Here is a 50,534-nt window from a genome sequence, read left to right on the forward strand (position 1 = left end):
CTGCATGCTTTTGAAACAAATGGTAAGACCGTCACCGCATACGCCAGAATCTTCAAGGATGGTGACCACGTTACATTCGGGCGTGTCTTAACTACCCAACAAGTCCGCGGCACGGTAAGGGTAAGGAACTCTTGGAATACATTCTAAAAGTTATCAAAGAAAACTTCCCTAACACCAAGGTCGAAATCGACGCCCAAGCACATGCAGTTGGTTACTACGAAAAAGGCGGTTTCAAAATTACCAGTGAACCATTTATCGAAGCAGGCATCGATCACATCAAGATGGAATATTAAGCAAAATAAAAAAGCCTACCGAAATCGGTAGGCTTTTTTTAAGGTTAGAAGTTAAGGTTTTCAGCAATAGTGCTGGTGCTTGGAGTATAGTTGAATGTAAATGAGCTAAAGTCAGAAGCAGAAGAAGCATCTGAGCCAACAAAGGTTAAGTTTACAACTTGTTGGCTATTTGCCGGAATATCAATAGCACTACCTGACCAAGCTGGGTCAAGTCTCAAAGCTGCACTATTAGATGCAATGTATGTGTCTGATCCTGAAGCAAATATATCACTAGTTCCATCTCCAAAAAATGCGTGATCACTGTCTGTATCATAGTTATATACCTTTAAAGTCAATGTCATAGCAGTCTTATATTGGGAATTATTAGTCAAATTATAGTAAGTAATTCCCTTTAAATAAATAGCATGCTTAAACGCAGCATCAGCGTTATTTTGATCACTAACAAGTTGGTCGTTATATGACTTATATTGTTTGTTATTGTATTCAACTACAACATTGCCATTTCCACCAGGATTAATAGTTAAAGTTGGGTTCTTGTAAGTAATTGGAGTAGGTCCAGCAGGATTCTTTACAACATGCTTCTTAACAGCCTTCTTAGCTGGCTTCTTCTTAGTTACTTTCTTCTTTTTCTTAGCTACCTTTTTCTTTGAATGCTTTTTAGTAGCCTTCTTCTTACTCTTCTTTGTTGCCTTCTTGTGTTTCTTTGAAGACTTCTTTGCTTTCTTGTGCTTCTTAGTGTCTTTATGATGAGTAGCAGCGTTTGCTTCTACTGATGTAAAGGCGCTGACAGAAGTTGATGCACTAGCAGCAAAAAGTGTTAAAACTGCCAAAATGGCAAGAAATGACTTTTTGATTTTCATATCAAAATCCCCCTAATGTATGTAACAAAATTAAAATATAATTGCAATAAATTAATAATATTATAACCTTCGTTTAAAGTCTATCAATAATTACATACATGCAAATAAGTTTATGTTAATAAAAAACTTAAGAAGACCAATATTTATATGATTTTCTAGGAGCTTTTCAGATCCAAGATTTTGAACAAATTGCATCTATGTCATTTTTTATATACAAATGTTCATGTTTATAAGAAACAAAAGAATTTAACACATTTTGACACATACAATCCAAAATCATTTGTGATTTTACTAACTTATCATTCATCTATAATTTTTTTATTTTTACTTCGTGTCCAATAATTCATCATTATCGACTCTTAAATGAATATTTATGAACTCGGTGTTTATTTTTAACTTTTTCACTAAATTTATTTCCGTTAGAACCCTTGATACAATAGTTAAAAATCAATAAGGAGGAGTTAATCATCATTCATTTAAAGTGTCCGATTTGCGGTAATTTATTCTTCAATCAAATTAAATGCAAGTACTGTCGTCTTATCACTGCTCAATTAAAAAGAGATCTGAAAAAATCATATAAACGATTTACAAATTCTTTTGATAAAAACGTCCGCCACATGAGTCGATTTGGTGATGAAAGACTCCTACCACTACTAGCATTTATTTGTGCAATTGTGACCGTCGTTGTTATCGATTTAATCCTGGTATTAATATCTTACATTCCATAAAAAAAGAGGGCCAGCTTATACTGACTCTCTTTTACGTTTCCATAATACGACTGGTTTTAAAATTAGTGGTGCTAAAATAGTTGTAACAATAATTACAGCAATCAATGTTGAATAATAACTTATTGAAATAAAGTGACTGTCTAATCCAGCTTGGGCGATAACAATACCGACTTCACCACGGCTTATCATCCCTGCCCCTATTTCAACTGAATTCGCGAAATCAATTCGACTAAGTTTCGCACCGATAAAGGCACCCAAGAATTTTGTTATTACAGCTAAAACCGTAAGGATGGAAAACATTAAGAAGTGATCGTAGACACCATTGACTTGCATATCAACCCCAATGCTTACAAAGAAAATTGGAATAGGCAGCAACGTACTTAGTCCCTTTAGTCTAGCTAATAAAACCCTTTTAAACTTTGTCTGACTAGCAATTAGTCCAGCAAAGAACGCTCCTGTAACAGCACTTAATCTAACCATTTCAGCAGTTCCGGCCAATAATAAACATAATAGAAATGAATATAGACCAGCGCTTGCAGGACTAACTTCAAAAATTTTGAATAATAGCGTTACAATCTTATAGCAAAGCCATAAGAATAAGAAAAATACAATTTGCAAAATAATTAGAAACAACGCATCTGAATTTCCATGTCCTCTTCCCACTCCCAAAACAGGAATAGAAACACTTAATAGAACAATTGAAATAATATCATCGGCTACCGCAGCAGCTAAAATAGTAATTCCAGCTGATGATGTTAGCTCCTGCATTTCTTCTAATACAGCAACTGAAATCGAAACAGAGGTTGCTGCAAAAACAATTCCGATAAATGCACTTTCAATAATAGAAAGTTGAAAATATCTACACATTAGATAAATGGATCCGACTGGAAATACTACTCCAAAAAGAGCAACAATGACTCCCCGACCAAAATACTTCTTCAATCTATCAATGTCGCAAGTTAAACCGGCACCAAACATCAATAATGCAGCCCCCAATGATGCTAATGCAATTACAATATCTTGACGGTGAATCACTCCTAAGACAGATGGTCCTAGGACTACTCCTCCCATGATTTGTCCGACAACATCCGGAATATGTATCTTAGAAGCCAGCATTCCAAAAAATTTCGCAAAAACAATCATTAAAAACAATGCGATTAAATAATTCAAATAAATCATTCTCCCCGAATAAAAACAATTCTATTTATTTTGAAACAATATGGTTGTACTATTTATAAATAACTTAGTTATAACTTATTACTTTAGAGAAAGGGAGTCAATGTTATCGACGCACCTCACCCCGCCCGCTTCGGTGAAAAAATATCAACGGCATTCTTCTTAACCTCAATCGGTGGTTGTCTTGATGCCTACACTTACATCGAACATGGTGGAATATTTGCAAGTACCCAAACAGGGAATTTAATTTTGTCCGCATTAGCGTTGACACAATTCAATTATGGTCACTTCTTAGAAAGAATTTTACCGGTGATTGCATTTTCAATCGGAATTCTATTAGCTAATTGGATTCACCATAATCTAGATAAAAATAAACTAAACTACTGGAAGGTCTATATTTTAGCCATTGAAATTGCAGTCTGTACAATCGTGGGATTTTTGAAATACAATGTTCCACAATTAATGATCACGACTTTAATGTCTTTGACAACGGCCCTTCAACTTTCAACATTTAATACAATGTCTGGATTGGGATACTCCAACATGTTTAGTACTGGAAACCTTCAAAAAACAATGAATAATCTATTCTTGTATTTGGAGACTAAAAAACACGAATTCAAGACCAAGTTACTTTACTACGGTGGTCTGGTTTTAAGTTTTCTATGCGGAGCTTTTGAGGCCAGCATCTTATCACTTTTCTTCCATACTAAGACCATCTGGGTTGTCGGATTGGAATTAATCGTCATTCTTGTATTCCAAATTCGATGCATCCTAATCTATCGACATGAAAACCAACTATAAAAAAGACCCTATGGGGTCTTTTTTTGTGTTTTTCATTCGGATTTCACTTATTAAACGTTAGTATATCAATACTTTGGGCACGATATGTAAGTATTCAATTTGAACATTTTTAGACAAAATTCCAAAAATGTTCGACGAAAAAAGGCGAAATCACTCATCACTACGTATTATGAGAAAATTAAATTATTATAATCATTCAGTACGCACTATTCAAATTGACATTCAAGAATGTTTTTATACTATATATGCGTGTTAACATTATTTCAGACACAAGTTATAGTGTATATTTTAAGGATAGGACTGATATAATGTTTGATAAAACTTTTGCCCATTTAAACGTTATAAAGAATTCTGGTGACAAGACCAAATTCTATAAATACAAGATTGATTTTGTGCTAAATCAACTGGGTATTAGTAAGGAAGATAACAAGCGTTTCTTTGAACGTTTGAACCTATTTACTAAGGATCAAGAAGAAATTACCTCAAGTCATATTCATGACTTCATCATTCAATTTCTAGAAGAAAATGATTTCTTAGATGCTAAAGAGCAATACTTAAAATATGAACAAAAAGACATTGAAAAATTCAAGAAAGCAACCGATGTAAAGGCTCGAATCGACCAACTATTCAACCGTTACGATCGTGTTGTTCACGAAAATGCCAACAAAGATAGTAACGTCTTTAACACCCAAAGAGACCTAGAAGCAGGGGCTGCCAGCAAGGCCATTGGTCTTCAAATGCTACCTCCACTAGTTGCCAAAGCGCACCTTAGAGGTGACATTCACTGGCACGATTTAGACTACTCACCAGCAACTCCTGAAACCAACTGTTGCTTAGTTGATTTTGCAGAAATGTTGAATAACGGTTTTAAGATTGGTAACGCCGAAGTTAAATCACCTCGCTCAATCCAAACTGCGACCGCTCAAGTTTCTCAAATCATCGCCAACGTAGCATCCCTACAATACGGTGGTCTGTCATTCGATCGTGCTGATGAAGTACTAGCTCCATTTGCCGAGATCAACTACGAAAAGCACTTAAAGACTGCTTCAGAATGGGTCGAAGAAGACAAGCGCGAAGAATACGCTAAGGACCGTACTAAGAAGGACATCTTCGACGCTATGCAATCACTAGAATACGAAATTAACACTCTATACTCATCACAAGGTCAAACACCTTTCACTACTGTTAGTTTCGGTCTAGGTACCAGCTGGATTGAAAAGGAAATTCAAAAAGATATCCTAAGAATTCGTATTAAAGGACTTGGTAAGGAACGTCGTACTGCCATCTTCCCTAAGCTAATCTATGTATTGAAGAAAGGCTTAAATTTAAATCCTAACGATGAAAATTACGACGTGAAAGAACTAGCCATCGAATGTGCTACAAAGCGTATGTATCCTGATATTTTGATGTACGACAAACTTTGTGAAATCACTGGTGACTTCAAGGCACCTATGGGTTGTCGATCATTTCTACCTAAGTGGACTGACGAAAATGGTAAAGCCGTAAACGCTGGTCGTATGAACTTAGGTGTTGTTACCGTTAACCTTCCTCGTATTGCATTATTGGCCAAGGGTGACATGGACTTATTCTGGCACATCTTTGAAGAAAAGCTAGGTATCGTTCACCAAGCCATGGCATACCGTATCGAAAGAACTAAGGAAGCCAAACCAGATAACGCCCCACTACTATACAAGTACGGTGCATTTGGCAAACGTCTAAAATCAACTGATAGTGTTGATGAACTATTCAGAAACGAACGTGCCACAGTATCACTTGGTTACATCGGACTATACGAAGTCGGTACTGCCTTCTTCGGTCCTGATTGGGAATCAAACCAAGAAGCCCACGACTTTACTGTCAGCATCGTCGCTGAACTAAACCGTCTATGCCGTGTATGGAGTAAGGAAAGTGGATATCACTACAGTCTATACTCCACTCCAGCCGAATCATTAACCGATACATTCGCTCAAGACGATATCGAAAAATTCGGTAAGGTTAAAGACATCACAGATAAGGAATACTACACTAACAGTTTCCACTACGATGTTAGAAAACGTCCTAACCCATTTGAAAAACTAACATTTGAAGAAGCTTATCCTCACTATGCCTCAGCAGGATTCATTCACTACTGTGAATACCCTAACTTAAAGCAAAACCCTAAGGCACTAGAAGCCGTTTGGGACTGGGCATACGATCACGTTGGATACCTAGGTACCAACACTTCAATCGATAAGTGCTTCAAGTGTGGTTTCAAGGGTGAATTTGAAGCTACCGCCCGTGGTTTCAAGTGTCCTCAATGTGGTAACCATGATCCTAAGTACTGTGACGTTGTTAAGAGAACTTGTGGTTACTTAGGTAACCCTCAAGCACGTCCAATGGTTCACGGTCGTCACGTTGAAATTTCATCACGTCAAAAGAATATGTCGAAAGGAATGGTAGAAAGTGTCGCACATGAAGAGACAGCCAAACAATCCAAAGCCTAAGGAATGGCTTGCAAAAGACTTAAGCCAACAATATATTGCTGACTATAAGCCATTTAACTTCGTTGATGGTGAGGGAATCCGTTGCAGTATCTATGTTTCTGGTTGCAAGTTCTTATGCCCCGGCTGTTACAATGTCGCCTCACAAAACTTCCATTACGGACAACCTTACTCACAAGATTTAGAAGACCAAATCATCGAAGATATGAAAAAAGATTACGTTCAAGGTCTTACCCTCTTGGGTGGAGAACCATTCTTGAATACTCAAGTTTGTCTTCGTTTATGCAAACGAGTTAGAGAAGAATTCGGCCACACCAAGGACATCTGGTCATGGTCAGGTTACACATTCGATGAATTGCTAAAAGATTCATATGACAAATTAAAACTACTTTCAATGATCGACATCCTAGTTGATGGTCGTTTCATGGAAGACCAAAAAGATTTAACTCTTCAATTCCGCGGTAGTGCTAACCAAAGAATTATCAATGTGCCAAAGTCACTTGAAGAAAACAAGGTCGTACTTTGGGACAAGTTAGTTCACTAGGAGGATTATTGTGTTAAAAATTGAAAACCTACACGTTAAAATCAATGAAACCGATGAAGAAGTCATCAAGGGTCTAAACTTAACCATCCCCGACGGCGAAGTCCATGTCATCATGGGCCCCAACGGAACCGGTAAGTCCACCCTTTCTCAAACCATCATGGGTTCTCCCAAGTATTCAATTACTGAAGGAACCATCTCATTTGATGGCAAGGAATTGAACGACATGGCAACTGATGAACGTGCCCGTTTGGGTCTCTTTATTGGTATGCAATACCCTACTGAAATCAGCGGGATTAAAAATGTCGACTTCATTCATGCCGCAATGAATGCGGTGGCTGATAAACCAGTATCAGTTTTAGACTTCATGAAGCGTCTAGACTTCGTCATGGACTTCTTGGATATCGACGAATCATACACTGATAGATACCTTAACGAAGGTTTCTCCGGTGGTGAAAAGAAGCGTAACGAAATTCTTCAAATGATGATGATTCAGCCCAATCTAGCCATCTTAGATGAAATCGATTCTGGACTAGATATCGACGCCTTAAAAGTCGTTTCAAAGGGAATCAATCACATGCGAGACAATCACTTCTCTTCACTTATCATCACCCACTACAACCGTATCTTACGTTACGTTAAACCAGACGTCGTTCACGTTATGATGGGTGGTCGTGTCGTTACCAGCGGTGACTACCACCTAGCCGAACAACTAGAACAAAACGGTTATGCCCAATTGCGTGATCAATTAGGCATCGACGTAAAGCTGGTGGATGAATAATGAGTATGTCAGTTCAAGAATTTGCCCAATCACATAACGAACCACAATGGTTAACCGTTAAACGCATTGTCGCAAACGACATGAGAAATACCATGAAGGTCCCCGCATCGCTTCGCAAGTTTCACTTTGAATCACCAGAACTTAGTTCTCGTTCAATAAATACGCAAAACTTGGCACCGAAAAATTTACAGGATTTAGGCATTATCATGATGGACTTGTTCGCCGCTGCAAACGAGTTTCCAGAACTAATCCAAGAAAACTTGATGGAAAAAGCAATTTATTGGCGCGATAACGCATTAAATGCGAACCATCTTGCGTATCTACAAAGTGGTGGGTTTGTTTTCATCCCAAAGGATGTCTGCGTTGATGAATCAATCGATATCTCCGACTTAGTCGATCACAACATGCAGGAAAAACACCTCCTAATTATCTCTGCTTCAGGAAGTGAAGTTTCATTTACCTACAAGGATTCAAAACAACACCCTAAAAAAGACCGCCTAATGATTGAAGTATTACTGGGTGATCACGCCAACGTCTCCTTCTATGACGCTGCGATGACTAATAGCGAAAAATCTCACCGCGTTTTAAATGCTTACTTAGCACAAAACGCCAACTTAAAGACTTACGTCGGTCTATTTAATCATGGTGATAGTCGCTACTACAGCAACATTGACCTCGATGGTATGGGCAGTTCCGCTAGGATTAACCTAGTGAGTCTATCCGATCAAAACCAAAACCAAGTAGTTCAAACCAAAATTATCAATAAAAGTCCCAATACGAGTGGCTTGATATCACAACGTGGTATCGTCGCCGATAAGTCCAAGACTGTCTACGATACTACTGGTCAAATCAAGCTGGAAGCTAGCGATTCTGATTCAGATCAAATCAGTCGACTATTAACTTTAAGTCCCGAAAGCAAGGGAAAAATTGATCCAATTCTTTTAATCGACAATCACGATGTGGTGGCCGGTCACGCTGCGAGTGTTGGTAAAGTTAACCCCGAACAGCTATACTATTTAAAAACAAGAGGAATTGACGCCAAGACCGCCCGTTTCCTATTAACCCGCGGATTCTTGACACCACTAATCGAAAAATTCCCAGATAAATCAGTACAAGAACACTTATTAAATAACCTAGAGGAGCGTATTCATGGATAGTCTAAACATTCGTCATCACTTTCCCATCTTCAAAGAGCACTCAGATATGATTTACTTTGACAACGCTGCAACAACTCAAAAGCCAAAGTATGTCATTGACGCAATCAGTAACTTTTACACTCATCACAATTTCAACGTGCACCGAAGCGTCTACACTGATGCTGGGGAAACTACAAAAATGTTTGAACAATCCAGACAAAACATTGCCTCATTCATCAATGCCAGCAGCGCAAAAGAAATCGTCTTTTCTGCTGGTACCACCGATAGCATCAACTTAATCGCTAACGGATATTATGCAAAGCACATACAAGCTGGTGACGAGATTGTAGTTTCAATCGCAGAACACCACAGTAATCTCCTTCCCTGGCAAAAGATTGCGAAAAATAACGGCGCAACTTTAAAATTCATTCCGCTAAATGAAGATGCCAACCTCGACTTAAATGCCGCTGAACAAATCATTTCCGACAAAACCAAACTAGTGGCCGTCACCGCCGTTTCCAATGTCTTAGGAAATATCAATCCGATTGATCAACTAACCACATTGGCTCATGAACACGGCGCTGACATCCTAGTCGATGGTGCGCAAGCTGCTCCCGAAATACCAATCGATGTGCAAGAAACACCAATTGACTGGTTAGCCTTTTCCGGACACAAGATGATGGCACCAACCGGCATCGGTGTTTTATACGGTAAACAAGATTTACTAGAAAACATGGATAGTCCCCGTGTCGGCGGTGAGATGATTGAATCAGTCTCCACTACCGACTACAAGGTCAAAGAAATTCCATACCGTCTAGAAGCCGGCACTCCTAACATTGAGGGTGTCATCGGCCTAGACGCCGCAATTTCTTATCTAAAAGAACTTAAGACGACTAACGTGCAGGCACAATGTGAAAAACTAGGCCAATACCTATACGACCAACTTAACGCACTAGACGGCGTTTCAGTATACGGACCAAGTAATCGCCAAACTGGAATCGTCTCTTTTAACGTCGACAATATTCACCCGCACGACGCTGCAACCTTCCTTGACTCTAAGAATATCGACGTTAGAGCTGGTCAACACTGTGCCGAACCACTAACCCACAAACTGGGGGTCAACGCGACTTTACGTGCTAGTCTCTACATCTACAACACGATTGAAGAATGCAACAGACTAGTCGACTGTATTAACGAAATGAAGGAATTTTTCAATGGATCTAAGTAACATTTATCAACGCATCATCATGCAAAAAGCCGGTGAGTGCCCAAACAATAATCAGTTTGATTCAGACGTCCATCTAACTAATCCCACTTGTGGTGATGACATTTCGATGACCGCTGATACAAAGCAACCCAACGTAGAAAACCTACAAGTAGCATGCGATGGCTGCATTATTTGTAAAGGTGCTACCATGATGATGCTAGAAGCAATTCAAGATAAATCCGCTGATCAAATCAATGAACTCGTTTTAAACATGTCCAAAATGATGACACACGAAGATTTCGACGAAGAATTGTTGGGTGATTTAGTCGCCTTTCAATCTGTCGTGCACCTACCAATCCGCATTAAATGTGCCATGCTTCCCTTCAAAGCAATTTATCAATTAATTAACGGAGATGATATCAATCGATAAATCAATCCAACACTTAAATGATGATTATCAATACGGTTTTAAAGACGACGTCAAACCAGTCTTTTCAACCGGCGATGGCCTAACTGAAGATATCGTCCGCGAAATCTCAGCACAAAAACATGAACCCAAATGGATGTTAGATATTCGTTTGAATGCTTTTAAAATCTTTCAAAAACTACCCATGCCTGATTTTGGCCCCGACCTATCTGATCTCGACTTAAGCAAAATCAGATACTTCCAAAGAGCGACCGATTCAGTCTCCCGTAGTTGGGACGATGTTCCAGAAGATATCAAGAATACCTTTGAAAAGATTGGGGTTCCAGAAGCAGAACGTAAATACCTAGCAGGTGCCGAAGCTCAATACGAATCAGAAGCTGTCTACGCCAACATCAAAAAAGAATTCGCCGACATGGGAATCATCTTTTCTGATACCGATACTGCATTAAAAGAACACCCTGACTTAGTTAAGGAATACTTCGGTAAACTAGTAACGCCTCAAATGAACAAATTCGCTGCGCTAAACACAGCGGTTTGGTCCGGTGGTGTCTTCTTGTACGTTCCAAAAGGAATTCATGCCAAAATTCCAATTCAGGCATTCTTTAGAATCAACGCCGGTCGAACCGGTCAATTCGAAAGAAGCCTCATCATCGTTGATGAAGATGCCAGTGTGAACTACGTCGAAGGTTGTACCGCACCTAACTATTCAGAAGATAGTTTGCATGCAGCCGACGTCGAAGTCTTCGTGAAGAAGAATGCCTTTTGTCGTTACACCACCATTCAAAACTGGTCCGACAATGTTTACAGTCTGGAAACCAAGCGTGCTTCCGCCGATGAAAATGCCACAATGGAATGGGTCGACGGAAACCTAGGATCGAAGGTCACCATGAAGTATCCAAGTATCGATCTGAATGGTCCATACGCCAATGGAACAATGCTATCAATCGCATTTGCCAGCGGTGATATTTACCAAGATACCGGATGCATCATGCGACACCATGCCCCTCACACCTCATCCAACGTGGTATCAAAATCAATCTGTAAAAACGGTGGAACTTGTAACTACCGTGGAACAATTCGTATGATTGATAAAGCTCACTATTCTAAATCACATATCGAATGTGACACGATCATCATGGATGATGACTCGATGAGTGATACAATCCCACACAACGATATTTACAATGGTGATTCTGAAATCGAACACGAAGCTAAGGTTTCAAAGATTTCAGAAACAGATTTATACTACCTAATGAGTCGTGGATTATCAGAAGCTCAAGCTACTAAGATGATTATTATGGGATTCATTGAACCCTTCTCAAACCAACTTCCAATGGAATACGCGATGGAATTAAATAAATTAATTGACTACCAAATGGAAGATTCCGTTGGTTAAAACTAACGCCCCTAGATAGATTTCTAGGGGTGTTTTGTTTCATGTGAAACAAATTTAAATATTTCATTTGACTAATTAAAGATTTAGTTTATACTTAATGTAACATTTTATAACATATAACTATTTAGGAGATGTTTTTATGCGTATCGAAAAAGATTGTGTTGGTAAACTAGAAGTTCCTGATGATGCTTTGTATGGCATCCACTCCCTTAGAGCCGCAGGGAATTTTCCGATTACAGAAGAGAAAGTTGACCCACTTTTGATTGAAAGCTACATTCAGATTAAAAAAGCCTCAATCACCGCAAATTACGGTGCGAAAGCGACTGATGTTATAAAATATAACACAATCGTAGATGCTTGCGACTACTTGCTTGAGCACCCCTCACCAGAGAGTTTTATCACTCCAGCCATTCAAGGTGGTGCCGGAACTTCCACAAATATGAACGTAAACGAAGTAATTGCCAATGTCGCAATGAAATTACACCCTGATGTCTTCATTCATCCAAACGATGATGTTAACCAAGCACAATCTACTAACGATACCTACCCAACCGCCGGTAAACTAGCAATGATTAAACGTTTACCAAAATTAACCGGCGAAATTAATCGATTAATCGAGATCCTAGATGAACTATCCAAGAAATTCCAGTTCACCATTAAACTAGGTCGAACCCAACTTCAAGATGCCGTTCCTACTACCTATGGAAAGACATTCCATGCTTACGCATCATTATTCCGTCGTGATTTGAAACGAATCAACAGCGCTGAAAATGAACTAAAGACTGTCAGCATGGGCGGAACTGCCATTGGTACTGGAACCAACACCACTAAGTACTACCGTGATCACATCGTTGACGAAATCAACAAGATTACCGGTTTCGACCTAAAACAGGATGAAGATTTAATTGACGCTGTTCAAAACACAGATCACTTCGTCGCATTCTCCTCTAGTTTAAAAACATTGGCCGTTGACTTATCCAAGTTCAGTAACGACTTACGTCTACTTGGTAGCGGTCCACAATCTGGTTTGAATGAATTAATCCTACCAAAACGCCAAGCAGGTTCATCAATCATGCCTAACAAGGTTAACCCTGTTATCCCAGAAGTTGTGAACCAGGTTGCCTTTGAAGTTATCGGTTTTGACGCCACCGTCACAGCCGCTTCAGAAGCCGGTCAATTGGAACTAAACGCCTTTGAACCAATCATGTTCAAGAGCATCCTAACCGCCGAAGTTCACTTGGCACGCGCAATCGAAACATTGGTTGATCACTGCCTAGACGGTATCGACGTCAATGTAAAACAATGTCTAGATGACGTTCGTAAATCAGCTGTAACCGCCACAGTCCTATCTCCTATCTTGGGTTACAACAAGACCACCGAACTAATCAAGACAGCCACCAAGGAACACGAAACCGTGCCAAACCTATTAATCCAAAACCATATTCTATCTCCTGAAAAAGTTAAACAACTATTCTCACCAGAATATCTAGTTAACGGTGAAAGCTAATAAAAAAGAGCTCGCATAGAGCTCTTTTTTATTTTAGTTTTACAAGCATCCCTGAGACATTTAAAATAAGGTCAGGAGTTGAATACAAATGCAAAAAACTACAAAAGGTGTGCTAGCTGCCATCAGTCTTTTGATGACCGTCTACATGCTAATTATCACCATCAAAGATATTTCAGACTTATACGTGACTGATTTTTCACTAACATTATTATGGTTAATCACCATTTTGACATTTGTTGAAATCATTTTATTTTTCTGGAAAAACAATTGGATGATCACCGCAGTAATCGGCATCATCGTATTTATCTTAGGAATCATTCTAGTCGCAAATGGGACACTTGGTTTTACCATCATTTTGATTAATTTAATCATTTCAGTCCTATTAAGCGTATATAGTTTATATAACTAAAAAAGAGCTCATAATGAGCTCTTTTTATATTGCTTTTTTCATCAAAATATCTCTTTGTTTATCGGAACCCACAACAAAGATGTGTTCAGAGAAAGGCATAAATCCTTTTACTTGATAGAAACCAATCGCGTTTGTATTGTTTTCCCAAACTCCAAGCCAAATATAGCTCTTATTTGCTTCTTTAGCAGCATTAATCGCGTAGCTCATAAATTGAGAGCCTAAGCCACGACGTTTAAAATTCTTTCTGATGTAAATTCTTTCAACTTCTAAATAGTCACTACCCATATCTTCAGATTGAGATTCATCGATATTAATCTTTAGGTAACCAGCCAATTCATTGTCAACATAGATAAATTCGAAATCAGTTTTATCATCGCTAATTTCTTTCTTTAGCTGATCAATTCCATAATTATTCTTGAACATTTCTTCTAAATCTTGCTGACTGTTATCATCACCAAATGTATCTTTAAAAGTCTCAATACTAATTTGACGAAGTTCATAAACGTCAGATAATTTTACTTCCTTCATTTCTGTCATAACAAGTCCTCCTAGTAATCTCTTTTCTCACCACGTTTAACTTTTTGCCAGTCTTTATAAACATTGGCTTTCGCCCTATCCAATAGTTGGTTGAATACTTTCCTTTCGGATGCACTAAAACCACTAAGTGCAACTTCGTTAGAATACTTATTCTCCCTGTCCACAATGTCATACATTTCTTTTCCTTTTTCAGTCAGGTATAAGAGCTGATTTTTTCTATTCTTCTCACTAATTTCTTTTCTTATTAAATCCGCTTTTACTAAATTGTTAACGGCCCTGCTACCAGTTGTCTTATCAACACAAATCATTTCACATAGTTGTTGTAAAATAATCCCGGGGTTTTCGCCTATACGGACTAAATATAGATATTGCCCCTTTGATAATTCATATTCCTTAAACTCTATATTACTAATCGAATCCAAAGACCTTGCTATCACACCTATTTGTCTTAATGAATCCATATAAGCACCTCCGATTTTGTTGCAAATGCAACTATATCATAATTACATATTATTTTCCAACAAAAAAGAGCTCATAATGAGCTCTTTTTTGTTTCTTTAATTAACGGGGTATATAGCCTCTTCTCCGTTAACAATCTTGATAGCATCTCTCGTTGAGAATAGCGCCATATTGTAGACTGCAATGTCGGTAAAGAAAGCAATATGTGGGGTAACAATTACGTTATCCATCGCAATTAAAGCTTTTAAGTTGTCATTATCGTATCCTTTATCACCAAGATCGACACTGGTGATTCCAGCTTCGCCGTCAAAAACATCAATTCCTGCCGCACCGATTTCACCAGCCTCTAGAGCAGCAACTAACGCGTCAGTATCAACGACTCCTCCACGGGAGGCGTTGATAAAAATGGCATCGTTTTTCATCTTCTTGAATTGATCAAAGTTCATAAAACGGTCCATTTCAGGAGTTAAAGGCGTGTGTATGGTTACGACATCAGACTCTGATAATAAGCGGTTTACATCAACGTATTCGACCGTATCAGCCAAATCAGTTCGTTGGACTGGATCGTATGCTAAAACGCGAGCACCTAAAGCTCTAAAAATACGTGCGGATGCACTTCCGATGGTACCGGCTCCGATTACTCCAACGGTTAAGTTATGAATTTCACGGGCTTGCCCACCGGTCCAACTAAAGTCGTTTCGTTCCTCACGCTTGCTGTAATCCTTTAAGCGTCGTAATAACGCCATGGTATCAGCTAGCACTAATTCACTAACCGAGCGAGGCGAGTAACCTGAAACGTTGGTAACTTTTAGGTTGTATTTGTTGGCTAGATCTAAATCAATGATTTCGTATCCGGTACTACGTAACGAAATTTGTTTGATACCATTTTCAGCCAAACGTTTGTATAAATCTTCACCCTCAAGGTTACCGTGTTGTTGGATGGTAATTGCGTCATAATCCTTGGTCTTGTCAACGTTATCAAGGGATAATCCCTCTTCTGTCCAGTCAATTTCGACCTTCAAATCATTAGCAATCTTTGCAAAAGTTTCTACTTCATATGGTTGGGTGTTAAACATTAGTAATTTCATCTAGTTATCCTCCACAAACTTAGCGATACGTTTAATCGCTTCATTCAAATTGTCTTCACTGGTTGCATAACTTAGACGGAAATACCCCTTTCCAGATTTACCAAACGCACTACCAGGCATTGTACCAACTTTAGCTTCTTTAGCTAAACGGGTACAGAATGCAAAGTCATCATCCCCAAACTTATCTGGGATTTTAGCAAAAATGTAGAATGCCCCACTTGGGTTAGCACTTTCAATTCCAGACTCAGCAAGGCCTTGTCGTAATAAAGCACGACGTTTTTCATATACTTTTTTCATCTCAGGGCCATCATTTTGACCATTTTTTAAGGCTTCAGCGGCAGCAAATTGAGCGTTATCTGTCAATGAACTAACATTGTATTCATGAATTGATTTAATGACATTAATAATATCAGCAGGACCATATACTAAACCAATTCTCCATCCTGTCATTGCATGCGACTTAGATAGTCCATTATATACAATTGTTTGGTCTCGAATAAATTTAGCAATTGATTCATGTTCATGTTCGTAATTTAATTCACTATAAATTTCATCACTAATACAGAAAATATCATACTTTTCTATAACTTCAGCTAGTTTCTTTAATTGTTCACTAGTATAAGAAACTCCCGTCGGGTTATTAGGAGTATTAATAATAACCGCCTTAGTTTCTGGATGTTGCTTAATCGCTTCTTCTAATCTATAAGGAGTTAGGATAAAACCATCTTTTGAAGTATCTACTTCAATTGGATTAGCTCCAAAAAATGCAGCACTATTAAAGTATGGTGAAAAAGCAGGTGAAGGAATAATTATTCCATCTCCTGGATCTAAAATAGCAGCAAAAGTTAAGAATACGGCCTCAGTTACACCAACTGTGGCTAGGAATTCTTCATCAGCATCATAATGCAAATCATACTTATCTGCTAAAAATTTAACGGCAGCTTCACGCAATTCGACAACCCCACGAGAATCAGTGTAATGACTTTGGTTGTCATTAATTGCTTGAATAGCTGCCTCCTTAATGTGATCAGGTGTGTTAAAATCAGGCTCTCCTATTGTTAACGGAATCAACCCATCAACATCTGCAATGGAAGCTCCAAACGATAAAATAGCATCTGGTTTGACGTTTTCCATTCTTTTACTAATTTTGTTAATTAATTTTGACATATTAATCAACCTCCTTATTTTAGATTAGAAAATGATTAGAACGATTGAAAATATGATATGCTATCATTACAATATATGTCAACTTAATTATTAATTTTATATTAGAAAGATGAAATAATTTCACTTACTATTTGAATGTATATTGAATCTAATTAGATAAAGGGGCTCTTAACATGAAAATATTAGTTACTGGTTTTGAACCATTTAACGGGTCAGAAAAAAATTCATCGATGAGTGTGCTAGATGCTCTTCCTAATAAATTAAATGACAACATAATTATAAAAAAATTATTGCCAACTGAATTTAAAAAAAGCGCGGTTGTTTTAAACAAGACTATTGAGCAATTCAATCCAGATGTGGTTATCTGTCTCGGCGAGGCAGCTGGTAGAAAAGAAATTACTCCAGAAACAATTGCATTCAATGAGGATCACACAACCGTACCTGATAATTCAGGTTATAAACCGGAACATGAATTTATTCATCAACAGGGAGAAAAATATTATTACGTAAATTTACAAGTTACAGAACTTGTAAATGCATTAAAAGAAGCAGGTATTCCCAGCCATTTATCTGATAACGCAGGACGTTACGTATGTAATCATATTATGTATGAATGCCAATATCTTATTCGAGATAAGTATCCAAATATGAAAGCATGTTTTATTCATTTACCAAGCAACTACGCTTATAAAAAAGAAATGCCCACTTTAGATTTGGACACCGAAATTAGTGGTATTAACATCGTAATATCTACAATTAATAAACTTTATAATTAAAGTTTTTTTAGACATAAAGCATGTAAAAAACCATCATTTATAAACAATGATGGTTTTTTAATTATTATATATTTTTAAAATAACTATTTTTCAACGTATGCTTTACTAAAGTTCCATTCCAAACCGGTAGCTGAGTGGGTAACATTTTTGATGTTAGTCTTAACAACTTGTGGTTCTGAGCTTTGGTAGAATGGTACGGCACCTTGATCGTTCATAAGAATCTTTTCGGCCTTAACCATGTCATCCCAACGCTTTTCTGAGTTGTTTGCATCGGTGGTTGATGCAGCATTTACATACTTGTCATATTCAGCATTCTTCCATCTTGCAAAGTTGTATGGGTAGGTACTTGTTAGCAATTGTAGGAATGAAATTGGGTCTGGGTAAGTGGTGCTCCATCCAGTAACTGTGGCGTCGTAATCGTAGGCAATTTGTCTGCTCAAACGAGCCTTAGTTGGAATGTTAGTAGCGGTTACCTTCAAACCAGGTAGTTGACTAAATGCTGAACTTTGTAGGAATTCAGTGATTGATTTACCTTCAGAAGTATCATCGAACAAGATGTTGAATGTAAGTGACTTCTTACCAATTTCTTTCATTCCCTTATTCCAGTAGTATAGAGCCTTCTTCTTGTTGTAGGTTGCTGCGTCCTTAACGTAAGCAGCATCTGCAAAATCAACACCATTTCTGCTCATCATTCCAGTTGAAACTAATCCCTTAGCTGGGAATGAGCCATCACCCATTACGTCGTTAACAAATTGATCTCTGTTAACTACCATTGATAGAGCTTTTCTAATGTTGACATTCTTAAATGCAGGAATCCTGTCTTCATTAAATTCTAGATAGTTGTTACGTGCACTGGCTAATTGATGGAATTCCGGAGTGCCCTTGTAATGTTTAACTTGTTCCTTATCAGCTAACATCATTTCATCCAGTTGACCTGATTGGTATTCATTGTAGGCAGTGTTAGCGTCCTTTTCAACGTTAATCTTAATCTTTTCTAACTTAGTACTCTTGGCATCCCAGTAGTTATCATTCTTTTCTAGCATCCAAGTATCATTGGTTCCGGTCCATCCGGTAACCTTAAATGGTCCATCGTAAATTTGATTTTCTGAGTTAGTTCCATACTTGCTACCTTTTGATTCAACAAATGATTGTTTTTGAGGTAGGAAATCAGTCCCAGCTACTAGGTACTTAAAATATGGTTGTGGGTTAGATAGTTTAAATACTACCGTCTTATCGTTTGGTGCTGAAACACCTAACTTCTTGTATGACATTTGACCCTTACTTACAGCTTCATAATTTACGATATGATCGAAATCATATGTATTTTGTGCGGCAGTTTTAGGGTTAACTGTGCGTTGAATTCCGTAAACGAAATCATTGGCAGTGACCTTGCTACCATCACTCCATTTAGCATTATCTCTTAAATGGAATGTGTATGTCTTACCATCTTTTGAAACATCGTAACTTTTAGCTATTCCGTTCTCTAATTTACCTTTGTCCCCGTAGGTTAATAAACCTTGTTCAGCATTTAAAGCAGTATTACCTGTCTCTGCATCAACAATCTTTGAAGGGTCTAAAGTGGTAATTTCTGATGATGCCATCCAATTAATTGGCTTGGTAGTTCCGTTATTGGATGTTTGACTTGCTGAGTTGGACTTACCACAGGCGGCTAAACCAATGGCCATCATAATCATGGTTGATCCGATAATCATTTTGTTTTTCTTCATAAAATTCATCCCCTATTCTAAAATTCTTTTCTTCCGCTTATATACACTTCTTTATCTGTTTGTTGGACTGCTTTGATATCTTCCATTGGATTGTCATCAATGATTATGAAATCCGCGTATTTATCTTTCTCGATTGAGCCGTATTCATCATCAATTTTCATTAACTCTGCGGCCTTGTAAGAAGTTCTGTACGCTTCAAATTCACTCATTCCGATACGATCAACCATCATCTCTAATTCCTTAGGAGTGGTCATATCAAAGTAGTTATAAGGTGTTCCTGCATCAGTACCTAATGCGATGTTGACGCCATTTTCGTACGCCTTTTTGACATTGGTATATGCATCGTCCATTGCGTTAGCCATCTTTTGGTGTTCCCACTTAGGTAATGTTTCCTTACCCTTCTCGGTTACAGATGCAGCGGCGATAATGGTTGGAACAATATATGTGCCACGTTCTTTCATCATTGCGATTTCTTCATCGTCAACGTAAAAACCGTGTTCGATAGAATCTACGCCAGCTTCAATGGCGTTTCTGATTCCTGGATTACCTTCAGCGTGAGCTGCGACAATCTTATGTTTGTTATGTGCTTCATAAACGGCGACCTTCATTTCATCAATTGTTAATTGAGCTTCGTCCATGAAGTCACCAGGTGACATTACTCCTCCAGATGCCATAATCTTGATGCAATCAGCACCAGCTTTTAAGCCTTCACGAATTTTCTTTCTCATTTCATCTGGAGAATCAACAACGTTTCCGCCGTTGGCATAATCACCATGTCCACCGGTCATAGTAAAGGCCTTCCCTGAAGCCATCACATGTGGAACATTATCAATTTTGCCTTCGGTAATTAAACGCTTGATTGGAATATCGATTCCGTATCTAGCACCGCATTGTCTCACGTATGTACAGCCAGATTTTAAGAATGCTCGTAATGCCTTAATGGCATCGACTGTGGTTTCTACAACGTCCTTATCACCTCCAGTGCTAATGTTAGGATCACTGGTGATGTGAGTGTGGGCATTGATTAAACCCGGAGCGACAAACTTATGATTTACATCAATTACTTCATCGTCTGCTGCTGGCGAAATTTTTTGAGCAATTTCAGTAATCTTCCCTGTTTCTACATCGACTGCAAAACTAAAATCTTTAAAGACATCTTCGTGGACTCCATCAAAGATGTTGGCGTTCTTAAAAATTTTTCTATGCATATAAATCTCTCCCAACTTTTTAACAAATAACTAAAAAACGCCCCTCAGCCAATCGGCTAAGGGACGTCTGTAACGTGGTACCACCCAGATTCAAAATATTTTCACAAATATTTTCTCGCTCGTACTACACAATTAGTGCTTCATACGCGGTACGATAATGGGTACAACCATTTCACCTGGAAAAGTGAACTTATACAATCAAGTCTTTCAATCAATAGTCGCAATGCCCTTTCAGCAACGACACTCGCTTAGTACGGCTAAAGATCTAATTACCTTCATCAAAATGTTTTATTAGTTATTTGTTTTTTATTTATTGAACATTTCAAATACTAGACTTTGAGTTCAAAAAGGTCAATGGTTTTCTAACCATTTTGTCATTTGTGTTTTCGATACTAGCATTAGATAAAATAATAATAGCTACATATCGGCTTTTACTATTCTAATTTATTTTTAATAAAAAAGTTCGCTATAAAAATAGCGAACCAATTATTCTGAATATTTAGTTACTTTTTTACGTGAATATCTGGCGATTAATTCTGATCCTAGAATAATTACCACACACGTGATTGTACATACGATGAACAATAATCCATACGAAGTGGCATCAATGATGATTCCACCGACTAACGGTCCAATTGCCTTACCAATTGCGGCCCAGGCATTAGTTAATCCTTGATACTTACCCTTTACTTCAACCGGCGTTAACTCGTTGACCAACGCTGGAATTGAAGGTATGACGGATGCTTCTCCCAATGTTAGAACAATCATTGAGATGACGAATCCGGTGTAGGTATGGGTAAAGATTAGTGTGAAGAATGACAAACCGATAAATAGAATTCCAAAGTAAATTTGGAAGTAAAGGCTGTCGTGTTTTTGCGCAATCCAGTTAATCAATAGTTGGAATACTACCAACAAGAATGCGTTTAACGTCCACAATAGACTGTACATTGATAGTGGAATGCCTGATCCGGTAATGTATACCGACATGTTGGATACCCATTGTTCATAGACAATCCAAATGATGGCTAGTGTTACGAAGAATGTGGTGACGATAATCCAGTTTGGACGCGGTAACTTTACCTTTGTCTTCTTCATCGCATCACGTTTGATAGGATAAATCGAACCCTCTTTGTGATAGGTCAGAATGGCGCTAATGCCGTAAATAATCAATATGGCAGTGGTCAACATGAAGACGTAGCCAATTCCGATTGGATAGATAAAACCAACCGCAATCGTGCCAAATACCACCCCGACGTTTTGCGCTAAATACAGCATATTGAAAATAAAACGCCCTGATTTCATTTTAACGGTAGTCCCTAAGGAATTAATCATCGTTAGGTTCCAACCGGTCGTAAAGCCAAATAATACCAATCCAATTGGATAGTATGGCCAGCCATTGAAGAAAATTAATCCAAACGATATCAACACGGAAGTAATAATCCCCATTATCGTCAAAATATAGCGATTATGGCGGTCAAATAGTTTCCCCGATATATAATTACCCAAAACGTTAGAACTTGAGTATAGGAACAAAATTATGCCGACTTCAGTCAATGACTTGCCCAATGCATCATGCATGTAGACGGTCGTAAGCGGCCAGACCGTACTTACCGCAATGTTATTGATTAAAGATCCTAAGAATAACCAGTGCAGTTTAATTTCATTCATTCTCTCACCCCCGAATTTTGACAAAAAAATCCTTAGCAAACGCTAAGGATTTAGTTTTAATTAACCCTCATCATCTGGATTGTATGCGATAGATGAGAATTTATTATGTGATTTGATAAATAGTAACTTAACAGTTCCACGAGGACCTGAACGGTTCTTTTCGATAATTACTTCAACTTCACCTACGTCGTTGTTTTCTTCTACTTCTGATTCTTCTTCATCATCGTCGCCATCTTCTCTTTCGTAATAATCATCACGGTATAGGAAGGCAACGATATCGGCATCTTGTTCGATTGATCCAGATTCACGAATATCAGATAGAACCGGACGCTTGTCTTGTCGTTGTTCAACTCCACGAGACAATTGGGATAGCGCAATAACTGGAACACCTAGTTCCTTGGCAATCTTCTTCAATTGACGTGAAATGTATGAAACTTCTTGTTGACGGTTTTCTTGGCTACCACCATCAACTAGTTGCAAGTAATCGACCACGATTAGACCAAGGTTGTTAGTATCCTTGGCCAAACGTCTTGATTTGGCACGAATTTCGGAAATCTTAGTTCCGGCAGTGTCATCGATGTAGATGCTGGCATTGGATAGACTACCCATTGCCATATAGACACTTTGCCATTCTTCACCAGTCAATTGACCAGTTCTCAAGTGGTTAGCATCAATACTACCTTCGGCACAAATCATACGACTAACTAGTGATTCAGCACTCATTTCCAAACTGAAAATAGCAACAGCTTTTCCAGACTTGGTACCCACATTTTGCGCTAAGTTTAGGGCAAACGCAGTCTTACCAACGGCTGGACGAGCGGCTAGAATTACTAATTCATCATCATGCAGACCGGTTGTCATTTTATCTAAGGCTGGAAAACCAGTCGACAAACCGGTAACAGTTGATTTTTGTTGAGCTAATTCTTGAATACTGTCTAGGGATTGTCCTAAAACATCCCCAATGAACTTGAAACCATTGCTGTTTCTATCTTCTGAAACGTTTAAGATTGAACGTTCAGCGTTATCCAATAATTCATCAATGTTTCCGTTGTTGTTGTAACTTTCGGTCACGATGTCAGTTGCGGTCTTGATCAGACGTCTAGCAACTGCCTTTTGGTGAACGTTTTTGGCATAGTAAACGGCATTGGCAGCGGTTGGTGTTGTGGTTGCTAATTCAGCTAAATAAGCCACACCACCGGCATCTTCTAGATTATGGCCACCTTCAAGTTCAGTTCTTAAAGTCGACGCATCAATTGGTTCATCCTTGTCACCCAAGGTCTCCATAGCGGCGAAAATCAACTGATGAGCATGTCGATAAAAATCATCAGAGGTAATAAATTCTTGGGTTTCTGCTAATTTTTCATTGTCTAATAGAACAGCACCCAAGACGGCTTTTTCACCATCTAAATCTTGTGGTGGTGTTTGACCATTCATATACTCGTTACTCATACTCCCCCTCGATTTCCTTTAAGATTTATTTTTCACTTACATGAACTCTGATTGTAGCAGTAACTTGTTTGTGTAGTTTAACTGGAACGTTAGTGTAACCTAAAGTTCTAATTGGTTCACCCAATTCAATCTTACGCTTATCAATCTTTAAGCCATGTTGTTTTTGCATTTCTGCAACGATTTGTTTTGAGGATACTGATCCGAATAAACGGCCGTCAGCACCAACTTTAGCAGATAATTCAACGACTGTCTTATCATCTTCTAGTTTTGCCTTTAAGTCTTTGGCTTCTTGTAATTCAGCTGCAGCTTCTTTTGCTTCGGCGTGTTTTTCACCTTGAAGTTGGCTTAATGCTGAGTTGGTTGCTTCTTTAGCTTTACCTTGTTTAATTAAGAAGTTTTGTGCATATCCGTCGGAAACGTTCTTGATTTCTCCACGTTTACCTTTACCGCGAACATCTTCTAAAAATATAACTTTCATTCAAATCACTCCTCTTAATGTCTTTATATTATTATAAACTCTCTAGGTGTTTTTTTAAATGAATGAATTAATTGTCTTCTGATTCTTCAGGAGCTTCTTCGCTCTTGACTTCATTGATGGAATCCAAAAGCATTTGTTCCACTTCTTCAATTGTCTTGTCGGCAATTTGGGTAGCACCACTTGATAAGTGACCACCACCACCTAGTTCTTCCATTACTCTTTGCACGTTGACTTCACCGTTACTTCTTGCAGAAATACCGATTAAATCATCTGGACGATGAGAGATAACATAAGATGCTTCTACACCTGACATGTTTAGCATTGAATCAGCAGCTTGAGCGGCAGTGACAGGATCGTAGACCTTGTCTTCTTCACCGGCTACATACATCATGTTTTCGTGTCCTTCAACGACCTTGGCCATTGAAATTAGGTGCATTCTTGCCATGTAGGCATCAGGATTTTCACGCATGAATTGTTGCATTTCTTCTGAGTCAGCACCAGCTGAACGTAGGTATGATGCAGCATCAAACGTTCTAGTTCCAGTACGTAAAGTGAATTGTTTAGTATCAACAAAGATACCAGTCAACATTGCTGTTGCTTCTAGTTTGCTTACTGGTTCCGCATCTTGTGATTGATATTCGAACATTTCGGTAATCAATTCACAGGTTGATGAAGCGTATGGTTCGATGTAAACCAAGACTGGGTTTTCAGGGAATTCTTCACCACGTCTATGGTGGTCAATAATCATAACCTTGCTTTCCAATCTGTTGTATAGGTCTTCAGACACACTCATTGATGGTTTAGAGTGGTCAACCATGATTAAAAGACTGTTGTCAGTAGCTAATTGTAGGGCTTCATCTGGTGTGATGATGTCATCTGCTAGAGTTTCGTCTTCCTTAGTCTTGTCGATTAAACGTTGTACATCAGAGTGGAAAGTTCCTTCTGGAATAACCACATAGCAGTGCTTGTTATTCATCTTAGCTAAACGATGAATACCGAGGCATGCACCAATTGAGTCCATATCCGGTTGACTGTGACCTTGCACGAAAATAGTATCTGCTTCTTTGAATAGTTCTTGTAGGGCTTGAGAAATCATACGAGCACGAACTCTGGTACGTTTTTCCATTGGGTTGGTCTTACCACCATAGAAACGAGCTTCATGGTCTTTAGCCTTAACAACAACTTGGTCTCCCCCACGACCTAAAGCTAAGTCCAAGTCACTTTGGGCTTGTTCAGATAGGTCGTTTAGGTTGTCTTCACCATAGGCAATCCCGATACTCAAGGTAACTGGGTAATTTTGCTTAGATGTAGATTCACGGATTTCATCTAGGATGCTGAACTTGTCATCTTCGATATCCTTTAGAACCTTTGAGTAGGCCATCATGATGTAGTGATCTTCATCCACTTGTTTGATGAAGAAACCAAATTTTTGAGCCCAAATAGTCAATTCGTTGGTAACGTAGTTATTTAGGTTTGAGATTTCTTGGTCGGTCATTGATTGAGTAATTTCATCGTAGTTATCCAAGAAAACTTGACCAACGGCGATTTTTTCGTCGTTGTAGTCTTTTTCGATTTGGTAGTACTTGGTGATATCCATCATGTAGATGGTGCGATATTCCTTTTGAATCAACATTGTAAAGTAATGGTCTTCCCATTTCACGGTTGCGTAGTCAGGATTATCCCAATTGTTTTCTAGGATGTCGGATAATTCTTCGTTTACTTCTTCGACGGTCTTACCAAGTAAATCTTGATCACCAAAATAAGGGGTCAAATATGGGTTTACCCATTCAATTGCTCCTGTTTCACTGATCATTAATACACCAACTGGCATTTCCAAGAGTGTTTCTTGTTCACCACGATGCATACGGTATGAAAGGTCTGAGATGTAATTATCGGTGCTGACACTTAGATCGTTCATTTTCTTAAAGATGTAAGATAACAATGAACATACGAATACTAAGAAAAGGACACCGGATTTCCAATCGTATAGGAAAGATACAACCAAACCAAAGATTGATAATACGGTTAAAGCTAACGCAATCCATCTAAGAACTTGGTTCTTCAAAAATGGAGGTAGGTTAGTTAGCGAGAACAATTTTTTCATTGTAACTCCTCTTTTTTATTTTTTTATATCTTTATTTTATCACATTAGGTGATTATTCAAAAAAAGGAGCTACAAACATTATTTGTATCCCCTTCATATAGGTATTTTTGAGCATAAAAAAACTGAGACCGATAAAAATCAATCCCAGTTAAAAAGTTATTTTTAGTCTTCTGAAACGAATGGCATTAAGCCCATGATACGTGCACGCTTGATAGCAAGAGTTAACTTACGTTGGTTCTTTGCGCTAGTACCAGTAACACGACGTGGTAAAATCTTACCTCTTTCAGATACGAAACGACTTAATAGGTTAGTATCTTTGTAATCGATGTATTCGATGTGGTTTGCGGCGATGAAGTCAACCTTACGGCGACGACGGCCACCTCTTCTTTGTTGAGCCATTAAATTTCCCTCCTCTTTTATTTACACATTAAAATGGTAAATCATCATCGGAAATATCAATTTGATCACCAGAGTTAGCGAATGGATCCGCTGAGTTATTGCCACCATTATTTGATGGGGCATTGTTTGATGAATCAAATGGATTGTTATTTCCTGCATTTGCTTGAGGAGCATTGTTGCCGGCGTTGTTGTTACCTTGGTTACTTGAACGAGGTTCTAGTAATGCAAAGTTTTCTACAACTACTTCAGTAACATATACTCTTTGGCCTTGTTGATTTTCGTAATTTCTTGTTTGAATACGTCCATCAATACCAACCAAAGCACCCTTATGGGTGAAGTTAGCAAAGTTTTCAGCGGATTTACGCCAGATAACACAGTTGATAAAATCTGCTTCTCTTTCACCTTGTTGGTTGGTAAAACTACGATCAACAGCTAAAGTGAAGTTACCTACGGCTGAACCGCTTGGAGTGTATCGCAAATCAACATCCCGTGTTAATCTACCAGTTAAAGTTGTACGATTAATCATGCTGAAAATTACTCCTCTCTTTTTTAAAACGTTTAAATTCTAAATTATCTTCTTACAGTCATTTGACGTAGAATGTCATCACTGAATTTTGATTGACGGTCGAATTCGTCTAGAGCAGTCTTTTCTGCAGTAGTTAGGTTAACGATGTGGTATACACCTTCGTTGTAACCGGCGATTTCGTAAGCGAAACGACGCTTTGACCAGTCTTTTGAATCAATAATCTTAGCACCATTGTCAGTTAGAACCTTGTCGAACTTAGCAACTAAGTCGTTCTTAGCTCCTTCTTCCATATCTGGACGAATGATGTAAGTAATTTCATATTTGTGTTCTTCCATGAATTACACCTCCTTGTGGACTTTAGACCCAACCTCTTGGGTTGAGTAAGGAGTACGAGTTATTTATAACCAATACTCACGTTCAATAAGTTTAACATTAAAAAATAAAATATTCAATACAAAAAACGGGATTGTTTTTCTGCGATACATTTATATATACGCAAAGAAACATTCCCGTTATTTTTAAAAGTTATTAATAGTAAATAGTTGTGATCCACGAATTGTTAGGATGTATCCTAAACCAGCTTGGTTAAAGGCAACTCCTTCGAATTCTAGGTTAGTATTGAACTTGGTTGTTCTAACATCCCTTGGACGTAATTTGTTTAACTTGTTTACTGGAATTGATGAAATAACACCGTCAGAAACTAAGTATAAACGATTACTTGCAGGGTTGTAACCCATTCCTTGAGTTTGGAAACCTTGACCGTTAGCTAGACCTTGCTTGATAGCGCGGAAAGTAACGTGGTTGTTCTTAACTTGTCCCTTGAAGATAACGATTCTACCAGCGGATTTTCCTTGCATACGGTATTTAACGTATGTGTAGAAGTTTCCGTTGTTATCAATTGCTAATTCGTTATTGATTGAATATGAGCGACTGAACTTGAACTTGATTTGCTTAACTGGCTTTAAAGTAGTTGGGCTAACTTCAACCAATGTTGGTGTAGTAGTCACAACATCCATCTTTACGTACCATAGCATGTTAGTTTTTGGGTTCAATGCTAGTGATTGACCGTGACCAGCAGCGAACTTAGGACCAAACTTAATTGCTGACATAATTTGTGGATCACGGTTTCTAACACCCATTCTTAGTGCTGCCATGTTGTTGGTATCAACACCTAGACTGTGAAGTTTCCATAAATCGTATCTAACAATAGTATTTTTTGCATCTGGGTACATTACATAAGCGTATTGACCTGACTTAGAAATAGCGACACTTTGTGGGTTTCCAAGGTCACCACTCCAGTTATATGAGACTGGTAGGTAGAAACTAGTTCTGGCGTTACGACGGAAGTTTCCGCCCTTGGCAAACATAGTGTATGGATTAGATTGGTAAGTCGCACTTTCGTAGTATCCAGCACTTGAACCGTAGTTATACTTAGGAATGTATGCATAGTTTCCGTTGTTTACGAAGTGTGTTGCATAGCCACCCTTCAAAGCATATCCCTTTTGATGGTATGTCTTAACGCTAGCATTAGCATTAACCCCCATAGAGATCAAAAGGAACAATGAAAAGACAAACAACAATGCCTTTAACTCTCTCTTAAAATTCATAAGAATATCCCCTCATCTTTTGTATAGTTTTATTCTATCATCAAATTAATAAAGTTTTAATTAATATTTTATTAAATTATTAGACTTATAGTTTAATTAATCTGATCTGCATGCTCTTCTACATACAAATCGTCTTTTTTGATATTTCGAACAAATTGGGAAATACTCAATACGGTGTAGATGATTAGAATCAAACCACTAATCATCATAATGAAACTACCACGTGGGAACATGTCATATAACCAGGTGTATACCAAGGTCCCAAATGGCATGATGGCATATCCAACCGTGTAGAGTGTGGAACTAACCCTTCCCAAGATGTTATGTTCAACGGTACTTTGAAGACGAATTTCAATCGCCAAATCAAATATGGCAAACGATAATTCCATCAATAATGACAATAGCATCCCGATTACCGAAACAATCATTTGGTTCTTGGTAACGGTAAATAGGAATCCTAAGCCGACTAAACTAATTCCGACTAAAATCATGGTCGACATAATCTTAATTCCAAAGTGATTTTGTTGTCTTAATCGACTGGTGATTAAACTCCCGGTTAGATAACCAATCGAGTATCCGGTTTCCGTCCAAATTACGACTGAATTGGGCAAGCCCAATTGGTTAACGATAATGAATGGACTTCCGGTAACGACAGCCGTGTAGAAGAAGTTCACCACGATTTCCGCGACGATACTGTCACGAATAAATGGACGTTTTTTAACGTATTGAAGCGTTTGTTTAAACTGTTGTCTTTGCGATACGCGTTCTTGTTTTTCTACTTTAACCTCGTAGAAATGAAGCGACATCATAATTAACATCGCTACTACCGTCGCTGCGATTTCTAGGGCGATTAATCCCTCGACACTAATCAAGGCATACAGCGTAATCCCTAAGACGGGCGATAATATTCTAGAAGCTGAGGCCACGGCGGTGGTGAGCGAAGTCAGTTTGGCCACATCCGACATTCTTACTAATTGGCGAATTGATGCTGAGTACGCTGTGTTTCTCAAGTTAACCAAGATAGAATCAATCGCAATAAAAATCGCGACCGGAATCAATAATGATCCACCATGGAAAAATGGTAGTGCTAACGCCAATGCGAGAAAACCAATCATTCTTAATACATAGCCCCAAAAGATAATGCGCTTATGGTTATGGGTATCGACGAAGTTTCCAATCGGAATAAACGTCAATAAACTAATCAATGGACCGACGGCAATATTCATCCCAAAGCTCAATGGAGAATGAGTGGCATGCAATAGCATGAAACTAATCCCGTACTGAAAGATTCCGTAACTAAAGGCCCCCAACCCATTACTTGTCAGTGACTTAATAATTTGTTGGTTGGATTGGCTCTGCGTTAGTTGATTTTGTTTTTCCATTCGCTCACCCCCGTTTTTTAAAGTGTATTAAGGCCTAATTATAGATTTATTGGTGTACAACCACAATAAAAAAGCTTTCATCATAGGATTTTTACGTCCTACATGAAAGCTTTTTTGTTTAACGATTATTCTTCATCGTTGTTATTTGTTTCTTCAGTTGATTCTGTATTATCAGAACTTACTTCAGCAGTTTGTTCTTCAGCATCATCTTCTGTTTCGTCTTCCTTTTGAACACGGGCAACAGTTGATACTCTGGAATCTTCATCAATCTTGATTAAGTGAACCCCTAGAGTAGCACGACCAGTTTGTGAAACGTCAGAAATACTAAATCTGATCATAACACCCTTGTCAGTAACAAGCATGATATCTTCATCACCGGCAACAGTAGTCAATCCAGCTAATGGACCGTTCTTTTCAGTCACGTTAACTGTCTTGATACCCTTACCACCACGGCCTTTGATTTGGTATTCGGAAGCAGGAGTTTGCTTACCGTAACCATTTTCAGAGATAACGAAGACGTTGTCGTTTGGATCTAAAACATCCCCACCAACTACGTAATCATTTTCTCTTAGACGGATACCACGAACCCCGGTAGCAGAACGTCCCATTGAACGAACGTCTGAAACCTTGAAGCTGACACAGTAACCTAAGTGAGTACCAATAATAATGTTTTGGTCTTCAGATACTGTTGATACACGCATCAATTCGTCTTCATCCTTCAAGTGAATAGCCTTTAGACCATTACTTCTGATGTTTTGGAATTCATCGATTGGTGTACGTTTTACAGTTCCCTTTAGGGTTGTGAAGAATAAGAATCTACCGTCGTTACTTTCGTTATCGTCAACCGGAATAACAGCTTGAATCTTTTCATCTGTATCAATTCCTAATAGGTTGATGATTGGAATACCTTTAGCGGAACGACCGTATTCAGGGATTTCGTAACCCTTCATTCTGTAAACCTTACCTAGGTTGGTAAAGAATAGTAATGAATGGTGGGTAGTAGTTGCTAGTAAGTGTTCGATGAAGTCATCATCGTGGACACCCATTCCTTGCACACCACGACCACCACGGTTTTGGCTCTTGAATTCAGAAGTAGCAGTACGCTTGATGTAACCGTTGTGAGTCAATGTAATCATGATATCTTCTTCAGCGATTAAATCTTCGTCTTCGATACTTAGAACTTCTCCAACACGTAGTTCAGTCTTTCTTTCGTCACCATATTTTTCTTGGATTTCTAGTAATTCTTGATAGATTAATTCATTAATCTTTTCACGACTACCTAGAATTTCCTTGTAACGTTCGATGTCTTTCAATAGTTCGGCATGTTCGCTAACAATCTTGTCGCGTTCCAAACCAGTCAAACGAACAAGACGCATATCCAAGATAGCTTGGGCTTGCTTATCAGTTAGTGAGAATTCACTCATTAATTGATCCTTGGCGATTGCTGAGGTTTGTGATTCACGGATGATTGTAATAACACGGTCAATGTTGTCCAAAGCAATGATTAAACCAGCTAAGATGTGAGCACGGTTTTCAGCTTTGGCTAATTCGTATTCGGTACGACGTTTGATAACGTTAACTTGGTGTTCCAAGTATTCATTTAAGATTTCTTTCAAGCTTAAAATCTTTGGAGTACCTTCAACGATAGCTAGCATGTTAAAGCTAAAGCTAGTTTGCATTAATGTTAGCTTGTATAGGTTGTTTAAAACAACTTGGGCAGATGCATCACGTCTAACATCAATCACGATTCTCATACCATCACGGTCAGATTCATCATTGATATCTGTAATTCCATCTAGTCGTTTGTCACGAACAAGGTTGGCGATGTGTTCAATTAACTTCGCCTTGTTAACCATGTATGGAATTTCAGTAGCGATAATGCGTTGCTTACCACTCTTTTGTTCTTCGATTTCTGTCTTGGCACGTAGCACGATGCTACCCTTACCAGATTCGTAAGCTCTTCTAATTCCAGACTTACCTAAAACGACACCCCCGGTTGGGAAGTCAGGTCCAGGTAATGCTTCCATCAAGTCAGCAGTGGTAGCTTCTGGATTGTTCATTAGGATATGAATTGCTGAGATTACTTCGCTTAAATTGTGAGGAGGAATATTTGTAGCCATCCCAACGGCAATTCCGGAAGCACCATTAACAAGTAGGTTAGGGAAACGAGAAGGTAATACTTCTGGTTCTCTTTCACTACCATCGAAGTTATCTTGGAAATCGACAGTATCCTTGTTGATGTCTCTTAGCATTTCCATCCCAATTTTACTTAGTTTTGCTTCGGTATAACGCATGGCAGCGGCACCGTCACCATCGACAGAACCGAAGTTACCATGTCCATTAACCAATGGATATCTGTAACTAAATGTTTGGGCCATTCTAACCATTGATCCATAAACTGCAGCGTCACCATGGGGGTGATACTTACCAAGAGTATCCCCTACGATTCTGGCAGACTTACGGAATGGTTTGTCAGGAGTTAAACCAAGTTCACGCATATCATATAGAATTCTTCTGTGAACTGGTTTCATTCCGTCTCGAACATCAGGAAGGGCACGCGCAACGATAACACTCATTGCGTAGTCCAAGAATGATGTTTTCATTTTTTCAGATAAGTCAACGTTTTCAATACGATGGCTTGATAAATCTTCATTATTGGCCAATGTTTTTACCTCCAATTCATGGTCGTTACATTAAAATGTTTCACATGAAACATTCATGTTAAATGTCTAAGTTTTCAACGAATGTGGCGTTTTCTTCAATGAATTTACGACGTGGTTCTACCTTGTTACCCATCAACATGTCAAAGATTTCAGCAGCTTGTGCAGCATCCTTTGCTTCAACTCTTTGTAGACGACGGTTGTCTGGGTTCATAGTAGTATCCCAAAGTTGTTCGGCATCCATTTCACCAAGACCCTTGTAACGAGAGATGCTAGGTTTTGGAGATGCAGGCAATTGAGCCTTCCATTGTTCCAATTCATCATCATTTGCAATGTATCTAATCATCTTACCTTGTTGTAAACGATACAAAGGTGGTTGAGCGATGTAGACATATCCAGCGTCGATTAATGGACGCATGTAGTTGTAAATCAATGTCAATAGAAGTGTTTGAATGTGGGCACCATCGACATCGGCATCGGTCATGATAATTAGTTTGTGGTAATGAACCTTTTCGATATCAAAGTCATTACCGAAACCAGTACCCATTGCTGTAAACATTGATCTGATTTCTTCATTGGCTAAAATCTTGTCCATTGTCGCCTTTTGAACGTTCAAAATCTTACCTCTAATTGGCAAAATTGCTTGGGTCAAACGAGAACGACCTTGCTTAGCAGATCCACCCGCGGAGTCCCCTTCGACAATGAATAATTCAGAAATTTCAGGGTCACGACTAGTATTGTTTGCTAACTTACCAGGTAAGTTAGAAATTTCTAGTCCTGATTTCTTTCTGGTAACTTCACGCGCACGCTTAGCAGCGGCACGGACACGAGAAGCTAATGCACCCTTTTCAACAATTTGCTTACCCAAGGTTGGGTTTTCAAATAAGAACTTAGCAAAGTGTTCTGAGAAGATGTGATCAGTAGCAGTTCTTGCGTCTGAGTTACCCAACTTAGTCTTAGTTTGTCCTTCGAATTGTGGGTCCGGATGCTTAACAGAAATAACGGCTGTTAAACCTTCACGAACGTCAGGACCAGTTAAGTTATCGTCTTTTTCTTTTAATAGGTTGTTCTTACGAGCGTAATCGTTGATAACACGAGTTAATGCACGTTTGAAACCTTCTTCGTGAGTACCACCTTCGATGGTGTGAATGTTGTTGGTAAATGTTCTCATTTCACTGTGGTAATCATCAGTGTATTGAAGTGCAACTTCAACTGAAATGTCATTTTCCATTCCTTCAACATAGATTGGTTCTTCGAATAATGGTGTCTTTTCACTATCGATGTATTCAACGTAGTGTTTGATACCACCTTCGTAATGGAATTCTTCGTATGTTGGTTCTTCTGGACGGTTATCACGAAGTGAAATCTTTAGTCCCTTGTTTAAGAAAGCAAGTTCTCTAATTCTTTCGGTTAAAGTTTTGATGTTGTAAGTGGTTGTTTCAGTAAAGATATCTGGATCTGGAAGGAAGTGAACCTTAGTACCGTGGTTATCTGGATCATCATCACCAACGAATTTCATCTTGGTGTTAACGTGACCACGTTTGAAGTCCATGTAGTACTTCTTACCATCACGAGTTACGGTTACATCTAATTCAGTTGATAATGCATTAACAACTGATGCCCCAACCCCGTGAAGACCACCAGAAACCTTGTATCCGCCACCACCGAACTTACCTCCGGCATGCAAGATAGTAAATACTGTTTCTAGGGCTGGCTTTCCAGTTTTTTCTTGGATATCAGTAGGAATCCCACGTCCATTATCGACGATTGTAATACTGTTATCTTTTTCAACAGTTACGTGAATAGTGTCGGCGAAACCAGCTAGGGCTTCATCAATACCATTATCAATAATTTCCCATACCAAATGGTGGAGACCTTGAACACTGGTTGATCCAATGTACATACCTGGACGTTTACGTACCGCTTCTAGACCTTCTAGAACTTGAATTTGGCTGGCATTATATTCGTCAGCTTTTCTTCTTTGTTCTTCTTTTTCATTTTCAGTCAACTTTATTCCTCCCCTAATTCAGACTATTCTTCTACGACTTGCCCACTTGAAATATTGAACACCTTTGGATCAGATATTAAGTCACGAGCAATTCCGCTTAGACTCGTAGTCGTCAAAAACGTTTGCACTTTATCTTGAATTGACTTTAGTAAATGAGTCTGACGATTATCGTCTAACTCGGATAAAACATCATCCAACAATAGGATTGGATATTCGTTCGTTTCTTCCTTCATCAAATCAATTTCGGCTAACTTAACCGAAAGTGCGGATGTTCTTTGTTGGCCCTGTGAGCCGAACGTCGAAACATCTTTTCCGTTGATAATAAACTGTAAATCATCACGATGCGGACCATATAACGTATTACCCTGCCTAATTTCCTTGTCCTTGTTTTCGTCAAACAATTCCTTTAGACCGGTGTAAATGTCGTTTTCATTGGTCTGCTGTTTTTTCTTTAATGCGCAAACATATTTAAACTTCAATTCTTCTTTGCCTTGAGAAATTTCGGCATGGATATTTGCTGCCCATCCCTGCAACTTCTTCAACAATTCCAAACGTTGAAAAATTAACTTGGCACCATACGCAGCTAATTGATCAGATAAGACATCTAGATAAAGCTTATCCGAAGCCTCTTTTAGCTGAAGCTGCTTTAGGTAATTATTTCGTTGCTTTAGAATCTTTCTGTATTGAGAATTATTGTATAAATACTGACTGCTCATTTGACCAAATTCCATGTCCATGAAACGACGGCGAACCGTTGGTGCTCCCTTAACGATGGATAAGTCCTCCGGAGCAAACAAAATCACGTTTAGTTCACCCACGTAAGAGGACAATTTAGCCTGTTCGAGTTGATTTACCTTTGCACGTTTGCCTTTCTTTCCCAAATCGATTTCCAATTTGGTGGTGCCTAGTTCTTTTTCAACCTCGCCATAGACCTGCGCATTTTCATTTTCCCAATTAATCAAGTCGCGATTGTTATTGGTACGATGACTACGCGTTAATGCCAAAACATAGATTGCCTCTAGCATGTTGGTCTTTCCCTGGGCATTGTTACCCAACAAGACGTTGATTGAAGGTGAGAACTGCACCTCTACATCGCTATAATTACGAAAATTACGTAATTTGAGTTCTCTTAATTTCATAAATAAAGCCTACTTTTTGCGAATAAAAAACAAACCAACATCAATAACTTCAACGTTATCCCCGTCGTATAATTTCTTACCACGACGATCTTCAGGTTCGTCGTTTAGTTTCACTGCATGGTCCTTCAAATACCACTTAGCTTGACCACCGGAAGATACGATATCTTCTTCCTTCAACAACTGACCTAATGTTATATATTCGGTATCGATGAAAACATTCTTTTTCAAAACTTCACCCACCTTTTCCTATGTATTATTATACCCTTTTGGACGTCAAAAGTATAGTTTATAAGCTGATTTTCGCCTTTCTAAGCAATTATATAAAAGTGCTTACTAGTTTGTTAAATCCATGCCAAAATCGCTCATATCCTAAAAAAATCACTTTAAACGCAAAAAGAACCCCTTAGATAACTTTCTAAGGGGTCTTATTTTATAAATATTTAATTTCTTTAGGTGTATGGGTAAATGGTTCGCATCCATCTTCGGTTACGTAAACGCAATCTTCGATGCGGACACCAGCGAATCCTGGAACGTAAATTCCTGGTTCGATTGAGAAACACATTCCTGGCTTTAGAACCATCTTGTTTCCTTCCATGATTGATGGGAATTCGTGTTCAGACATCCCCATCCCATGGCCTAGACGGTGAATGAAGTATTTTCCATAGCCCGCCTTTTCGATAATGTCTCTTGCGACCTTATCGACTTCTTCGGCTGTTACACCTGGTTTAACGAAATCCATCGCAGCTAATTGAGCTTCTAGACAGACATCGTAGATTTCTTTTTGTTTGTCGCTAATTTCACCTACGGCAACAGTTCTTGTGGCATCTGAGATGTATCCATCATGCACTGTTCCTAGATCAAATAGCACCATTTCATTTTCTTTTACTAAATTATCGGAGGTTGCACCATGTGGTTCAGCAGCATGTGCCCCTGCTTGAACTAAGGTATCAAAACTCATTTCCATGACACCCTTTTGCTTTAGTGCGTATTCCAATTCAGCGACGACTGATTTTTCAGACTTCCCTGCTTTTAATGCTGCGAAACCTTTTTCAAAAGCAAAATCAGCTTCTTTACCCGCTTCCTTTAACTTTTCGATTTCGTCTGGAGTCTTAATCAAACGCATTGTGTTCAAGTAATCAGTGACGTCAGTTTCAAAAGTTACATCTTGCAACTCTCTGTGTAAATTTTCTAGACGAGCAACTGTTAGACTTTCTTTTTCAATTCCTGCTGATTTTGGTGTTGCCACTCTTTGTTGGACATGAGCAGCAATCTTTTGCCATGGATTTTCATGATCTAAGTATCCATAAACATCATATGGAAAACCAGTATCTTTAATTGCTTCTACTTCCAATGCGGGTGCAAACATAAACGGATCCTTTTCAGGAAATACGATTAATGCTAATACCCTCTCTACCGGATCACTGTAAAACCCAGTTAAGTATTGAATTGTTTTCGGATCACTTAGATATGTGAAATCTAATCCGTTGTTGTAGGTCCAGTCCTGGATTGACTTTATCTTAGACATGCAAACCCCTCCTTTTAATATATCTTAGACTAAAATGACAAATTTTCAAACAATTATTAATTCGTAAATTAAAAAAACGCGACCCTTTATTAGACGGGGGTCGCGTTTTATTAGATGAATTATTAAAATCCCTAGAAAGTACGTACTGGGGTGATTAATTCGATGAAGTTTTCAGCATCTTCAGAAGGAACAAGGGTGAATGGACGTAGTGATGATGTGAATGACACATTGATCATTGAGTGTCCAAAGGCACGTAGGGCGTCCTTCATGTAATCAGGGTTAAAGGAAATTTCTAAGTCATTTCCAGCAACTTCCTTGCTTTCAACTTCTTCTTCAACGTTACCAACGTCTGGAGAGTTACCAGAGATGGTTACTTGTTTAACATTTGCCTTGATAGTTAGCTTAACAACGTTGTTTCTTGATTCGTGAGATAGAAGAGAAGCTCTTTCAATCGCGCCAAGTAGTTCATAGGCATCGAATTGAACATTAGTTTCTGAATCTTTTGGAATCAATCTAGAAGTATCAGGGTATGTTCCTTCAAGAAGTCTTGAGTAGAAGTAAGTGTTGCCAATAGTGAATAGAACTTGGTTTTCGGTGATTTTCATCTTAACGTTTTCAGTATCGTCTGAGATCATCTTTGATAATTCTGAAAGACTGCTACCAGGAATGATAACGTCGTATTCGCCTTGGTTATCTGGTAGTGCAACTTTACGTTGACTTAGACGGTGTGAATCAGTTGCGACAGCAAATAAAGTACCGTCTTTTAGCACAAAGTGAACACCAGTTAGGATAGGGCGACTTTCTTGGTTTGATACTGCGATAACAGTTTGGTTAATGATTTCCTTGAACACGTCACCTGATAATGAAATTTCGTTATCGTTTTCGATTTCAGGTAAGTGAGGGTAATCAGCAGCATCTAAACCATTGATAGTGAATGATGAGGTTCCTGAAGTGATTTCAGTTTGGAAACCATTTGCAACAGAAAGTGTCATTTTATCGCTAGGTAATTTCTTAACGATTCCACTAAAGAATCTAGCAGGTAAAACGATTGAACCTTCTTCTTCGATGATTAGTTCGTTATCTGCATCGTTTCTGTCAATAACAGTTTCGATAGAAACATCAGCATTGCTACCAGTTAAGATCAAACCTTCGTTTGATGCACTTAACTTTAGACCAGTCAAAATAGGAATAGTGGTTTTTGATGAAATTGCTCTTGAAACCATGTTTATTCCTTGAATGAATGCTGATCGTTTAATTGAAAATTTCATTTTGAAAGTCTCCTCGCATGTAGTATTTAATATTAATTAATATATATAGTTAAAACAGTAGTAGTAGGGCCTGTGTATACTGTGGAAAACTCAATTTACTCTTACGGACACAAAGTTTTGCACATGTGGATAACTTGTGGATAAGTTACCACGTTTTTCCACACCTCTATCTCTCTAATGTTTCCTTTAGTTCTTGGATTTGTTCTTTGATTGTTGAATCAGATTGAACTGCATCGGCTATTTTATCGTAAGCATGGATAACAGTTGTATGATCCTTACCGCCAAAGGCGTTACCAATCTTTGGAAGAGAACTATTAGTTAAGGTACGGCTTAAATACATCGCTATTTGACGAGGGATAACAATTGTTTTGACACGTTTTTTCCCTTTTAAATCGTCTATAGAAACGTTGTAGTAATTTGAAACTGATTTGATGATGTTTTCAACCGTAATTTCGGGTTTGGAATCACCATTGTTAAGGCCGCGTAGGGCTTCTGAAACTAAGTCAGTTGTAATTGGAAGCTTTTTGAAGTTAGCAAATGCATGTACACGAGATAGTGCACCTTCCAGTTCACGAACGTTTGAATCAAATTGACCAGCTATGTAATTAAGCGTATCTGGGGGAACTTGAATCCCATCTGCTTCTGCTTTAGCACGCAAGATAGCAATTCTTGTTTCTAAGTCTGGAGGGGTAATATCTACCGGAAGTCCCCAGGCGAATCGAGAAATCAAACGATCTTGCAACTTGGCAATTTCCTTTGGTAAACGATCAGAAGTTAAAACAATTTGTTTTTTATTTTCATACAAATCATTGAAAGTATGGAAGAATTCTTCTTGAGTTCCGTCCTTATCAGCGAAGAACTGAACATCATCAACTAGCAGTGCATCAACATTTCGGTATTCTTGTCTGAATGCTTCGGTTTCATTATTTTGAATCGCATTAATGAAATCGTTGGTGAATGACTCACTAGTTACATACATAATGTTTGCAGTTGGATTGTCTTTTAGAATCTTGTTACCAATTGCGTGCATCAAGTGGGTTTTACCTAATCCAACACCTCCGTATAAAAGAAGTGGGTTATACATTTTTCCTGGATCTTCGGAAACAACTAGCGCCGCTGCATGCGCCATTTGGTTACCTTTACCGATAACGAAGGATTCAAATGTATAGTTAGGATTTAGATGACTGTTTTGTAAGAATTCATTGTCATTTGCGCTGCTAGAATTCTCTTTAATAGAATCATCTTTCTTAGCTGAACTACCAAGTTCTCCTTCAACAACGAATTTTGGAACGATATCTCTTTTAGTTATTTGGTATGAATACTCTACTAAAGAGTCTTCTAACTTATCTTCCCAATAATCACGATGGAGAGGAGATGGAAGTTCAAGCGTTAGCTCATTTCCGACTAAGCTAATGGGATTAACTGTAGCAATCCATGTTGAATAGGTTGTAGTGGAGTAATTTTTTTCAAAAGCTTCACTGATTGCTTCCCATAATGAGTCTTTATCCATGAATCATTTCCTCCCGTTAAAAATCTTTAGTAATTTTACCATTTTAAAAAAAAGTTTTCCACAAGCACATTTACTTGTGTATAATTGTTTCACACCCTGTTGATTTCATTTTCCACACCCTGTTGATAAGTCGATTAAAAATCTCTCATTTTTTAGTTTTCCACAGAAAATTGTTAATAATCCACAGGTAAGTATAACCGATATATCAATAAAAACAAAAAGTTATGCACAACTTGTGAATAATTCTAATAACAGGCTGTTTACTTGTGGAAAACTTGTGGAAAAGCCTGTTAATTGCAAAATTTTAATCAACAAGAAAAATATCAAAATGTGTATGAAACAAATTAAAATGTGGATAAAAAATGGATCCCTTTAGGGAAAGAATTTGATTTTTATGTTTCATCATTAATTTTTTTATGGTATTATGTTTAGGAAATGTATTTGACATAGAAAAGAAACATACAAAATATATAAGGGAGGGTTAGTAATGAAGAGAACTTACCAACCAAAGAAACGTAAGCACGCACGCACTCACGGTTTCCGTAGTCGTATGAGCACTAGCAACGGTCGTAAAGTTTTAGCTCGCCGTCGTAAAAAAGGTAGAAAGTCATTGACTGTATAGACCACTGACCATTCAGTGGTCTTTTTCATTATATTGAACAAAATTTAATGGAGATGGATTATGCGTAAGTCATATCGCGTCAAAAAAGAAGCAGAATTCCAAAATGTTTTTGAAAAACATAATTCAGTTGCTAATCGGACTTTTGTCATTTATCAAATGGAAAAGCCTGATCAACCCCATTTTAGAGTAGGTATCTCAGTTGGTAAGAAGATTGGGAATGCCGTTCACAGGAACTGGGTAAAAAGACGAGTTAGACAAAGTTTGACTGAATTAAAGCCATATCTAAGACAAGACGTTGATTTCTTGGTTATCGCTCGTCCAAGAGCAGATCAATTATCAATGGAAGAAGTTAAGAAGAATATGGTGCATGTTTTAAAATTAGCAAACTTGCTTGATTCTGATTATGTTGAGGGAGAAGACTAATGAAAAAATTTAAAAAGTATCTTTCACTTACTTCAATTTTAGGATTGGTATTTTTCTTGACTGCATGTAGTAATAAACCAATTACTTCACACAGTACCGGTCTATGGGATGGAGTCATCGTACTTAATTTCTCAAGAGCCATCATTTGGTTAGCCAAATTCTTCGGTTCTAACTACGGAATGGGTATCGTTGCTTTCACCATCATTGTTCGTATCATTATCTTGCCTTTGATGATCTATCAAACCAAGAGTATGAAGAAGACTCAAGAACTACAACCTAAGTTAAAGGAACTTCAAAAGAAGTATTCATCAAAGGATACTGAAACTGTTAAGTTACTTCGTGAAGAACAACAAAAGCTTTACGCTGAAGCGGGTGTTAACCCTGTCGCTGGTTGTTTGCCACTATTAGTTCAATTACCAATCTTGTGGGCCTTATACCAAGCTATCTGGCGTACAGATATTTTGAAGTCAGGTCATTTCCTATGGTTACAATTAGGACACAAAGACCCATACTTTATTATGCCGGTTCTAGCCGCCGTATTTACTTTCATTAGTTCATGGCTAGCAATGAAGTCACAACCTGAGCAAAATGGGATGACAAAGGGAATGATGTTCGGAATGCCCGTTATCATTTTCTTCATGGCACTAAATATTCCTGCTGCGATCTCAATTTATTGGGTAGTAACAAATGCCTTCCAAGCTGTACAAACATTGTTTATTCAAAACCCTTGGAAGATTCAAAGAGAACGAGAAGAAAAGCTACGTGCTGAAAAACAACACAAGCGTAATGTTGAAAAAGCAATTCGCAAAGCTAAAAAATCTCGTCGTAAATAATAAAAAGCGTCTGATTTTATAATCAGACGCTTTTTTTGTGTATCATTGGACCGCTAGTTTGTGATATTATTAATAACATAGTTTATTTTTAAAAGGAGTCCCAACATGTCAACATTTACTGCTAAAACAGTCAGTGAAGCGATCGAGGAAGGACTAAAGTCACTAAACGTTGATAAGAGCAATGCTGATATCAACATTGTTCAAACAAACCGTAAAGGCTTTTTTGGAATCGGAAAACGTGATGCAATCGTCGAAATTGACGTTAAAAACAATGAAAATGCATCAAACTCTCAAGAAATCGCAGCAACACCAACAAAAAACATTAAGATTAACAATCAACCAGAAGAAACAACTGAAACAAAGAAACGTCATCATTCAAATGAACAAGCCATGGAAGATTTAGTGGCTTATTTGAAGCCAATCATCGAAGAATTGGGCGTTTCAGCCGAATTACAACCTAAGATTATTAACAGAAAGTTCGCTCGTATTAACTTCAAGACCGAACAAGAAGGTCTATTAATCGGTAAACATGGTCTAACCATCAATGCTTTACAAAACTTGGCACAAATCTACTTGAATCACATCGGATACAGCCGTTTATCAATTCAACTAGATACAGCCGATTACCGTCACCGCCGTACTGAAATTTTGAAGAAATTGGCTGAAAAAACAGCTAGAGAAGCGGTCGCTACAGGACAACCGGTATACTTAGATCCAATGCCTTCTTTCGAAAGAAAGGTTATTCATAACCAACTAGAAGACAATCTATACGTCAACACATTCTCATCAGGTCGCGAACCTTACCGTGCGGTCGTTATAGAACCACAAGGATAGTCATATAAATTGACAAAATCGGATAAAGTTTTTATTATATAAAGTATCATTCTTATCAGAGATAGATGAAGTAGTCAAAGTGCTTTATCCATGCTGAGTTTTTTTGGCGTGGAGTGGGCACTTTTTTTGTGCGCTAGACCACAAAACGGATTTTGATAATTAAGAAAGGAAGAGGAACATGGCAACGACTACAGATTTTGATACAATCGCAGCGATTTCAACACCACCTGGTGAAGGGGGAATCTCCATCGTTCGAATTAGTGGGGATGACGCTTTAAAGGTAATTAGTAAAATTTATCGAGGCAAGGACTTAAACAAGGTTGCCTCACACACCATTAATTACGGACACGTCTTTGATCCAGACACTAAAGAAGACGTCGACGAAGTAATGGTATCAGTAATGAGAGCGCCAAAGACTTACACTTGTGAAGACGTTATTGAGGTTAACTGTCACGGTGGTATCTTAGCCACTAACACCATTCTTCAATTGATTTTAAGTTATGGTGCCCGTCTTGCTGAACCGGGTGAATTTACCAAACGTGCATTCTTGAATGGACGAATTGACCTTTCACAATCAGAAGCGGTCATGGATGTTATTGACGCCAAAACTACCCGCTCTATGAAGGCTGCTGAAAGCCAACTTGAAGGAAACCTTTCAAGACTAATTAGAACGCTTAGACAACAAATTTTGGACGTTTTAGCAAATGTCGAAGTTAACATCGATTACCCTGAATATGACGATGCCGAAGTTATGACTTCTAAGTTATTGAAGGAAAATGCGGTTGATTTAAAAGCTAAGGTTGAAAAACTACTAGAAACTGCCAAGCAGGGACAAGTTCTAAGGGATGGACTTGCTACTTCTATCGTTGGTCGTCCCAATGTTGGTAAATCAAGTATCTTAAACCACTTGTTACACCAAGATAAGGCCATCGTTACAGATGTTCCGGGAACCACACGTGACGTGTTGGAAGAATACGTTAACGTTAAGGGTGTTCCTTTGAAATTAGTCGATACCGCCGGAATCCGTGAAACCGAAGATAAGGTTGAAAAAATCGGTGTGGAACGTTCAAGAAAGGCCATCGCAAGTTCAGACCTAGTGCTATTGGTATTGAACTACTCTGAAAAACTTTCTGATGAAGATCGTCAATTAATCGAATTAACTAACGATTCCAAACGAATCGTAATCTTGAACAAGACCGACTTGCCTCAACAAATCGATGTTGATGAAGTTAAGAGCTTAGTCGGTGCAGAAAACGTGATTACTACTTCTGCCATTCAAGACAATGGAACTGAACCACTTGAGGAAATGATTGCTAAGCTATTCTTTACCCAAGGAATTCAAAGTTCACAAAACGACGTTATGGTTACAAACGCCAGACACGTTAGTTTGTTACACAATGCCAAAGAATCATTAAACAGCGTAATTAACGGATTGGATGAAGGTCTACCGGTTGATTTAGTTCAAATGGACATGCACGCATGTTGGGAATCACTTGGTGAAATCACCGGTGATAGCTACAACGGTGAGCTATTAGATCAACTATTCAGCCAATTCTGTCTAGGAAAATAGTTAATTGTTTCATGTGAAACATTTTTAATGGAGGAAAACAAATGAGCCAAATCGTAAGCGAAGAAAATATCCAATACGATGCCGGTGAATACGACGTTATCGTCGTTGGTGCCGGTCATGCTGGTAGTGAAGCTGCGCTTGCTTCAGCCAGAATGGGAAATAAAACAATGCTAATCACAATCAACTTGGACATGGTCGCATTTATGCCATGTAACCCATCACTTGGTGGACCAGCTAAGGGAACTGTGGTTAGAGAAATCGATGCACTAGGTGGGGAAATGGGTAGAAATATCGATAAGACCTATGTGCAAATGAGAATGCTAAACACTGGTAAGGGGCCAGCTGTTCGTGCATTACGTGCACAAGCTGATAAGCACGCTTACCACCGTGCGATGAAGGAAACTATCGAAAAACAACCTAACTTGGATCTAAAACAAGGAATTGTTGACTCACTAATCGTTGAAGACGGTGTCTGCAAGGGTATCGTGACTTTCACAGGTGCTAAGTACTACTCAAAGACTACTGTTATTTGTTCCGGAACAGCAGCTCGTGGAAGAATCATCATTGGTGAACTAAGATACTCTTCAGGTCCAAACAACTCACAACCTGCATTGAAGTTGTCAGAAAACCTAGAAGAATTAGGTTTCGAATTGAAACGTTTCAAGACTGGTACACCTCCACGTGTTAACGGTCGTACAATTGACTTCTCTAAGACAGAAGAACAACCAGGGGATGAAGAAGTTAACCACTTCAGTTTTGAAACTCCTGATGACAAGTACATTCCAGTTAAGGATCAACTATCATGTTGGTTAACTTATACTAACGAACACACTCATCAAATCATTCGTGACAACCTAGACCGTGCACCTATGTTTACTGGTGTGATCGAAGGGGTTGGACCTCGTTACTGTCCATCAATCGAAGATAAGATTGTTCGTTTCGCTGACAAGAACAGACACCAAGTATTCTTGGAACCTGAAGGTCGTGAAACAAACGAATACTACTGTGATAGTCTTTCAACTTCTCTTCCAGAAGAAGTACAACAAAATATGTTACACAGTGTTGCTGGACTAGAACACGCTGAAATGATGCGACCTGGTTACGCCATTGAATACGATGTCGTAGCACCTTACCAATTAAAACCAACATTTGAAACTAAGATTGTTAAGAACCTATACACTGCCGGTCAAACCAACGGTACTTCAGGATATGAAGAAGCTGCTGGACAAGGACTATACGCCGGAATCAATGCTGCATTACGTGCCCAAGGTAAGGACCCAATGGTTCTAAAACGTAACGAAGCATATATCGGTGTGTTAGTTGATGACTTGGTAACTAAGGGAACTAACGAACCTTACCGTTTACTAACCAGTCGTGCCGAATATCGTCTACTTCTAAGAAACGATAATGCTGACTTCCGTCTAACTGAAAAGGGTCACGAATTAGGTCTAATTTCAGACGAAAGATACAACAAGTTCCTAGAAAAGAAAGAAGCCGTTATCAAGGAACTAGACCGTCTAGATCACACTCGTATCAAACCAAGTGATGAAGTAAACGAATTCGTTGAAGCTCACGGTGACAAGCCACTTAAGGATGGTATCTTGGCATCTGTATTCCTACGTCGTCCATACGTAACTTACAACACATTGTTGAAGTTCATCGAACCTGCTGAAAAGCCATTAGGTCGTCGTGTGGTAGAACAAGTTGAAATCAGAACTAAGTACGCCGGATATATTAAGAAGGCCGAAGAAAATGTTGCTCGTATGAAGAAGATGGAAGCTAAGAAAATTCCGGATGACATCGATTACGATGCAATCGACAGTTTAGCTACCGAAGCTCGTCAAAAACTAGAAAAGATTAGACCACGTACTGTGGCTCAAGCTTCTAGAATTTCAGGGGTTAACCCTTCAGATGTTGCCATCTTAGGTGTTTACATCCAACAAGGTAAAATCGCTAAAATCAAAAAATAGGTAAAACAAAAGCCGTCTAAACATTGTTTAGACGGCTTTTTTATTATCGAATGCAGCTATTTAAAATGGTATATAGGAATGATGAGATAATTCCTGGAACTAAAACATTTTTAAGTAGTTTAAATTGATACTTAAAGTATTCAGATGATTTTTGTTGATTAATCTTTACTAATCTATGTTTTAAAATAGAGTGATTTGCAGATATAGTGAAGCAAATGATGGATGTAGTTAGTAGTATCCACATAAACGCCCAAAAAATAGCATAGAAGTAGTTTCCGTATATTATGTATATAATTACTGCTGACATGTTTAAAGCATCTATATAGACGGTATAAATGGACAAAAATGCTAAGAAGATTCTGGTACGCAACATTGAAATGATTGCGTATAAGACTGCAACCTCGATAAAGATTAGCATTTGTGGTAAAGCTGAAAGGAAGTTTGTCTTTAAAATAATATGTAGTGACATTGCTTCCATATTGATGTTGAAGATTCCCCATAAGACAGATATTAAAAACCACACCAGAAATGCAGCAAGAATATTTTTATGGATCTTAAGTTTTCCGATTTTATTAATACTCGTCATTCCCTTTATCATATAATTAAAATATTAACAATTAAATTATACTTATAAGTACGAATTATCACAAGGAAATTATTTAAAACAAATTGTGAAATAATGATACAATGGGATTATCAAAATTAGGAGCAACGAAAAAATGGAAAAATCTACCAAAAATACTAAAAACAAATTTTTAAGAGAATGCCTTAGCTGGCTAATCTACCTAGTTGTATTAGGAGGAATTTATTTAACAGTTGTCCATTTCATCACGATGGCAACCGTTGACGGTCATTCAATGGATCCTAACCTGTACAATGGAGAAAAGATGTTGGTATTAAAGCAAGCCGACATTAAACGTAACAGTGTTATCATTTTCGATGCCCATGGCGAAGACCCTTCCGCTACTGCCAAGGATTACTATGTAAAACGTGTTATCGGTCTACCAGGTGACACCGTTTCATACAAAGATGGTAAGTTATACGTTAACAACAAGGTTGTTGATCAAAGTTTTATCAGCAAAAAAGAACTAAGTGTTGGTACTAGATACTTCGATACTAACAATCAAATCAAAGACTGGAGCATCTCAAGCCTATCTAGCTCTAAATGGGTGTACAACCAAGATGCAAAGGTTGTACCAAAGGGTGAATACTTCGTATTGGGTGATAACAGAAGTATCTCAAACGATAGTCGTTACTGGGGATTCGTAAAGAAATCTAAGGTATTGGGAGTAGCCAAGTTATTCCCATGGTCAGGTACTGCTAAGCACCGTCATAACGTTAATGATTTAGCTAAGTAGAGGGGAATTTAATCCATGAAATTAACTGCGAAACAAAAGAGTTTATTATCATGGGTTATCTACCTGTTATTCTTGGTACTGGCCTGGTTTGCTATCAAGAGTTTTGCGACCGTAGTTAAGGTTGATGGTCATTCGATGGACCCAAACTTACATACGGGACAACGAGTCTTGGTGATGAAACAAGCAGCGATTAAACGCAATAGCGTGATTGTTTTTGATGCGTTCGGCGAGGATCCTACCAAACTCTCCACTACATACTACGTAAAGCGTGTAGTTGGGATGCCTGGCGATAAAATCGTTTATAAAAACGGGAAGCTATACATCAATAACAAGCTCTATAAGCAAAACTATATTAGTAAGCAACAGGTGAGCGTGGGAACACGCTACAAATTTCAAACTGATGTCATTAAGAACTGGGATATTACCAAGTTATCCAAAGAAAAATGGGTAGATGACCAAGATGAAAAGGTTGTCCCTAAAGGGATGTACTTCGTTTTAGGTGATAATCGATCAATCTCAAATGACAGCCGTTATTGGGGATTTGTTGAACAAAGAAAAGTATTAGGAGTTGTGTACGCATTCCCGTGGTCTGGAAATGCCACACAGCGTTACAACATTAATGATTTACAAAATAAAAAAGCGTTGAATTAAATTCAACGCTTTTTTTGTTGGTTACTTATTTGTTGTTTGATGCGGTACTAGTTGTAGAAAAGGTAGTAGTTGCACCGTCACTTACTGATGAAGTGGTAGTAGCAGCTGCACTGTTATTGCTTAGAGCAGCACCTGAACCATCTGTGGTAACGTTTTGAGTTACCTTTTGACCGTTATCATGTGATTGATTGAAATCATCGTGTTGATCGATGAATGAACGTCTTGATTCTTCAGGTTTAACTATTTCTTGTTTAGGTTTTACAACATCTTGAGCTGCTTGTTGCTTAGGAGCAGTAACGTTTTGCTTTGTTTGAGCAACTGCTGAATCATCAAGCATACGGTTGCTTAGGCTGAAACCTGAAGCGCTGGTATCGGCGATAACCATGCGTTTAACTTTTTTGGTAGCTTTTTTCTTTTTAGTAGTAGTCTTTTTAGGTTTTACAACGACCTTCTTAGCTTTTTTAACCTTTTTAACGGGCTTTACAAGCTTTAATTGGTATTCAGGAACATAACCACCTAGTTTTGGTAAGAATAGGAAGTTTGATCCATTGAAACGAACGCGGTTACCCACGTGCATGTGGCCAATTCTCTTGAAGTAACGGTATCTCATCATTGTGTGACGACCGTGACGTAACTTTCCATATTTGTAGACATTAACGAATTCGCTTCGGTTAGTGTATGTTTGTTTAGCGGATGCATGGACGGTAGTACCGATTAAAAATACGGCACCTACAGCTGCAAATGCAGCGGCGACTTTCTTTTTCATATCGTTTCCTCCCGGGAATGTAAAAAAATTCTCATATATATATAATAATTTACCAGTAAATACAGAAATATCAAGCTAAATAGACGGATTTAACCTAAATGTAACCTTCAGTTCAGTTATCCACATGTTGACAACTTTAATCAGTAAGCTATAATTAATGACAATTAAATTAGAAAACGATTAGAAATTAATCGTTTTCTAATAAATATATGGAATGAGGTGTTCAATATGAAAAATCAAGAAATTTTGCATGACGAAGACGAAAGTTTCGCATCAGCTTCACGTATCAAGTACTTTGATATGGTAATTGAATCGGGTGAGGGTGCGATTTTAACGGACGTCGAAGGAAACGAATACATTGATTTATTAGCGAGCGCATCCTCAACCAATACTGGTCATAGCCATCCGCATGTGGTTGATGCAATCACCAAACAGGCTCAAAAGTTAATCCAATATACTCCGGCATACTTCGCTAATTTACCGGCAGCCCAACTGGCCAAACGATTGACCGATTTAGCACCAATCGATGGACCGGCTGAATTGTCATGGGGGAACTCTGGATCAGACGCCAATGACGCGCTAATCAAGTTTGCCCGCGGATACACCGGTCGCCAAGATGTTGTTAGTTTTACTGGAGCATATCACGGTTCTACATATGGTTCAATGAGTGCTTCTGGCGTTAGTTTGAACATGAATCGTAAGATGGGACCATTAATGAGTGGATTCTACAAAGTGCCATTTCCAAGTCCATGGTACCGCGAATCATATGAAACAGAAGATGAGTTCGTAGACCGCATGTTTGAAGAATTTAAGCTACCATTTGATACATATTTACCTGCTGACGAAGTTGCGGTCATCTTGATTGAACCAATTCAAGGTGATGGTGGAATCGTCAAAGCACCAGAAAAGTACCTAAAGAAAGTATATGAATTTGCCCACGAACACGGCATCTTATTTGCGATTGATGAAGTCAATCAAGGGATGGGACGTACTGGTAAATGGTGGTCAATTCAACAATTCGACGGTATTTATCCAGACCTTATGACCGTTGGGAAGTCACTCGCTTCCGGTTTGCCACTA

At 38.4% G+C, this 50,534-nt stretch carries 47 protein-coding genes; 21 read left to right on the forward strand and 26 right to left on the reverse strand.

Features of this window, described 5'->3' with window-relative positions; translation table 11 throughout:
* The first annotated feature begins 74 nt into the window (after positions 1 to 74).
* The gene (locus tag KTJ72_RS05845; RefSeq protein WP_346726680.1) at positions 75 to 293 is read left to right on the forward strand and encodes a GNAT family N-acetyltransferase; all 219 of its coding nucleotides are present in this window, start codon (positions 75 to 77) and stop codon (positions 291 to 293) included.
* A 44-nt stretch (positions 294 to 337) separates the two neighbouring features.
* Here the strand turns inward: KTJ72_RS05845 and KTJ72_RS05850 are convergent, their stop codons facing one another.
* Both KTJ72_RS05850 and KTJ72_RS05855 read right to left on the reverse strand, forming a co-directional pair.
* Positions 338 to 1,153: a hypothetical protein gene (locus KTJ72_RS05850; protein WP_217304359.1), complete on the reverse strand. Its 816-nt coding sequence runs from the start codon at positions 1,151 to 1,153 to the stop codon at positions 338 to 340.
* Between the two features lie 743 nt (positions 1,154 to 1,896).
* On the reverse strand, positions 1,897 to 3,051 hold the full coding sequence (locus KTJ72_RS05855) for a cation:proton antiporter (protein ID WP_217304360.1): 1,155 nt from the start codon (positions 3,049 to 3,051) through the stop codon (positions 1,897 to 1,899).
* Between the two features lie 150 nt (positions 3,052 to 3,201).
* Here KTJ72_RS05855 and KTJ72_RS05860 point away from each other — a divergent pair, with 150 nt between their 5' ends.
* From KTJ72_RS05860 to KTJ72_RS05905, 10 genes are all read left to right on the forward strand, one after another.
* Positions 3,202 to 3,858, forward strand: a complete 657-nt coding sequence (locus tag KTJ72_RS05860; protein ID WP_346726681.1) for a YoaK family protein — start codon at positions 3,202 to 3,204, stop codon at positions 3,856 to 3,858.
* A 308-nt stretch (positions 3,859 to 4,166) separates the two neighbouring features.
* A complete protein-coding gene (gene nrdD / locus KTJ72_RS05865) occupies positions 4,167 to 6,341 on the forward strand; it encodes an anaerobic ribonucleoside-triphosphate reductase (protein ID WP_057197152.1) in 2,175 nt (724 codons plus the stop codon).
* Positions 6,310 to 6,882, forward strand: a complete 573-nt coding sequence (nrdG, locus tag KTJ72_RS05870) for an anaerobic ribonucleoside-triphosphate reductase activating protein (RefSeq protein WP_041152657.1) — start codon at positions 6,310 to 6,312, stop codon at positions 6,880 to 6,882. The genes nrdD and nrdG overlap by 32 nt, the downstream gene beginning before the upstream one ends.
* Before the next feature lie 4 nt (positions 6,883 to 6,886).
* Positions 6,887 to 7,660 carry a Fe-S cluster assembly ATPase SufC gene (gene sufC / locus KTJ72_RS05875; RefSeq protein ID WP_217304382.1) on the forward strand — a complete coding sequence of 258 codons (774 nt, stop codon included), beginning with the start codon at positions 6,887 to 6,889 and terminating at the stop codon, positions 7,658 to 7,660.
* The gene (locus tag KTJ72_RS05880) at positions 7,660 to 8,817 is read left to right on the forward strand and encodes a SufD family Fe-S cluster assembly protein (RefSeq protein WP_217304361.1); all 1,158 of its coding nucleotides are present in this window, start codon (positions 7,660 to 7,662) and stop codon (positions 8,815 to 8,817) included. The genes sufC and KTJ72_RS05880 overlap by 1 nt, the downstream gene beginning before the upstream one ends.
* Positions 8,810 to 10,024 carry an aminotransferase class V-fold PLP-dependent enzyme gene (locus tag KTJ72_RS05885; RefSeq protein WP_217304363.1) on the forward strand — a complete coding sequence of 405 codons (1,215 nt, stop codon included), beginning with the start codon at positions 8,810 to 8,812 and terminating at the stop codon, positions 10,022 to 10,024. Before KTJ72_RS05880 ends, KTJ72_RS05885 begins: the two co-directional genes overlap by 8 nt.
* On the forward strand, positions 10,011 to 10,433 hold the full coding sequence (gene sufU / locus KTJ72_RS05890) for a Fe-S cluster assembly sulfur transfer protein SufU (RefSeq protein ID WP_094750791.1): 423 nt from the start codon (positions 10,011 to 10,013) through the stop codon (positions 10,431 to 10,433). Before KTJ72_RS05885 ends, sufU begins: the two co-directional genes overlap by 14 nt.
* Complete coding sequence (sufB, locus tag KTJ72_RS05895; protein WP_217304365.1) at positions 10,417 to 11,826, forward strand: Fe-S cluster assembly protein SufB; 1,410 nt, start codon at positions 10,417 to 10,419, stop codon at positions 11,824 to 11,826. The genes sufU and sufB overlap by 17 nt, the downstream gene beginning before the upstream one ends.
* Positions 11,827 to 11,965: 139 nt before the next feature.
* The gene (locus tag KTJ72_RS05900) at positions 11,966 to 13,333 is read left to right on the forward strand and encodes an aspartate ammonia-lyase (protein WP_094750789.1); all 1,368 of its coding nucleotides are present in this window, start codon (positions 11,966 to 11,968) and stop codon (positions 13,331 to 13,333) included.
* Between the two features lie 88 nt (positions 13,334 to 13,421).
* Positions 13,422 to 13,742 carry a hypothetical protein gene (locus KTJ72_RS05905; protein ID WP_094750788.1) on the forward strand — a complete coding sequence of 107 codons (321 nt, stop codon included), beginning with the start codon at positions 13,422 to 13,424 and terminating at the stop codon, positions 13,740 to 13,742.
* 24 nt (positions 13,743 to 13,766) lie between these two features.
* On the opposite strand, the gene KTJ72_RS05910 is transcribed toward KTJ72_RS05905, so the two are convergent.
* The 4 genes from KTJ72_RS05910 to KTJ72_RS05925 form a co-directional block, all read right to left on the reverse strand.
* Positions 13,767 to 14,279, reverse strand: coding sequence for a GNAT family N-acetyltransferase (locus KTJ72_RS05910; protein WP_094750787.1), 513 nt, complete (start codon positions 14,277 to 14,279; stop codon positions 13,767 to 13,769).
* A gap of 11 nt (positions 14,280 to 14,290) precedes the next feature.
* Positions 14,291 to 14,740: a MarR family winged helix-turn-helix transcriptional regulator gene (locus KTJ72_RS05915; protein WP_094750786.1), complete on the reverse strand. Its 450-nt coding sequence runs from the start codon at positions 14,738 to 14,740 to the stop codon at positions 14,291 to 14,293.
* 96 nt (positions 14,741 to 14,836) lie between these two features.
* The gene (locus tag KTJ72_RS05920) at positions 14,837 to 15,826 is read right to left on the reverse strand and encodes a D-2-hydroxyacid dehydrogenase (protein ID WP_094750785.1); all 990 of its coding nucleotides are present in this window, start codon (positions 15,824 to 15,826) and stop codon (positions 14,837 to 14,839) included.
* Positions 15,827 to 16,993 carry an aminotransferase class I/II-fold pyridoxal phosphate-dependent enzyme gene (locus tag KTJ72_RS05925; RefSeq protein WP_217304366.1) on the reverse strand — a complete coding sequence of 389 codons (1,167 nt, stop codon included), beginning with the start codon at positions 16,991 to 16,993 and terminating at the stop codon, positions 15,827 to 15,829.
* Positions 16,994 to 17,166: 173 nt separating this feature from the next.
* On the opposite strand from KTJ72_RS05925, the gene KTJ72_RS05930 reads away from it, so the two are divergent.
* Entirely contained in the window at positions 17,167 to 17,769 is a 603-nt protein-coding gene (locus KTJ72_RS05930; protein ID WP_217304367.1) for a pyroglutamyl-peptidase I, read from the forward strand.
* 83 nt (positions 17,770 to 17,852) lie between these two features.
* Here the strand turns inward: KTJ72_RS05930 and KTJ72_RS05935 are convergent, their stop codons facing one another.
* The 18 genes from KTJ72_RS05935 to dnaA all read right to left on the reverse strand — a co-directional run bounded on the left by KTJ72_RS05935 (position 17,853) and on the right by dnaA (position 40,427).
* The gene (locus KTJ72_RS05935; protein ID WP_057197130.1) at positions 17,853 to 19,496 is read right to left on the reverse strand and encodes a peptide ABC transporter substrate-binding protein; all 1,644 of its coding nucleotides are present in this window, start codon (positions 19,494 to 19,496) and stop codon (positions 17,853 to 17,855) included.
* 17 nt (positions 19,497 to 19,513) lie between these two features.
* Positions 19,514 to 20,704: a metal-dependent hydrolase family protein gene (locus KTJ72_RS05940; RefSeq protein ID WP_094750781.1), complete on the reverse strand. Its 1,191-nt coding sequence runs from the start codon at positions 20,702 to 20,704 to the stop codon at positions 19,514 to 19,516.
* 486 nt (positions 20,705 to 21,190) lie between these two features.
* Positions 21,191 to 22,372, reverse strand: a complete 1,182-nt coding sequence (locus KTJ72_RS05945; RefSeq protein WP_217304368.1) for an MDR family MFS transporter — start codon at positions 22,370 to 22,372, stop codon at positions 21,191 to 21,193.
* A 60-nt stretch (positions 22,373 to 22,432) separates the two neighbouring features.
* Positions 22,433 to 23,821: a replicative DNA helicase gene (gene dnaB, locus KTJ72_RS05950; RefSeq protein ID WP_034530644.1), complete on the reverse strand. Its 1,389-nt coding sequence runs from the start codon at positions 23,819 to 23,821 to the stop codon at positions 22,433 to 22,435.
* A 25-nt stretch (positions 23,822 to 23,846) separates the two neighbouring features.
* Complete coding sequence (rplI, locus tag KTJ72_RS05955) at positions 23,847 to 24,299, reverse strand: 50S ribosomal protein L9 (RefSeq protein ID WP_034530642.1); 453 nt, start codon at positions 24,297 to 24,299, stop codon at positions 23,847 to 23,849.
* A 67-nt stretch (positions 24,300 to 24,366) separates the two neighbouring features.
* Positions 24,367 to 26,403 carry a DHH family phosphoesterase gene (locus KTJ72_RS05960; protein WP_080997860.1) on the reverse strand — a complete coding sequence of 679 codons (2,037 nt, stop codon included), beginning with the start codon at positions 26,401 to 26,403 and terminating at the stop codon, positions 24,367 to 24,369.
* Positions 26,404 to 26,565: 162 nt separating this feature from the next.
* A complete protein-coding gene (gene rpsR, locus KTJ72_RS05965) occupies positions 26,566 to 26,802 on the reverse strand; it encodes a 30S ribosomal protein S18 (RefSeq protein ID WP_034530639.1) in 237 nt (78 codons plus the stop codon).
* Between the two features lie 28 nt (positions 26,803 to 26,830).
* A complete protein-coding gene (gene ssb, locus KTJ72_RS05970; protein WP_034533769.1) occupies positions 26,831 to 27,328 on the reverse strand; it encodes a single-stranded DNA-binding protein in 498 nt (165 codons plus the stop codon).
* A gap of 44 nt (positions 27,329 to 27,372) precedes the next feature.
* Complete coding sequence (gene rpsF / locus KTJ72_RS05975; RefSeq protein WP_034533768.1) at positions 27,373 to 27,663, reverse strand: 30S ribosomal protein S6; 291 nt, start codon at positions 27,661 to 27,663, stop codon at positions 27,373 to 27,375.
* A gap of 183 nt (positions 27,664 to 27,846) precedes the next feature.
* Positions 27,847 to 28,935, reverse strand: coding sequence for a hypothetical protein (locus KTJ72_RS05980; protein ID WP_217304370.1), 1,089 nt, complete (start codon positions 28,933 to 28,935; stop codon positions 27,847 to 27,849).
* Between the two features lie 92 nt (positions 28,936 to 29,027).
* A complete protein-coding gene (locus KTJ72_RS05985; RefSeq protein ID WP_217304371.1) occupies positions 29,028 to 30,317 on the reverse strand; it encodes an MFS transporter in 1,290 nt (429 codons plus the stop codon).
* 125 nt (positions 30,318 to 30,442) lie between these two features.
* A complete protein-coding gene (gene gyrA, locus KTJ72_RS05990; RefSeq protein ID WP_232347944.1) occupies positions 30,443 to 32,920 on the reverse strand; it encodes a DNA gyrase subunit A in 2,478 nt (825 codons plus the stop codon).
* Between the two features lie 118 nt (positions 32,921 to 33,038).
* Complete coding sequence (gene gyrB, locus KTJ72_RS05995) at positions 33,039 to 34,985, reverse strand: DNA topoisomerase (ATP-hydrolyzing) subunit B (protein ID WP_034533762.1); 1,947 nt, start codon at positions 34,983 to 34,985, stop codon at positions 33,039 to 33,041.
* Positions 34,986 to 35,008: 23 nt separating this feature from the next.
* A complete protein-coding gene (recF, locus tag KTJ72_RS06000; protein ID WP_034533759.1) occupies positions 35,009 to 36,124 on the reverse strand; it encodes a DNA replication/repair protein RecF in 1,116 nt (371 codons plus the stop codon).
* Positions 36,125 to 36,133: 9 nt separating this feature from the next.
* Complete coding sequence (yaaA, locus tag KTJ72_RS06005) at positions 36,134 to 36,352, reverse strand: S4 domain-containing protein YaaA (RefSeq protein WP_171819640.1); 219 nt, start codon at positions 36,350 to 36,352, stop codon at positions 36,134 to 36,136.
* A gap of 202 nt (positions 36,353 to 36,554) precedes the next feature.
* Positions 36,555 to 37,649: a M24 family metallopeptidase gene (locus tag KTJ72_RS06010; RefSeq protein ID WP_053791242.1), complete on the reverse strand. Its 1,095-nt coding sequence runs from the start codon at positions 37,647 to 37,649 to the stop codon at positions 36,555 to 36,557.
* A 131-nt stretch (positions 37,650 to 37,780) separates the two neighbouring features.
* Positions 37,781 to 38,917 (reverse strand): DNA polymerase III subunit beta, encoded by a 1,137-nt coding sequence (gene dnaN / locus KTJ72_RS06015; protein ID WP_034530629.1) that lies wholly within the window; start codon positions 38,915 to 38,917, stop codon positions 37,781 to 37,783.
* 166 nt (positions 38,918 to 39,083) lie between these two features.
* Positions 39,084 to 40,427 carry a chromosomal replication initiator protein DnaA gene (gene dnaA / locus KTJ72_RS06020; protein WP_094750776.1) on the reverse strand — a complete coding sequence of 448 codons (1,344 nt, stop codon included), beginning with the start codon at positions 40,425 to 40,427 and terminating at the stop codon, positions 39,084 to 39,086.
* Positions 40,428 to 40,914: 487 nt separating this feature from the next.
* Here dnaA and rpmH point away from each other — a divergent pair, with 487 nt between their 5' ends.
* The 6 genes from rpmH to mnmG all read left to right on the forward strand — a co-directional run bounded on the left by rpmH (position 40,915) and on the right by mnmG (position 46,679).
* A complete protein-coding gene (gene rpmH, locus KTJ72_RS06025; protein ID WP_034530627.1) occupies positions 40,915 to 41,049 on the forward strand; it encodes a 50S ribosomal protein L34 in 135 nt (44 codons plus the stop codon).
* A gap of 60 nt (positions 41,050 to 41,109) precedes the next feature.
* Complete coding sequence (gene rnpA / locus KTJ72_RS06030) at positions 41,110 to 41,472, forward strand: ribonuclease P protein component (protein ID WP_034530615.1); 363 nt, start codon at positions 41,110 to 41,112, stop codon at positions 41,470 to 41,472.
* Positions 41,472 to 42,305 carry a membrane protein insertase YidC gene (gene yidC / locus KTJ72_RS06035; protein ID WP_034530614.1) on the forward strand — a complete coding sequence of 278 codons (834 nt, stop codon included), beginning with the start codon at positions 41,472 to 41,474 and terminating at the stop codon, positions 42,303 to 42,305. Before rnpA ends, yidC begins: the two co-directional genes overlap by 1 nt.
* 105 nt (positions 42,306 to 42,410) lie before the next feature.
* Positions 42,411 to 43,139, forward strand: a complete 729-nt coding sequence (gene jag, locus KTJ72_RS06040) for an RNA-binding cell elongation regulator Jag/EloR (protein ID WP_041152677.1) — start codon at positions 42,411 to 42,413, stop codon at positions 43,137 to 43,139.
* Positions 43,140 to 43,317: 178 nt separating this feature from the next.
* Positions 43,318 to 44,709 carry a tRNA uridine-5-carboxymethylaminomethyl(34) synthesis GTPase MnmE gene (mnmE, locus tag KTJ72_RS06045; RefSeq protein ID WP_217304372.1) on the forward strand — a complete coding sequence of 464 codons (1,392 nt, stop codon included), beginning with the start codon at positions 43,318 to 43,320 and terminating at the stop codon, positions 44,707 to 44,709.
* A 41-nt stretch (positions 44,710 to 44,750) separates the two neighbouring features.
* The gene (gene mnmG / locus KTJ72_RS06050; protein ID WP_217304374.1) at positions 44,751 to 46,679 is read left to right on the forward strand and encodes a tRNA uridine-5-carboxymethylaminomethyl(34) synthesis enzyme MnmG; all 1,929 of its coding nucleotides are present in this window, start codon (positions 44,751 to 44,753) and stop codon (positions 46,677 to 46,679) included.
* Positions 46,680 to 46,722: 43 nt separating this feature from the next.
* Here mnmG and KTJ72_RS06055 read toward each other — a convergent pair whose 3' ends face one another.
* On the reverse strand, positions 46,723 to 47,157 hold the full coding sequence (locus KTJ72_RS06055) for a hypothetical protein (protein WP_143441319.1): 435 nt from the start codon (positions 47,155 to 47,157) through the stop codon (positions 46,723 to 46,725).
* Between the two features lie 241 nt (positions 47,158 to 47,398).
* Between KTJ72_RS06055 and lepB (KTJ72_RS06060) the strand changes: the two genes are divergently transcribed.
* Positions 47,399 to 48,037 carry a signal peptidase I gene (lepB, locus tag KTJ72_RS06060; protein ID WP_217304375.1) on the forward strand — a complete coding sequence of 213 codons (639 nt, stop codon included), beginning with the start codon at positions 47,399 to 47,401 and terminating at the stop codon, positions 48,035 to 48,037.
* A 15-nt stretch (positions 48,038 to 48,052) separates the two neighbouring features.
* Complete coding sequence (gene lepB, locus KTJ72_RS06065) at positions 48,053 to 48,688, forward strand: signal peptidase I (protein ID WP_217304377.1); 636 nt, start codon at positions 48,053 to 48,055, stop codon at positions 48,686 to 48,688.
* 25 nt (positions 48,689 to 48,713) lie between these two features.
* Here lepB (KTJ72_RS06065) and KTJ72_RS06070 read toward each other — a convergent pair whose 3' ends face one another.
* Complete coding sequence (locus KTJ72_RS06070; RefSeq protein ID WP_217304378.1) at positions 48,714 to 49,454, reverse strand: hypothetical protein; 741 nt, start codon at positions 49,452 to 49,454, stop codon at positions 48,714 to 48,716.
* 228 nt (positions 49,455 to 49,682) lie between these two features.
* On the opposite strand from KTJ72_RS06070, the gene KTJ72_RS06075 reads away from it, so the two are divergent.
* Positions 49,683 to 50,534, forward strand: an 852-nt coding sequence (locus KTJ72_RS06075; RefSeq protein WP_217304379.1) for an aminotransferase class III-fold pyridoxal phosphate-dependent enzyme, incomplete at its 3' end; no start/stop codon positions are given.

Origin of the sequence: Apilactobacillus waqarii (assembly GCF_019061205.1) — a bacterium.
Lineage (GTDB): Bacteria > Bacillota > Bacilli > Lactobacillales > Lactobacillaceae > Apilactobacillus > Apilactobacillus waqarii.

Coding starts and splice junctions, on each gene's coding strand:
- KTJ72_RS05850 (WP_217304359.1), bottom strand. CDS start 1,153: ATGAAAATCAAAAAGTCATTTCTTGCCATTTTGGCAGTTTTAACACTT.
- nrdD (WP_057197152.1), top strand. CDS start 4,167: ATGTTTGATAAAACTTTTGCCCATTTAAACGTTATAAAGAATTCTGGT.
- nrdG (WP_041152657.1), top strand. CDS start 6,310: ATGAAGAGACAGCCAAACAATCCAAAGCCTAAGGAATGGCTTGCAAAA.
- KTJ72_RS05880 (WP_217304361.1), top strand. CDS start 7,660: ATGAGTATGTCAGTTCAAGAATTTGCCCAATCACATAACGAACCACAA.
- KTJ72_RS05885 (WP_217304363.1), top strand. CDS start 8,810: ATGGATAGTCTAAACATTCGTCATCACTTTCCCATCTTCAAAGAGCAC.
- sufU (WP_094750791.1), top strand. CDS start 10,011: ATGGATCTAAGTAACATTTATCAACGCATCATCATGCAAAAAGCCGGT.
- sufB (WP_217304365.1), top strand. CDS start 10,417: ATGATATCAATCGATAAATCAATCCAACACTTAAATGATGATTATCAA.
- KTJ72_RS05900 (WP_094750789.1), top strand. CDS start 11,966: ATGCGTATCGAAAAAGATTGTGTTGGTAAACTAGAAGTTCCTGATGAT.
- KTJ72_RS05905 (WP_094750788.1), top strand. CDS start 13,422: ATGCAAAAAACTACAAAAGGTGTGCTAGCTGCCATCAGTCTTTTGATG.
- KTJ72_RS05910 (WP_094750787.1), bottom strand. CDS start 14,279: ATGACAGAAATGAAGGAAGTAAAATTATCTGACGTTTATGAACTTCGT.
- KTJ72_RS05915 (WP_094750786.1), bottom strand. CDS start 14,740: ATGGATTCATTAAGACAAATAGGTGTGATAGCAAGGTCTTTGGATTCG.
- KTJ72_RS05920 (WP_094750785.1), bottom strand. CDS start 15,826: ATGAAATTACTAATGTTTAACACCCAACCATATGAAGTAGAAACTTTT.
- KTJ72_RS05925 (WP_217304366.1), bottom strand. CDS start 16,993: ATGTCAAAATTAATTAACAAAATTAGTAAAAGAATGGAAAACGTCAAA.
- KTJ72_RS05930 (WP_217304367.1), top strand. CDS start 17,167: ATGAAAATATTAGTTACTGGTTTTGAACCATTTAACGGGTCAGAAAAA.
- KTJ72_RS05935 (WP_057197130.1), bottom strand. CDS start 19,496: ATGAAGAAAAACAAAATGATTATCGGATCAACCATGATTATGATGGCC.
- KTJ72_RS05940 (WP_094750781.1), bottom strand. CDS start 20,704: ATGCATAGAAAAATTTTTAAGAACGCCAACATCTTTGATGGAGTCCAC.
- KTJ72_RS05945 (WP_217304368.1), bottom strand. CDS start 22,372: ATGAATGAAATTAAACTGCACTGGTTATTCTTAGGATCTTTAATCAAT.
- dnaB (WP_034530644.1), bottom strand. CDS start 23,821: ATGAGTAACGAGTATATGAATGGTCAAACACCACCACAAGATTTAGAT.
- rplI (WP_034530642.1), bottom strand. CDS start 24,299: ATGAAAGTTATATTTTTAGAAGATGTTCGCGGTAAAGGTAAACGTGGA.
- KTJ72_RS05960 (WP_080997860.1), bottom strand. CDS start 26,403: ATGAAAAAATTGTTCTCGCTAACTAACCTACCTCCATTTTTGAAGAAC.
- rpsR (WP_034530639.1), bottom strand. CDS start 26,802: ATGGCTCAACAAAGAAGAGGTGGCCGTCGTCGCCGTAAGGTTGACTTC.
- ssb (WP_034533769.1), bottom strand. CDS start 27,328: ATGATTAATCGTACAACTTTAACTGGTAGATTAACACGGGATGTTGAT.
- rpsF (WP_034533768.1), bottom strand. CDS start 27,663: ATGGAAGAACACAAATATGAAATTACTTACATCATTCGTCCAGATATG.
- KTJ72_RS05980 (WP_217304370.1), bottom strand. CDS start 28,935: ATGAATTTTAAGAGAGAGTTAAAGGCATTGTTGTTTGTCTTTTCATTG.
- KTJ72_RS05985 (WP_217304371.1), bottom strand. CDS start 30,317: ATGGAAAAACAAAATCAACTAACGCAGAGCCAATCCAACCAACAAATT.
- gyrA (WP_232347944.1), bottom strand. CDS start 32,920: ATGAAAACATCATTCTTGGACTACGCAATGAGTGTTATCGTTGCGCGT.
- recF (WP_034533759.1), bottom strand. CDS start 36,124: ATGAAATTAAGAGAACTCAAATTACGTAATTTTCGTAATTATAGCGAT.
- KTJ72_RS06010 (WP_053791242.1), bottom strand. CDS start 37,649: ATGTCTAAGATAAAGTCAATCCAGGACTGGACCTACAACAACGGATTA.
- dnaN (WP_034530629.1), bottom strand. CDS start 38,917: ATGAAATTTTCAATTAAACGATCAGCATTCATTCAAGGAATAAACATG.
- dnaA (WP_094750776.1), bottom strand. CDS start 40,427: ATGGATAAAGACTCATTATGGGAAGCAATCAGTGAAGCTTTTGAAAAA.
- rpmH (WP_034530627.1), top strand. CDS start 40,915: ATGAAGAGAACTTACCAACCAAAGAAACGTAAGCACGCACGCACTCAC.
- rnpA (WP_034530615.1), top strand. CDS start 41,110: ATGCGTAAGTCATATCGCGTCAAAAAAGAAGCAGAATTCCAAAATGTT.
- yidC (WP_034530614.1), top strand. CDS start 41,472: ATGAAAAAATTTAAAAAGTATCTTTCACTTACTTCAATTTTAGGATTG.
- jag (WP_041152677.1), top strand. CDS start 42,411: ATGTCAACATTTACTGCTAAAACAGTCAGTGAAGCGATCGAGGAAGGA.
- mnmE (WP_217304372.1), top strand. CDS start 43,318: ATGGCAACGACTACAGATTTTGATACAATCGCAGCGATTTCAACACCA.
- mnmG (WP_217304374.1), top strand. CDS start 44,751: ATGAGCCAAATCGTAAGCGAAGAAAATATCCAATACGATGCCGGTGAA.
- KTJ72_RS06055 (WP_143441319.1), bottom strand. CDS start 47,157: ATGGAAGCAATGTCACTACATATTATTTTAAAGACAAACTTCCTTTCA.
- lepB (WP_217304375.1), top strand. CDS start 47,399: ATGGAAAAATCTACCAAAAATACTAAAAACAAATTTTTAAGAGAATGC.
- lepB (WP_217304377.1), top strand. CDS start 48,053: ATGAAATTAACTGCGAAACAAAAGAGTTTATTATCATGGGTTATCTAC.
- KTJ72_RS06070 (WP_217304378.1), bottom strand. CDS start 49,454: ATGAAAAAGAAAGTCGCCGCTGCATTTGCAGCTGTAGGTGCCGTATTT.